This window comes from Anabaenopsis tanganyikae CS-531, from assembly GCF_029891675.1.
Lineage (GTDB): Bacteria > Cyanobacteriota > Cyanobacteriia > Cyanobacteriales > Nostocaceae > Anabaenopsis > Anabaenopsis arnoldii.
In genome coordinates, this window is the sequence record NZ_JANQDF010000083.1 from 1 (window position 1) to 54,500 (window position 54,500).

Sequence of the window (54,500 nt, forward strand, 5' to 3'; positions counted from 1 at the left end):
GTACTGTAGAAGGAATTAATAATAAACTCAAGTTAATTAAAAGACTTGGATATGGCTTCCGTAATTTCAGTAATTTTAGATTACGCAGTTTATTAAACTGGCATTTTACTATTGATTATCCATAAAAGTAACAGAAGAACCGTTTTTTCTTGATAGCGATCGCATAATTCTCTGAGCAACAAATCATTTTTCTCCTCCACCAAAGATTGAATGATCCTCAATTGCTCGTTTTGAATTGTTGGTTGTTGGTATCCTCCACGTGGTTTCGCCTCAATTTTTCCATTTTGACGACAATGACGCAACAGATTTCGCACAAAAGACAAGCTGACCTTAAATCTTTCAGCCAACTGACGTTGAGAGCCTTCCTTTGCTTCCCAAGCTATAATCACACGACGACGGAAATCACCTGAGTACGATAACTGGCATCGAATCTAATAATCACTTCTTTCACACCTTACCGCATTTTGTGGTTCAATTACCTGGAAATTGCTGTAATTCTGGAGAAAGTTCCCCTGCTAAGATTTCTTCTCTGGGAATGCAAGTTTTGAATACTGAGGGCAGCATAGGACTAAGAAGATAGTTTATACTTAATGGTTGATACTTAACTATTCTGCAATCTCAACCAGTGACTAGACAAATTTATCATTTTCCTTTCAAATAACCTATCAAAACATAGAGGGTTAGGGTGGGGTCAAACAATAGTTAATACACTAATCATGACTTGACAAACATTCTCTTAGCTTCCGACCCATCAACCGTCAACAGTCAACAGTCAACAGTCAACCGTCAACCGTCAACCACCAACAAGGTTAAAATCGTGAATTTTACCATTCAGAATGTTTTAATTGCTACTGACAATGCTTATCTCACCCTAGATGTACAAGTAATAGATGGTAAGATAGCCGCCATAGCACCGGATTTAGATGTGGTTGGTAATACCATTGATGGTAGTAATAAGCTTTTACTCCCTGGTTTCTTTAACGCCCATACCCACTCATCGGAAATGTGGCAACGGGGTATTATGTCCATGTTGCCTTTAGAATTATGGTTAGGGGAATTATATGACTTTGCGCCTCTGGATTTAGAAAAAGTTTATCTGAGTGCTTTGGGAACCGCTGTGGAAACTTTACTTTCCGGTGGTACTAGTGTGGTAGACCATTTGGTGTTAACTCCTGGACAGGAGTTAGAAACTATCGCTGCTGCGGTTCGTGCTTATGAAGAAGTGGGAATACGTGCTTTTATCGCACCCCTGATTCAAGATCAGTCCCTCACTGCGGGTATACCGGGGGGAGAGTCAAATCAAAACCATGCACCGTATTTTCGCTCAACTGCGGCTACCTTGGAAATTATAGAGGAAGCAGTCAGACAATTTCACCGTCCTGAAGCAGGTATAAGTATTGTGGTGGCACCAACGGGGATACAATTGTGCAGCGATAGTTTATTTATAGGATGTATTGAGTTAAGCGATCGCCATCATCTTTGTCGTCACTCTCATTTACTAGAAACTAAAGCACAGGAAAAACTCGCCCAGGAAAAATACGGTTGTACCGCAGTCCAGCATCTACAACGCATCGGATATTTAAGCGATCGCACATCCTTGGCTCATTGTGTTTGGTTAAACAATAACGATATCACCATCCTCGCCCAAACTCAATGTACAGTTGTGCATAACCCCTTGAGTAACCTCCGTTTAGGCAGTGGTATCGCCCCTATTTTAAAATATCTCCAAGCCGGGGTAAATGTTTCCTTTGGTTGTGATGGTGCTTCCAGTAATGATTCCCAAGACTTACTAGAAGCCATCAAAATCGGTTCCATCTTACACAACACTACAGACCCAGACTATCACAACTGGATCACACCCAGAAAATCTGTAGAAATGGCCTCCCTAGGAGGCGCAAAAGGGCTGAATGTAGCTGACAAACTTGGTTCCCTCACCCTAGGGAAACAAGCCGATTTAGTCATGTATGATCTCACCAGTCTATCATTACTACCCCGAACAGATCCCATTGGCTTATTAGTATTAGGTCGTCCTATCAATGTTGTCCATAGTGCTTGGGTAAATGGAAAGCAAATTGTTAGCAATGGTCAAGTTAACACCATTAAAGTAGATGATTTACAGCAAGAATTATTTAAAGTTAGTCAGTGGGAAACAAAGCGCAAATCTCCAACCGTAGCAGAAATACAAACCCATTATCGCCAAGTCATGGACATATAGCCTCTGCTGACCTTTACGCCTCTTTACTTTGAAAATAACCCAAACTCCAATTTTTCGGTTCCCTTAACTGACTGAACTTACCTTGAAGAATAAATTGTACTGCAATTCGAGTGTTTAAAAATCCCCTCACCCGATTGTAATCATTAGTGTCATCAACTCCAGATACAACCTTGCCAATCTTCTGAGAACGTCCACAGTGAGTAGAAGAACCAGGTATTGTTAAGGTGAACAATCCATCATGTTCGTATCCTGCGGGAACTAAAAATATAGCATAGACATGATGTCGTCCACGCCAGGGTTGAACCACTAATGTATCAGGATGTGCGTAGTATTTATGATCTCCTTCCTCCTGAAATACCCATTGCTGACACCTAACTATAGGCTTTTGTTCAGAGAGATAATTACAGATATAAGCAAATGCTATAACGCTCAATAAACCAAGTAAAAATAACGTGTAAACTATAGGTTTTCGCACTTTTTCAATGGTAGGCTAATTGTTTAAATTCATATCTAAGCTAGTGAATTCAGAATCCCGCGTTCATCATACTTTTATCCTCAAAAATACACAGAAGTCACTTAAATTATTAAAATTTATACACTATCACAGTGGCTATGGGTCTGCTGTTGTTAAATTAACAAATAGTGTAAGAATGAAGCCAAGTTAGTTAATATCGGTCATGATATCTAATTCTACTCGTTTCCCGGATGTTCAAAATCATTGGGCCGGCTTATTCATCCAAGAATTAGCGGTGCGTCGAATTTTAAATGGCTATCCTGATGGCAGTTTCCGACCAGATAGCCCAGTGACTCGTGCGGAGTTTGCTGCTATAATTGCCGCAGTATTTACAGTATCAGCAAAGCGTCGTTATGTCCCCTTTGCTGATGTCCCGGCTAATCATTGGGCTGTGAGTGGTATTAAAAAAGCTTACGAAAGCGGATTTATTATTGGTTATCCCGACGGGAATTTCCGCCCCAATGACAGAATTATCCGCGGCGATGCTTTAGTTGCTTTAGTCAATGGTTTGGCAATAGCTATTGATGCTCCACCAGACTTGCTGAGTAAATTACCAGAAATATATCAAGATGCGGAAAAAATCCCTGGTTATGCTAGAAATCAAGTGGCGATCGCTACTCAAACAGAATTAGTAGCTAGTTACCCCAACACGAAGTTACTCAACCCTACTTTACCAGCCACCCGTGCAGAAGTGGCAGTAATTGTATATCAAGCTTTGGTTTACTTAGGTAGAGCCGATAAAATATTATCTAATTATATCATAGTTACCCCAAAACTTGTCAATACTCCTAAAACTGTCAAGGTAAATCATCAGCGAGAGTTTCGGGGGGCGTGGGTGACAACAGTATGGAATAGTGACTGGCCCTCTAAAGCCGGACTCTCAACAGCACAACAGCAAGCTGAATTGATTGCAATTCTCGACCGATTACAAGCACTCAACTTCAACGCCCTGATTTTGCAGGTGCGACCAGAAGGTGATGCTTTATATGCTTCCCAACTAGAACCCTGGAGCGCTTGGTTGACGGGAACTCAAGGGAAACCACCAGAACCATTTTATGACCCTTTGGAATTTGCGATCGCTCAATGTCACCAACGTAATATTGAACTTCATGCTTGGTTCAACCCCTACCGGGCCAAAACTAGCATCACAGCTAGACCCAACGCCAGAAACCATATAGCTTTGACAAATCCCGAAGTAGTTTACAAATGGGGTAATCAACTATGGATGGACCCAGGAATCAAAATCGTCCAGGATAGGGCGTACAACGTGATGATGGATGTTGTGCGTCGCTATGATATAGATGCCATTCACTTGGATGATTATTTTTATCCCTATCCCATCGAGGGTCAAACCTTCCCCGATAGTAAAACCTATGCAGCTTATAGATCAACTGGTGGTCAACTCAGCTTAAGTGACTGGCGACGGGAAAACGTGAATCAAATGGTATTACGGCTATTTCAAGGAATCAAAGCCATAAAGCCCCACGTCAAATTCGGTATTAGTCCCTTTGGTATTTACCGACCTGGACAACCACCAGGAATAAATGGCCTAGATGCTTATAGTGTACTGTATGCTGATGCTAAAAAATGGTTAGAACAAGGTTGGGTGGATTATATCGCCCCTCAACTTTATTGGCGCATTGACCAGACCGCACAAAGTTATCCCACACTACTAAAATGGTGGACAGAAATTAATCCTCAGCAGCGACATATATATGTAGGCAACAATATTAGTCAACTTGATGGCAAAGCTTGGAAGAGTGGAGAGATTAGCAAACAAGTTACCATCACTCGCAACCTAGCTGCTAACTTGTCACTGGGTAATATCTTTTTTAGCATGAGTCACATTAATCAAAACCGTCAGGGAATTGCTGACAGTTTCCGCAATTCCCTTTATCCCACCCCCGCCATAGTACCTACTATGTCATGGCAGAATACAGACCCACCACCACCACCCCGAGAACTACAAGTTAATAATCGTCGCCTAAGTTGGGAACCCGGCGATGAGCAACCCGTGCGTTCTTGGACACTTTATCGACAGACTGGTGAAAATTGGGTACTTCAGCGGGTCTTATCTGCTGGAACTTATGGCTACGCCACGCCAGCTACCGCCACGGTGCAACAAGCTGGAACCTATGCAGTGTGTGCTGTTGATAGGTTGGCGAATGAGAGTCTGGGAGCGGTAATTACAGTGAGTTAAAATTTCAGTCCCTCACCTGAACATTCAAATAAATGTAACCCTAATCGCTGGGAAAGTTCCTCACACACTTTCACTCCCCGGACACTATTACCACGGACATCTAACAATGGCGAAAATACCCCAATGCCCATTTTATGGGGTACAACCGCCATAATTCCACCACAAACCCCACTTTTAGCCGGAATACCAACTTTGTAAGCCCATTCCCCAGCAAAGTTATACATACCGCAGGTGTACATGACGCTGAGAATATCTTTAATGTAACGACTATCTATTGCTTGTTCTCCTGTAATCGGGTTCATACCTCTGTTAGCAAGGGTGGCCGCCATCACCGCTAAATCCTGGCAATTTACCATCACAGCACACTGCTGAAAGTAAAGATCCAAAACTTCTTCAATGTTTTGGTCAATCATGCCAAAATTGAGCATTAAATGTGCTATGGCGCGGTTGCGATGTCCCGTACTACGTTCAGAGGTAAACACTGAGATATCAACCAGTGCATTCTGTCCGGTGTATTTCTGAAACATATCCAGAACCCGGTTTAAGCGTTCCGTCGCACCAGACCCTTTAATTAAACTGGTAGTGGCGATCGCACCTGCATTTACCATGGGGTTATAAGGTCGCTTCGATTGTTCATCGAGAATAATGGCGTTGAATGCGTCTCCTGTTGGTTCAACCCCCACTTTAGTTAAGACATAATCCCGTCCATGATCTTCTAAAGCCAGTCCATAAGCAAACACTTTGGAAATGGACTGGATAGTAAATTGGTGTTGATTATCCCCGACTTCGTACCTTTGACCATCTACTGTGACAATGCAAATGCTGAATAATTCTGGATTTACCTTTGCCAGTTCTGGAATATAGTTTGCTAGTGTACCCTCCTTGAGTAACTTGTATTGGGAATATAAGTCGTTGAGAACAGCTAAAAATGGCGCTGAACCGATTTCTACATTTTCTGGATTTGCTTTGTTTGCCATGAGCCTAATATTTTTCTCTCGGAAATCATATTTAAGTTAATCTAGCAACCGAAAATATATGTAATTTTCGCTACTTTATTTTTTGTTAGCTCAAGCCAGTGAAGCTTTTTTAATTTTCTCATCATTGATTTTAATTTGTAAAAAAATACTTTTTAGTTACCAAATGATGGGGGTTTTTCAGTAATTAAATGGCATATATACATAAAATATAATACTTAAATATATACTTGTGTAAATGTATTTACTGAGAAAAGGTCTCATCAGATGACTAACCACTAGAACATGACTGCTAGCCTATTTAAAATTAAAAATATTTGTATGTAGACTTACAGATGATTTTGAGTGGGCTGCCCAAAAATTCCTCAAGGAAATATACTCAAGTATTTTGAGGGAGTTTTGACAAAAATATATTTAATAAATTTATATGTTTCTTAAAATACATTTTTCTCTTAGGAGTGTTATTACTAATCAAAAACCGCCGAAATATTAGATTTTCATATGAAAGCTTGAGTCAGTTACAAAAAACGTTACATCCTCAAAATCCTGATTTGAAAACGGTTTCGCCGCGGAAATTAGAATTGAAATCGAATAAAGTGATTTAGATCTACGGTAAAACCCTGATCCCCAACCTTCAAAGTTCGTGATAGTGTGTTGCAGTTATAAATCAAAAAAGTGAAACCCAGAACCCAGGAAACTTCATGGGAGATGTCACTGAAACTGGCAAAAAATCCCAGGAACTAAAAAACTGCTGTTCTACACTCGCTTTAAAAATCGGACGCATGAATCAACGATATTTGTGGACTATTGTCGCCCTGTTTCTGACTGTTGTGGGTACGCCCTTAGTCGGACGCACTCAAACTACTACTACAAAGCAAACTAATCGAGTTTCTCCAGAAACATCAGTTAAAAATGTAGTTAAAGTAGGAGAGTTTCAAACCTCATCTGGGAAACTGACTTCCGATGCTGTGATAACAAACATTCATTCTCACTACATTGGAGGTCGTAAAGCGGCAACCCTGTTTATCAAAAATATTCCAGTTATTACCTTTTTGAGTTCTCAGCCACAGCCGCAAAGTTTGACGGTGAGTGGAATTGGAACTACTGCGGGACAACAGTCCTCTGGTCGCACGGGGACGAGTGTAGGGAACTTGAGGAATGCGACAAAGGAAAAGAAATCCCTTAATGATGACCCGGTTTATAGAGCTGGACTCATAGCAGCCAGTATTAACCAGCTAGTGCGTAATGGTGAGGATGCTCAACAGATTACCGTTAGTTGGAGGGGTCAGGGCGAATCTACAGATGGCAACAAAAGTGCCTCTGTCACACAACACACCGGCGAGAGCTATACGATTAAAATTAAAGATCGGGAATTGGTGGAAATCAATGCAAAAACCATCCTAGCAGGAACCACCGAAAATCTCGCAGAAGATGCATTGCAAGTAACTAATCGCTTGCGGAGACTCATTGGTAATGCATCTCCCATCACAGAAATTGCTAATCTCCCTGAACCAGTAAAAGTTGGTTCGCAGCAGCCCGCACAGCAGCTTGCGAGCAACAAACGACTCACTTTCCGTGGTATAGCTTCCTTTTACGGTCGCGGTTTTGCTGGTAGACCTACCGCCACCGGTGAAAGATTTAATCCCGAAGGTATGACTGCAGCCCATCGTAGCTTACCTTTCGGCACGCGAGTTCGTGTGACTAACACCCGTAATGGTCGTTCGGTTGTGGTGCGAATTAATGACCGAGGCCCATTCATTCGCGGTAGAGTCATCGATGTATCCACTGGTGCTGCTCGTAGCTTAGGAATGATTAACAACGGTTTAGCACCTGTGAAGATTGAAGTTATGGGGCGATAATTCCTGAGAATTTCAGTGGATAATGTCCCCAGTCCCTAATACCCCTAGTTCCATACCCCAGCCCCCTATTTCAGATATAAACTAACGGGGGAGAGGCTTAAAAAGAACTAGGGGTATTTTGTGCGTCTGCTGACAACAGTTGCAGCTTTACGCTGCTATTTAACTCAACTTTGTTCACAACATCAGTTCAGGGTTCCCGAAGATTTGGGACTAGATGCGATGTCTAGCTGGTACCAGACGGCTGTCGGTTTGGTGCCAACTATGGGAGGATTACATCAAGGTCATTTGAGCTTGATGGCAAGGGCAAGGCAAGAAAATTCTACGGTGATTGTCAGTATTTTTGTCAATCCCCTGCAATTTGGCCCCCATGAAGATTATCAACGTTATCCCCGCACTTTAGAGCTAGACCAACAAATGTGTAGAAAAGCGGGGGTAGATGCGATTTTTGCCCCCACACCAGAGGAAATGGGTGTTTCTCAGAACAGTCTAGAAGCATCTCAACTGACACAAGTAATGCCTCCATGTGCTATGATGTCCAGTTTGTGTGGTCGTTCTCGCATTGGTCACTTTCAGGGTGTCGCGACGATTGTCACCAAGCTTTTTAACTTGGTACAACCCGACCGCGCCTACTTTGGACAAAAAGATGGTCAACAACTAGCTATTATTAGACGGTTGGTGAGTGATTTAAATTTGCCAGTAGAGATTATTGCTTGTCCAACCCTGCGGGAAGAGTCGGGTCTGGCTTTAAGTTCTCGTAACCAATATTTGACTGCACAAGAAAAAGCCCAAGCAGTAATTTTATATCAAGCTTTACGGGCTAGTGCTGCTGGGTTTGGTAAGGGTGTTCGTGATCGCAGTACCCTCATAGGATTGGTACAGCAAGAACTGGCAAAGGTTCCTAATCTCATGGTGGAATATATTGAATTAGTTAATCCGAGTACGTTAATGTCTTTAGAAACAGTTGAGGAGGAGGGAATGCTGGCGATCGCAGGTCGTCTTGGTTCCACACGTTTGATTGATAATACCATCCTGCGCGATCGTCAGCCCATCATCGCTATCGATGGACCAGCCGGTGCTGGTAAATCTACAGTGGCTCGTCAAGTGGCCACTCACCTGGGTTTAGTGTATCTCGATACAGGAGCTATGTATCGGGCTGTGACTTGGCTGGTGCTGCAAAAGGGTATTGCTCTTGATGATGAATGCGCCATTGCTGAGTTAGTTAATCGGTGCAATATTGAACTTACCCCCACTGAGGATCTGCAATCTCCCGTCAGGGTTTGGATTAATGGTACTGATGTAACTCAAGCAATTCGCACAATTGAAGTGACATCTCAAGTATCGGCGATCGCAGCACAAAGCGCCGTGCGTCAAGCACTCGTTAAACAACAGCAAAGCTGGGGTAAAAAAGGTGGTTTAGTCGCCGAAGGTCGAGACATTGGGACTCATGTCTTCCCCGATGCCGAAGTTAAGGTATTCTTAACCGCATCTGTTGATGAACGAGCACATCGCCGTCAGCAAGACTTGAAAAAACAGGGACAACCCGAAGTGAATCTAGAGCGTCTCAAAGGCGACATTGCCGAACGAGACCGAAAAGATAGCACTCGGAAAATTTCCCCTTTACAAAAAGCAGCGGATGCAGTAGAAATACAGTCTGATGGTCTTAACGTGTCTGAAGTTACAGCACAAATTGTTAACTACTATCAAAAACGCTTATCTTAGTTGTCGAGCATCTCTGATATTTCTACCTTTATGCAATTTGGCTCAAATCAAACAGTATTTTGCCCGAATCCTCCCTTTGGTAGTAGAATGACAATGTTAAGTTTTATATCCTATAGCGTTGGGATAGAAAACGCATACAGATAACACCTGTCGTTTCCTAAGTTTCGCTCAACAGTTTTAAACCGGAAAACAGTCAAGAGAGGATTTCACAAAATGGCATTTACACAACCCCCCTTACCTTACGACTTTAACGCTCTCGAGCCCTATGGCATGAAGGGAGAAACATTTGAGTATCACTATGGCAAACATCATGCAGCCTATGTGACTAACTTAAATAAGCTGACTGACGGTACAGAACTGGCTGACAAATCTTTGGAAGAGGTCATCCAAATTGCCTTTAAAGACTCCTCTAAGGTGGGAATCTTCAACAATGCTGCTCAAGTTTGGAATCACACCTTTTTCTGGAATTGCTTAAAGCCCGCAGGTGGGGGCGCACCCACTGGCGACCTTGCAGCCAAAATTAATCAGGATTTTGGTAGCTTTGACAAATTTAAAGAAGAATTTTCTAACGCTGCAGCAACTCAATTCGGTAGCGGTTGGGCTTGGTTAGTTGATGACGGTGGTACTCTCAAGATCATGAAAACACCAAATGCAGAGAACCCCTTAGCCCATGGCAAAAAAGCCCTCCTAACTTTAGATGTTTGGGAACACGCCTACTACATTGACTATAAAAATGCGCGTCCTGCTTTCATCAAGAATTTCTTAGACCAATTAGTCAATTGGGACTTTGCTGCCGCAAATTACGCTCAAGCCTGATAATTTCTCAGTCTTACTCTGAGTTTAACCCTAGTTAATTCTAGAAAGTAAAAATCAGTTAATTCAAAGTACTCAGTCACGATTAGTATCGTGGCTGTTTTTACTCAGGACAGTAAGCTCTGTACTTGCTACAGGTGCTTGGTAAATACAAACACAATTGATTTGAGAATTGCGGTGGCGACTAAAATCGCCAACGGCTAACCGCCATATCTAGAGCTTGGACTTGCTCACAGTTGAATTATTCCTCAACTGCAATTCTCGGCGATCGCCCGGGGTGAGTTCCATCACCTGGGTAGACAAATTATATTGCTGCAGTAGGCAATTAAATTCTGCCACACTTCCTTGAGCTTTCAAGAATTTCGTCAGCACACCTTCAAAAACCACATCTCCACCCGCGGCCGTGGGAAGCATAATTTGAGGTTGTAACCATTGTGCAACTTCCAATGCACTCTTCCTACCTTTAATAACTGGCAAGCCTAAAGGCAATGTTATATCTACTATCGGCGTAATCACCACGTCAACCGGGGCAAATTGTTTAATTTCCGGCGAATGAGACCCATGAGGCTCATAATAAATTGTTAACCCACTGGTTAATTCTTTAATCAGATAACCATTTTCTACCAGATTATAACCTACCACAGAGCCGGGAACAGCTGTGATTTCCACTTGTTGATTCAAGTTGAAACTTTCCCCGTGCTTCAGGGATGTTACGTAATTGTAGCCCAACTCACGTGATAATTTTGCCGCATTGGCAGAACCCACAACCTTAATTTCATGATCTAGTTGTTTAAGAGTCGGTGGATGAGCGTGGTCTTCTAAACCTTGAGACAGCAAAATCAAATCAATATTTTGTGGTATGGGGCGTTCTTGTATCCGAGAACCTTTGAAAAACCAATCTAAATTGCCAAAAGTTAAAGAACCAACCAGCCAAGGATCCAGTAATATGCGTTGGTTACCCATTTCCAGTAACCAACTATTGCTGTCTAACCAAGTTAAGTACATAATCAAATTAAAAATAATACTTACCCTATTATGGATGAGTTCACCGCAATTGTGCTACCATCTCTTGGGGATTCCAGTAAGCGCGAGTTGTTTGAATCTTACCAGCTGAGTTGATTTCAAAAATCGTAATTCCTGCAAAGATAACTGGCTTACCTGTCTTACTCACCCACCCTTCTGGATTCATTGCGGCAATATTGGCAAAGTAGGCAGATACAATCTTTTCAATGGTTTGGGGTGACATGATGGGAGTTGATAACTGATAGATTAAAAATATCTTTTTATTTTACAGTAAATTCACGGAAAAATACTCAAAGGTGGATGGTTTACCTGAGAGTTGCAATACAATATGACAGGTAGTTTCCCATAAAAACGGTGAAAAAATCGGTTATTGCCAAAATACTCATTCCATCCTTAACTTGCTTAACTGTATTTGTCCCCAGTCCAGCACCTGCCCAATTGTTACCACAACCCTGGGTTTCTGTGGGTGAAAAGGATGGAGAAGTCACCTATGCTGCTGGTGTGAGAGTTTTAGATTTTGGTTTTGAGATCGGTAGAGGTCCCGAAGGTGCTACTGGAGGAGATGTTTTAAAATTCTTCAGTTTACCAGTGATTTCACCTTATGTCGGACTTGGCTGGTATTCAGAAGACCAAGGTGTTGCTGTTTCTGGCGGTGTCCAAATAGGTGCTACCGATAATATTTTTGTCGGTGCTGGTTACAATTCTGTGCGAGGATTTAATGGACAATTAGGCATTAGGTTTTAACTTATCCTCACATCCCAAAACTTAAATTTTTAAGTTTTGGGTTTAATCTTTCCGCTCTTGATAATCATCAGAAGACATCGGATCTAATTCCCAGCGAGAATGATCACGCCGCTCTAAAATATCCTCAGTATGGAGAAAATCACCGTCATTCATCGGTAATCCTACTGCCTTTCCTAAATCATCAGTTACACTTTGATCAGGAGTAGGGGCAGTACCACCTACAGCTTCATCTCCGACCGTATCTTCCTGTTGCCAATAAGCATCAACATCACCGCCAGTAATTTCCGGACTTGTGTGTGTATACTGACGTTTTCTTTGTCTGAGCGATCGCCCGCCAATATTATACCCCGGCAAATCCTTAACACCAGTACCGTAAGATTCGGTAATTTCTGCGGTTAAATCATCAGAATTGACTTCTTGATTCTGATTATTTTCTTCCATAAATAATATTAATTCTATTTACCGATTCATCATAACCTTACCAAAGGTAAAGACAGTATCACCAAGGGTATATTACTTTAGTGATAAAAAAATATATCCCCTGAGTACGAAGAAAAAATAGTAATTAGAAGATACTTTAATAAATAAGTCTCAATTGAAATTCCTCAACTGTGTAGGAGTGAAATCCATATATTAGCAATTAAATAGGAATTAAATCAATAGTCTACTCTTAATTACAAATTACAATAAAAAGAGGTATAGAATGGAATATAACGAGTTTATTACACACGTACAAAGCCTAGCTCAATCAAATTCTCGTGAAGAAGCCGAACGCGCCACCCGTGCTACCTTAGAAACCATCACAGAGCGTATCCCCGGCGATGAATTCAAAGAAGTAGCAGCAGAATTACCACAAGAATTAGCTCAATCTTTGCAAAGGCGAGAAGGAGAAACTAGTGAACCTTTCAACCTGCAAGAATTCATTACTCGTGTGAGTCAAAGAGAAAATATAGAACCGACAACCAGCGCCATTCATGTTCGGGCTGTATTTGCAGTCTTACAAAACGCCATTAAGCCTGACAAATTCAGCAAATTTCATAATTATTTTGATCATGACTATGAGGAACTATTCACCACATCACCAACTTAAATTCCTGCAGTCAAGCATCCTATTGAGTAAAATTATTAACCTAGGCAAAAATCATGACCAATCATAACAATCATTCTCGGAAGAAAAAAGTCGCCATCCTCATAGAACATGGATTTGAGGATATAGAATTTACTATCCCGTGTAATGGACTAAAGCAAGCTGGGATGGAGATAGTTGTCCTCGGTTCACGCATGAATGAAAAATATAAAGGTAAACGAGGTAAAGTTTCAGTTCAGCCCGACGCTACCACCACAGAAGCCATAGCAGCGGAATTTGACGCAGTAGTAATTCCCGGTGGTATGGCCCCGGATAAAATGCGGCGGAACCCGAACACAGTCAGCTTTGTGCAAAAAGCCATGGAACAAGGGAAATGGGTAGCAGCTGTATGTCACGGGCCGCAACTTTTAATTGAAGGTGATTTGCTCAAAGGTAGAAAAGCCACGGGCTTTACTGCTATCCGCAAAGATATGATTAATGCAGGTGTAAATTACCTAGATGAACCCTTAGTGGTAGATAGGAATTTAATTACCTCACGCGAACCAGGAGACTTAGGGATTTTCACCACAGCATTGCTCAGTCGTCTGGGGTACGGTGGTAAAGATGCTGCACTTCCAGAGGAAAAAGATACTAGCGCCCAGTGGTGGAAACTCGCTGATGCTTGGGGTGGTTCTACTAAAGGTGAAATTACCAGGGGGTTGAATATAGCACTGAGTGGGGAGCGTTATTCAATGGAAGCCTTAGAACAGTACACCCAAAAAGAATCAGATCACGAAGTGCGATCGCTGTTTCAAGAGATGATTAGTAATAGACAGCGCCACATTCAGAAATTGGAAACCTATCTCAACACACTCCATGAAAAACCTTCGATAGTGGCAAATATCGCCAATCAATACGCCAAAGTTAAAAGTACCTTTACTGGTAGCGATGACATCTATCAGTTACGTTGCGCCCTAGGAGATGTACAAACAGGTCTTGGCGATATTAGCAATTTGTCTGCAATGTATACTGACCCCGTAGCAACCGCGATATTTAAGGAAATTTACCAGGACTTACTTAAATACGAGCAGCGATTAGCACAACTATATCGCCGAGGCATAGGCACTGAAATTCAGCCTCCCAAGCCCACCACAGGCGTAGCTCTGTAGATATCTAGCAACTGCGACGAAATAGGGTTACCGCTGGGAGAATCAATTCAGAATCTTGATCCCTTAGCCAGTCCCCGCTACTCTAAGAGGATGTTTGTCAAGTTATGATTAGTGTATCAAATATTGTTTTACCCCACCCTAACCCTCCCCTTGTAAGGGGAGGAGACTGGATTTTATTGTTTTTTGTGCGGTCGGTGAGCGAAGTCGAACCGTGTTCCCCAATCCTTCGGTGTTCCCTGTTCCCTAAGATAAAAATTACCTGTTGAAAACTTATCAAACAACCTCTTACAATTTACCAGAAATGACTGGATGATACTGAGTATAAGAATCGGGTATTTGTAATCCTTGAATCTTCAGATTTTGTAATCTGTATAAAAATGCTGCTCCTATCATCATATGATGGGCAACATCAACTACCTTCCGATTATTTAAATCTGCCAAGTAAGAACCTTGTATCCAGTTATTGAAGCTTCCCATAGATGGACCGCACCAGATTTGATAATCAATTTCCCGACCTTTCTCACCAGAGTTAGACCAACGAGAAGACAATCCTAGATACCAGCGAAAAATTAGAGCCATTTTCAGCTTGGGATTGTTGGCGGCTTTGTGCAGTTTTTCGGGATTACGTTGAGATAAATAATTAACTGTTTCTTGCCAAATGCTATCTAGACTATTTCTGAAGATTTGCTTTTCTATCTTCTCTCTTTCGGTAACAGGTATATCTTCAATTGAATCATAGTTTTTGTATAAGTCAAACAGTTTTTGCGCCCGGAGAGGAAAGAGCGTTCCTCTTTTGAGAACTTGCAGTTTTACTCCCATCTCAAACATATCTGCTGCTGGAGCCATCATCACATCAGCCATATCCGCTTGGGCTAGCAATTGTTTAGTATATTCAGAAGTTCCAGCTTCAATACAGGATTGGTTAATGGAACCAGTAACGACATAAGCAGCACCCATCATAAAAGCAGCCAATACTGATTGGGGAGTCGCAATTCCTCCCGCTACTCCAATTCTGACCGGTCTTTCGTAACCATATTGGCCTTGAATTTGATCTCTTAATTCCAAAATCGATGGTAACAGACAAACTAAGGGACGATTATCTGTGTGACCACCGGAATCTGCTTCCACGGTAATATCGTCAGCCATGGGAACTTTTGCGGCTATACTTGCCTGTAATTCACTGATGAGACCTTGCTGTACTAATCTTTTAAGAATTTTCACAGGAGCAGGTTCTAAGAATTTTGTGGCCACTTCTCGGCGAGAAACTTTGGCAATGACTTTATTTTTAATTTGGATTTGATTAGCTGCATTCAAGCCTAGTCCCGCAACCCGGTAGTAGACAACGTTATCAGTTAAATCTAAAAATGCAGATGCTTCTATTGTTCTGACTTGATATTTCAAATACAAATCAATTGTACCACGTTCAAGAGTAGGTTCACTGGGACTATGAAGTAAGTTAAAAGCGTAAATTCCTTCGGGTAGGGCTTGCTGAATACGCTTGATGGCTGCTTCCACACGGTCAGGAGAGAGACCACCAGCACCAAATGAACTTAAAATTTTCTCCTTACCAAGAGCTATTACTAATTGTTCAGAAGCAATACCATGAGCCATGGAACCAGTAGCATAGGCATATTTAACATTATGGAAATCTATAAAGTTGGGATCTCCTAACTGTTGAATATGTATAGGTGGAACGGACATCAACATTTCTTGTCCAGTTTTACCATTAGGATAATGAATTAATTCTCCTTGATTAGTAACACCAATTTTATCTTCTACTCTGATAATGTAACAAGGTTTAGCTAAGTTAATTAGTTTAGCTCTTATGCCATTACCATCAAAAGATATTGTATTTATATCACCATGCCATGCTTGACGGTTACTCACAAAAAAATTAGATGTTTTTAACAGTGAATTTCCGCGTTTATGACTGAGTACATTTTTGTTAAACATGAGGTTTTTAGGGTGTTATTTGTTAGGCATTATGAGGAGCAATTGTCGGCATAATTTTTAATTGCTTAAGAAACAATGGGGTATGGCTTTGTTATCATCATGAAATACTTTCGTGAATTAATGACTTTATGCGTTAAATATTTTCTGGTATAGATTTAGTTGTTGCTGGATTATGACGCTGATTTGATGTAGTGATTGTTGTCGTATTTCTAATACATTGCTGTGGTTTTGTGCCATGTAAAAAGCATTATATATCAGCTTCTGATACTGAGGATTGCGTAAATTATCTAGCTGTTCTTTATCAACTGTATGATCATTTTTGCAGTCTCTTTCTTCCACAATAAAAATCTCATCTTCTTGAGGTGAAATAGTATGACCTACTCCGACATTGTGTGATAGCTTGGGTAGCGAAGCCTTAGGGTTAACTGACAAGTCAGGGCTTGGTCTATCCTTCAATAATACACTAGAAGCTTTATCATCCCCGGCGATTAAGTTGCTCATAAATCTCTTTTCCTCAGCTAATACTGAATTTTTATTCAGAGAATATGTGGGTCTGGCTTGACTAAATTCCAGTAATTCATACTGCTGACTGGGAGGACTAATTGATGGGTTATAAAATTTTTCTGGGAATATTTCCTGCTTATTCTTACCCAGAAATATGTCATCAGTTTTCTGGCTACCCAAGGTGATGTTTTGATCTAGTATTTGATTGTGATTCAAGCTACGGTCTGAGAGAGAATACAGTGGCGACAAATCCATGTCCACTCTATGACTCAATAGCTTTGCTAATACTCTGATAATAGAAATATGATCATTCATAAATACTTTGTTCAAAACTATCTAAACCCTGGCAGTTACCACCCAAATAGCAATCCATGCCCACAATCGCTATTTTTGGTATTTGATTCTGTGTTGGTTTTCCCATCACCCAAATACTAAAAATGTTATTTAATTTTTATTGATGGTGGGCGTTGCTATAGTCCTGATGTACTCGGCTATTTCGGCCAGAGTCCGTAGCTGTGCCAGTTCCTCTAGATTGGGCCTGGGTAAATCGGGGTATATTTCTAATAATGCTCCCAAAATCTCCACCCGTTTGATGGAATCAATCCCTAAATCTGCTTCAATGTCCATGGACATCTCTAACATTTCACTGGGGTAGCCTGTTTGATCACTGACAATGGTGAGCAGGGTGGGCTGCAGGGTAGCTGGATCAATATCTACGGGTGGTGTGGCTACTATGGTTGCAGTGGGATTCTGCCGGGTGGCAATTATATCTGTAACTGGTATGGTTTGATGATGTGCACCCTGACCATTACCGTTACCACTACCGTTAGTTGTCACCGTCTGTAATTCAGTCGCCACAGCCGATACGGCTGTTACTGGTATGGGCCGATCTTCTCCGTATACCGGAGTATTCAAACTGTGTTGAATCCTGTCATCACAGGTTGGTAGTTGATGTTGCTGGACTAACTGGAAAAAGTTATGAGTATATTCTTGCTGATACTTCAGATATTGCTCATGAATGCGGAGGCTGTCAGCTTGATGATCGTGAAACCGCATCATGCTACGTTCTAAACTGGAGATGGCTAGTTGCTGGGTTTCGGGTTGTTTCTCAATGAATTGACCATTTCCCCAGAGGATATGCTGTTGTTGCATCAGCCCGAAAAAGCTGTTCGTGTATTCTGTTTGATGCCGCAAAGATTGTTCATGAACCTGCAATATTTGACGTTGATGGCGATTTAGTTGGATGAGAGTATACTCTAAGTTGTCTATAGCCCTTTGGTAATTCACAAATGTTTCTAAATTGGTTGGTGTAGAGTTGCTATCCTGTTGGTCTGATTGGCTGTTGTTCATAGATTTGGCAATACCATTCACTGCTACCTTGTTTGTAGGTGTGGTTTTCTGACCCGAATCCTCAGAAGTAAAAAGGTTTGGTGTTTCTGAGTGATTTTTGTTAACTGGGGCTGAGTTACCATTGCTCATTTTTTCCTAAATGGGATACTGCATTCTACAACTGAGTGGTAATGCTAATTGTCTACCCAGGGCTGCACCTAACACTACACCGGTGCGATCGCGAAGTCTATCGTAGATATGACGATTTCCAGATTCACCATGGCCAGCATCTTCTATGACAGATTTGTCCACCAGCAACCCTAACAACTGGGAAATATCTGTGACTTCTAAGATGTTGGGTGGTAGCCCAAATTCCATGGGATTAAAGTCAACTTCTCGGAGAAATCCGCCCCGTTTACGGTAGGTTTTGTCACGTGTTCTGGGTTTAGGGTCATAATAATCATCTATGCTCCAACGCGAAGCTCGAACATCAGTAATACAATCTACTTTGTGAATAATGTTTTCCCAATATTCCTGTAAGTTTTTGGCTTGGGGGAATATAAAAGCCATGCTGATGATGGCAATTGGGGTCTGTTGCCGTTTTGTGTTAATTTCCCTAGGGTTTAACGATACATTTGTCACCATTATTTTCTTCCCCTGTATGATCTGAAGCAGAAAATTTTCACAATTGCTGATATCTTATTGCAACTGTTGTAATTGAGCTTCAATTGTAGAAGCAGTAATGAATTCACGGTCACTATTTTGCTTGTCAAATTTAGATAGGTTCAGAGTTTTACTGTGTCAATGAGAGAGTTGAGAATAATCTATGCTCCACAAGGTTATTCTGGAAACATCAACAGCAGATATATGGAAGTTTGCCATAGGTGGGTGGAATAGTTGAATCTCGAAACCTCAGCCTCATGCACATCGATTAATTTGCTAATTACAGTTATATTAGGATGTTTGATTCTTGATCGCAACTCCTATGCAACTCCATATGTCTAACATAGATGAAACACCCTGTTAAGCCGGATGATATCAGCCGAGCAATTTCTTGGTCACATGGTTGTGCTTAGACATGATTAACTTGATTAACTTGATCAATAATTGTTTTCTGAATCCCCATGATTATCTTCTTTTTTCTTCATTGCCTTTTTCTGATTAGCAGCTAATAGTTTCTGCTCTAGCTCACTAATACTAATACCAAGCTCAGAAGCCGTTTTATTTTTCCACTCTTCTAGTTCAAAATCATGGTGATTTAGCCATTCATGCACCGCTAGTCGTGCCATTTCAGCTTTGCGAAGAGTTTGGCGAGCGGCATGAAAAATTAGCCTCTGATTATCAAAACTTGGTAAGGAGAGCATGAATCTCTGTAATCTCATTTTGTCTATGCTCTTGGAAGGGCAGTAAGTATGAACTCAATAATTATTTAATGTCTGACTTACTAGTATGTCATACGGTAAGGTTTTATTGGTATCAATTGCATATAAATTGCATAGATGAGACTTTTCGTATTTGTTGCCAAGGGGTTTTGAAGTTTATTTTCTAATTGGACTGTTGTATCCTACTATAAATCTATGTGTCAAAAATATTAACTTTAGATACTTAATTTATCTAAGATTTTTTACATCTGCCTAAAGATTGATTAAAATTGAAATCATTATTTTCAATATATAGACTATTGTCACAAAGTTCACCAGTCTAATATAGACATTAGTACCTCATGAGTGAATGAGTACAAACCTGAGAAATAACTAGACTAAGATTGGGTAGAATCTCCCCTATACATCAATTTTAATTTATTTGCACTACATCTATCCTGGGGAACATCGCTATGCTTCTAAAGCTTGATTATATTTACTTTCTAATTGCCATAAATGTTGTATAGTTCATTTATTTATGCTGATTATTAATGTTATTTCTATTCCTAGGTAAATTTATTTACTAATCAATTATTTATATCTCATTAAGAATATAAATAATTGATTATGTAGCATTTTTATCTGATGAAATAAGATTTTAATACTTGCTTAATTTCCATAACGTATTTACATATTATCTCTGTGCCAAATTGCCATTTTTTCATTTTAAAATTTATTTTCAAATATGTTGCTTATGGGTTGCAATTGAGGATCAAGATGTTTATGGTAGGTGATATAAAGGCTAATCAAATGCTGTTGAATTGCCAATCTGAGAAATACAGAGACATACAATTACTTGATGGTCTCCTATCTCTCTTCAGGGAAATTCACGTGCTCACACAATGCACTTGCATATCATTAAACCGTGCTGCATTAAGTATTGTACATCATTAGACGGACACGAAACTATAAAGGATTGCTGGCATGAGACTATCTGAGTTAGATCCACTCATACCGCTAATTGAGTTAAGAGAAGAACTTCTAAAATTGCCCAAGGGCTACTCGTTTTATGAACAAGAAATAATAGATTTCCTATCTAGACGAAGATGGCCTGAAAGTAATCGTCGTATTGATCGAACAACTTTTTGGCGATGGAGGACTGATAATAAGATTCAGCATCAAAAACTATTCAGCCGATTGGATGTTTTGAAACTATGCAAAATTTGCGACCATTACCGGATAGATGGAACACGGAGTGAATACTTAGCAATTTTGAAAAACGAACAAGCCGCAGTGATTAACAAGTAAGAATGTCTGAAGCTTTATTAAAAGCGGATGCTGCTCATGTATTCCATAGTTTTACCGGGATTATCCACAAGCAGACCGGATATACGACGACTGTCGTATATCTTCACCAACAAAAGATATCAACAACTTCTAGATATCTCTAACTGAGAAAAAAAGTGATTATGGTACCCAAGCAAAAGCACTTATTTACAAAACCTGTAAGAGGATGTTTGATAAGTTTTCAACAGGTAACTTTTATCTTAGGGAACAGGGAACACACCGAACACGGTATGGCTAACGCCACGCTATCCCTATCGACTTCGCTCACCGACCACACATAAAATCCAGTAGTTATGGTAGGGAACTGCTGTTGCTGCTTTAGGACGTTTAGAGACTCAAGGTGAAGTAGTCCGTTTATCTGCTCCTAATTCTCAAACTGGGGTGCGGATAGGAAAACTCTTGGTTAAGCAAGGGGGTTGAGTGTCTCAAGGACAGGTGGTGGTAATTCTTGACAATTATCACCCTCGACTTGCAGCTTTAGAAAAAGCGCAAAAACAAGTTGTAGTTGCTCAAGCTGTTGTCCATCAGGTAAAAGCGGGAGCAAAAGCCGGAGACATCTCTGCAAGACAAGCTACAATTGCTCGTCTAGAAGCACAGTTGCGTAATGCACAGATCCATGGTGTGAAATTGGGATATCGAGTCAATTACTATCCATCCAATCTTTCAGGAGGACAAAAGCAACGGGTAGCGATCGCCCGGGCTTGTGGTGTGTAATCCGACTTATGAATAGGTGTCAAATATAAGTCGCCCACAGTCATATTTTTCCCTAGGGAGTAAATACAGGTATTCTCTTCTCAAAATTATTGGGAACAATTTAATCATCAACATAATTAACAAAAATTGATAAAAATATTTATCAATTCGTTAAGAGTTATTTAATTCAACAATAGGAATACCAGTAAAAACAGAGGCTAGATGCCAATCACTAAGAGGGTTTGAGCTATTAACGACCTGCCCAAGCAGCCAAAATTACTATTTCTCACTAACTCCAAAGTTTTGAGACAATCAGAAGCGATTTAATCATCATGCACTCATAATTATTTGAGTAGAAAAGGGAGAACACAGTCATGAAATTGGCTTACTGGATGTATGCAGGACCTGCCCACATTGGCACTCTGCGGGTCGCTAGTTCATTTAAAAACGTTCATGCGATTATGCACGCCCCATTAGGCGATGATTACTTTAACGTCATGCGATCCATGTTATCGCGGGAGAAAAACTTCACCCCGGTGACCACCAGTGTAGTTGACCGCAACGTTTTAGCAAGGGGTTCTCAAGAAAAGGTAGTAGATAACATCACCCGCAAAGATGCCGAAGAACACCCAGATTTAATTGTGTTAACTCCCACCTGCACCTCTAGCATCCTACAAGAAGACCTGCACAATTTTGTCGAGCGGGCGCAGCTGGAGGCTAAAGGAGACGTGATGCTAGCGGATGTCAACCACTACCGTTTCAACGAACTACAAGCCGCCGATCGCACCCTGCACCAAATCGTGCAATACTACATTGAAAAAGCCAGGAAGCGGGGCGAATTACCCCAAGGGAAAACCACAAAACCATCTGTTAACATCATTGGTAATTCTACTCTTGGTTTCCATAATAACCACGACTGTACGGAACTGAAGCGGTTAATGGCGGATTTGGGAATCGAAGTCAATACGATCATTCCCGAAGGTGCTGCGGTTCATGACTTGAAAAAACTGCCCCAAGCCTGGTTTAACCTGGTTCCTTATCGGGAATTGGGTTTAGCCACTGCTACTTACCTAGAACAAGAATTTGGAACGCCTTATGTAGACATCACCCCTATGGGGGTAGTAGAAACTGCTCGGTGTATTCGCAAGATTCAGCAGGTGATTAACGCCCAGGGTGCGGAGGTAGACTACGAAGACTTTATCAATGAACAAACTCTCCATGTGTCTCAGGCGGCTTGGTTCTCCCGTTCTATTGACTGTCAAAATTTGACTGGTAAAAAAGCTGTGGTATTTGGTGATAATACCCACGCCGCGGGAATCACGAAGATTTTAGCGCGGGAAATGGGGATTCACGTTGTCTGGGCGGGAACCTACTGTAAATATGATGCTGAGTGGTTCCGGGAACAGGTGAGTGAATATTGTGATCAAGTGTTGATTAGCGACGACCATGGGGAAATTGGTGATGCGATCGCCCGTGTCGAACCCGCAGCGATTTTTGGGACACAAATGGAACGCCACGTTGGTAAACGCTTAGATATTCCTTGTGGTGTAATTGCGTCACCCATACACGTGCAGAACTTCCCCATCGGTTACAAACCATTTTTAGGTTACGAAGGTACAAATCAAATTACAGATTTAATTTACAACTCCTTCACCTTGGGAATGGAAGACCACCTGTTAGAAATATTTGGGGGACACGATACCAAAGAAGTAATCACCAAAGGAATTTCAGCCGCATCTGACCTCAACTGGACCAAGGACGGTCAAGCAGAACTAAACAAAATTCCCGGATTTGTCCGTGGTAAAGTCAAGCGCAACACGGAGAAATTTGCCCGTGATCGCGGCTTAAAAGAGATAAACGCCGAAGTCCTTTACGCAGCTAAAGAAGCTGTAGGCGCTTAGTCAAAATCCTGTTAAACACAACATCTTCATTGTCCCTTTCCGGTGGGGAGAGGGACTCCATGAAATCGCCAATACCCGACCCCCACATCTGACGCAATAAACCTCTGCGTCCCTTTGCGTTAAAAATCATCTTCCGGCGATATACTTAAATTCAGCAATACAGAATGTTCTATAGCTTACAAACCACGAATTAAACGTTTCAAGGCGCGTCCAGTAACCTCACTGTAGTGTACTTCACCACAGAAAAGCTGACCCATAATTTTCGCACTAGATGGGTGCTTAACTCCCACTTTGTAAGCGATACCAGGAAAACGATAGAATGCACCTCCTAGTTTTTGCGCCCAAGCCATCTCACTACCCCATTGTTCGTTCATGGCGGCGCTGTATTGCTCTAAAGCGTTAATGTCACCAGAAAGTGCTTGATCAATTGACACCGCAGCGAGTAAACCGCTAAAAATAGAGGGGCGAATACCTTCTGCTGTCATGGGGTCAACGACACAAGCCGCTTCCCCAGCTAAAATTGCGTTTTGGGTATGTAGCTTTTGATGACCATTCCACGAACAAATGGGATGACCATATTGCTGACTAGTCTTAATATCTAGATCAAAGGATTGGGCGTATTCGTCCAAAATTTTCTTAAAGTTTTGTCTTTGACCGCCCATAAATGTCCCTACGCCAATTGAATAACCATCAGCTTTGGGGAAATTCCAGATATAACCGTTTTTAACCAAACCAAACTCAAGGTGAGCAGTGGATTGATTGACCACATTAGCAGGAACTTCTGCTTCTAAAGCTGCTGCTAAAACACGTTTCCTGTCTTTGAAGCCTAACCATTTAGCCATGGTTCCCTTTGCACCATCAGCCGCAATTAAGTAACGACCTGTAACCGGCCCATTATTCGTGTTAACTTGCCAATAGTCATTTTTAAATTCAAGTCCTGTAGCCCCATTATGATCACTTAGTCTAGCCCCTTGTTTCTGTGCTTGCTGCACTAAGAAATAATCAAAAATCTCACGTCTTACCATCCAGATTGGTTCTTTGGTGACGATTTTTGCTTCTACAGGGTCGCCCATTTTCCAAGTGAAGCGCAGAGAGTCTACTTTTACCGAAATTGCTGGGCTAAAGTCAAAGTCAAACCATTGCGCAATGGCTGGTGAGACACCACCACCACAGGGCTTATACCTAGGTAGCGATTCCTTTTCCAAAAGTAACACTGAGTGTCCTTTCTTGGCTAAATGATATGCTGCCGTGGCACCAGCTGGTCCAGCACCCACGATGATAGTGTCGTACATAATAGCTGAATTTTTACCCTCGAATTAGTAAATTGTGGATTTTATCTCTATTTATCTGTGTCAAGTGATATTTTCCCCATAGCTAGAGAAAACGCTATTAACATCCTTATTGGGCATACATAAAGGCTGAAGAATGTTTCTTCAGCCTTTAAATTTGATAATACTCTAGTCTAGGAGCAATTGCTTAACAGCCATAGCTTCCTAGAGAGTTGTAATGTCTTTTTCTTTTTCTACCAGCAACTCATCTATTTTGGCAGTGTATTTATTTGTGAGCTTTTGCAGTTTATCTTGTTGGTCTTTTGATTCATCTTCAGAGATTTCTGCAGCTTTTTCCTGCTTGCGAATAGAGTCTTGGACATCACGACGGATATTGCGGATGGCTACGCGACCATCTTCAGCATACTTAGCAGCCATTTTGACTAATTCTTTCCGGCGATCGCTTGTTAAAGGTGGAATGTTGAGCCTAATTACAGAACCGTCATTACTGGGTGTTAAACCGACATCAGAGAGAGCAATTGCTTTCTCAACTAGGTTTAAGCTGCTTTTATCATAAGGCTGAATTAAGATAGTTGTGGCATCGGGAGTGCTAATATTTGCCAGTGATTTCAAGGGTGTAGGTGAACCATAGTAGTCCACCAAGACCTTATCTAGTAAACTCGCATTGGCGCGGCCAGTGCGAATAGTGTTAAAAGCTCGTTGAGTCGCCTCAACGGTTTTTTGCATCGTACTCTCAGCTTCAGATAATTTCACAAGAACCTCCCACAAGGGTACCGATAGATTCTCCCAAAACGGCTCGGTGGATGTTACCTCGCACCGTTAAATCAAAAACCAGAATTGGGATATTGTTTTCTTTACACAAGGCGATCGCAGTACTATCCATTACGCGCAAATCTTTAGCTAAGACGTGGGCGTAAGTAAGACTGGTGTAACGCTTGGCGTTAGAATATAGATTTGGGTCAGCATCGTAAATTCCGTCTACCTTAGTGGCCTTAAAAATCACCTCGGCATCAATTTCTGCGGCTCTTAAAGCTGCAGTGGTGTCAGTGGTAAAGAAAGGATTTCCTGAACCAGCACCAAAAATTACCACCCGCCCTTTTTCTAGATGGCGGATAGCGCGACGACGGATATACGGTTCCGCTAATTCTTGCATAGCGATCGCGGTTTGTACCCGCGTCTGTACCCCCATACGTTCTAACGAATCTTGTAGCGTCATGGCATTCATTACCGTGGCAATCATTCCTATGTAGTCAGCGGTGGCCCTGTCCATTCCTGCCGACGCAGCTTTAACACCACGAAAAATATTACCACCGCCTACGACGATGGCGATTTGAACCCCAGTGGCTACTACCTCTGCTACTTCCTCGGCTATTTCTTTGACCACTTCAGGGTCAATACCATAGCCCATATTGCCCATTAAGGCTTCACCGCTTAGTTTAAGTAAAACCCGTCGGTAATTTGTTCCCATGAAGTTACGCTTATCAAAAAAAGTTGCAATTGCCTCCAATTTAAGATAGCAGTAGAGTGACTATATATGTCTAGTTAGGCCAAATCAGTACCTCGGATGGTTTTTTCTCCACAGGCGGAAATTCTCCACTTACATAGCTGCTGTTAACTAACCTGCTGCGAGCTATGCAGGACAGAAAACGGCAAGATTAGGAAATGTGAAGTATTATAACAATAATATCGAAATTCGCAAAAAACATCACCAGGTAATCCGTAGGAATCCCCTGGCTTTAGACATGGGGCTAAGTTGCGGGGAAATTTATCAAGCCTCCGGCACGCTTCAGGTGAGCGATACGCCGTCCCCCTTATATCTTTCTTTAATATTTACAAATTCCTGATGACAACTTCCACAACCACATTTACCTCAAGTAAAACTTGGACTTGGCAGGGTTTCCCCATCTGCTATCAAACTCTAGGAACTCATGGCCCCGCAGTTGTTCTCGTCCATGGCTTTGGAGCTTCATGGTGGCACTGGCGGAAAAATATCCCTGTGCTAGCAGAAAATTGTCGTGTTTATGCCATTGATTTGATTGGCTTTGGTGGTTCGGCTAAACCTGAACCAGGGGGAGAAATCACCTACACCCTCGAAACGTGGGGACAGCAATTAGCCGACTTTTGCCGCCAAGTTGTGGGTGAACCTGCCTTTTTAGTCGGAAATTCCATTGGCTGTATTGTGGTATTACAAGCAGCAGTTAGTAACCCAGATATAGCTTTAGGAGTATCCCTAATCAATTGTTCTTTAAGATTGTTACACGAGCGCAAGCGGGCAACACTACCCTGGTCACGTCGCTTCGGCGCACCAATTCTCCAAAAAATATTATCTATCAAACCAGTTGGTAAGTTTTTTTTCAATCAAGTTGCTAAACCGAAAACAGTACGCAAGATTTTGCTCCAAGCCTATGCTAATGCAGAGATAGTTACAGATGAGTTGGTGGATATTCTCACGGCACCAGCAAAAGACCCAGGCGCTGTAGCGGTGTTTCTCGCCTTTACTGCTTATTCTACAGGACCTTTACCAGAAGACCTTTTGCCCCTGCTCCCTTGTCCTGCTATTATCTTGTGGGGGACGGCAGACCCCTGGGAACCAGTAGATTTAGGTAGGGAATTAGCTAACTATCCACAAGTGCTTAAGTTTATCGCCCTGGAAGGGGTGGGACATTGCCCCCAAGATGAAGCACCTGAGTTAGTCAATCCGATTTTACTCCATTGGATGGGCGAGCGATCGCCCGTATAAAAAACGAAGACCGCGCGGTCTTCGTTTCCTCAAACTTGTGGAGGTAGCCTTTTCACATAAGTGGTATGAGTCTTTGCTTACCTCCTCATGCACAGTTGAAACTAGCAAATGACCCAGTTGGTGGACTTTGCCAACTTAGAAAAAGCCACGGCCAAGACCGAAGCCCCAGCCTCTGTAGCCTCGGAAGCCAGGGACTCCGAAGCCTCCGAAGCCACGGCCAGCACCGAAGCCAGGGACTCCGAAGCCTCCGAAGCCACGGCCAGCACCGTAACCCCAGCCTCTGTAGCCTAATCCTCCGACGAAACCGAAACCGCCAGAAACATCCTGTTGTTCTTCTGCGGATAAATCCATCAACAAATTAGATGGGAGGTCTTTAACTGACATAATTTTCCCTCAAATTCGTTTGTATGTGGTACACACTTCCGTAACAAGAAATATGAGAGTGTAGTACCTTGTTTTTCATTTTTAAACCAATTTTATAGTCATTAAATTATCCCCAAGTTATAAAAAATAATCTCAAATAATATATCTATTGGTTAATCTATAAGCACTTAATTTTAGTCTATTATCTGCGCAAAAATATGAATTAAAAATAACGGCTATAACGAAAAATTACCATTAATTTGATATTAGAATAAGACAGAATTATCAACCTTTTTTTCATGGAAAAAAGGTTGTGAATATTCCTCTTCTGTTTTAGAGAAGAGGAAACTTATAACAACTTTAAAGGTAATAGTGACAGATAGACTTACGCCCCCAGGTATATCAAGGGATTACTCATCCATAGTTGAAAATCCCAAATCCCAAATGGTATTATTCCAGGTGATTTAATGTTTCGCAAACATCCTCTTTTGAGTCTTACTGGAAGAACCCGTCAAAAGAACCACCACCACCACCACCAGTAGGTGGTCCAGCAACAAAGCCAAAAATGCGAACGGGGATACGTTGACCACGAGAATCAATAAGAGTACCAACGACGGTAATATCAGGTCTAGTCGGTCCACCCAATTGTAGTTGTTGACCCGCAGATATAAGTTCTTGTGAATCTGGGGATAAATCCACCAATAAATCAGGTTGAGTTATTTTTTCTGACATAATTTATTCCCTCAATCTCGCAGATATACCAGATATATTTTAGGTAGGTAGCACCTATCATGGGTGCTACCAAATTACAGATCAGGTTTGGTGTTGTACCTCCAAATATCTGTAATACAAGACTATTTTCCAAGTAGAAATCATGGTAATACTTTAGTCTTTATTTAACGACTTCAAGAATACCAGTTAAGCGGATGGGAATACGGCGAACACGTTTCCTGGGTCGTTCATCAAAGCTATCTTCTTCGGGAAATTGAGTGTCAAATTGGTTCATTTGGTCTTCAGATTGTCCACCAGCTAAAAGCTCTTGTTGCTCTACAGATAAATCTTCAAACAGGTTTGATAGGGTAATTTTGTTTGACATAATTTTGTACCTCAATTAATGGCTTTAGGTGTGTAATTACCTATGTTTTTATTATTGGGCATAATCGATTTATTTAAATGTCCCTTAAGTTATAAAAATCTCATTAATTTTTATCTCTATAGACTCATGTAAATTGTCTTAATTTATCTTTATTTATGATGCTATAATTTGTTTATTACTATATTTATATATACAAAAAACTCCCAGATAAAAAACATCTGAGGATGTATTCAATATATAATTAAAAAAGGTTGGCAGCTAAATTTAACTATTTACAAAAATAGCCAAACCAGACCAACACGTATATATTAACAGTTTATGGTTTAAGTAATTGTTTAAGAGATAAATCCTCTAATAATTTGAGCGATGAGATTGTTTAAGCTATTCCCAGGAGAAGGAAAATTTTGTAATGTAAAGGTTATAGATGATGCCATAGTAATCTGTGATAAATTGTACTTTGTAGTTTGGGTTCCAGATTCATCTTCTCCCAAATTTAAGTTATTATCTGCCTGACTTTGAATATCAGTTTTTTGAAAGAAAAAATTACTAGTTGCTAGTATGTTTTCTCCTTGACCACCTACTAGGCTTTCTTGCTGTTCTTCACAGAGGTGCTGCCAAAAATATATATGATTTTCAGACATGATTATAGTTGCTCATACTAGGGTTAATTTTCATCACAATAAAAACTTTTGATGCTCTCCTTTGTGTGAAAGAAAAGTTTCTAGATCACCTTGTAACTGCACTTCACCTTTTTCTAACATCACAATCCAATCGGCTCGCTTGATCACACTGGGGCGATGGGTAATTAAAATTGTAGTTTTGCCTTGGCGGTGTGCTAAGATGGCATCTAAAACGCTAGCTTCACTTACTGGGTCTAGTCCGGCGGTGGCTTCATCTAAAATGAGGACTGGTGGATTAGTGAGAATTCCCCGAGCGATCGCTAATCTTTGTCTTTGTCCACCAGAGAGATTAGCGCCAAATTCACCTAACACAGTTTGATACTTATTGGGAAGTTGACTGATAAAGCTATCAGCATCCGCAATTTCGCAAGCTTTGACAATTTCCTCAAAGGAAATGTAGGGCGTTCCTAAACGGAAATTCTCTAAAATCGAGCGACTCCAGAAATGAGGTTCTTGGGGTACATAAACTATTTGTTGTCGTAGACAATCAAGAGCGAGGTCATCGAGGTTAAAAGAGCCAATGCGGATATTACCGGAATTTGGCTGATATAAACCTGCTAACAGTTTTGCCAAGGTACTTTTACCACAACCAGATTTACCAATTAAAGCGATCGCTTGTCCACCGGGTAGCTTGAGAGAGAAATCTTCTAATAAGTCCACTCTACCGGGGTGGTGAAATGTCACATGAGAACAATGAATATCTGCACCGCCAGAAATTTGGGACACAGGCTTTTGACTGCTTCCCGCATCCTCCGGTGTAGCATCAATCACTTCTAAAAGCCGAGAAACTGCTGTTTGAGAGCGAAAATATTCATCCACTAAGCCCACTAAAGAATTAATTAAACCCAGAACATTCACCTGTAGCGCATTAAAGGCGAGCATTTGCCCAATACTTAATTGGCCCTGAATCACTAAAAGACTTCCCAACCCCAGTAAAGCCACACCACCAATACTAGAAAAGAGTCTAGAAATAGTAGTATTGATAATTCCCAATTGCACAGTACTAAAAGTCAGATTAGCCAGACGACCAAAACGACTTTGAAATTCTTCCCAAAATTGGGGAGCAGCATTTGTAGTTTTAACTACCTGTGCGCCCTTAAATGTTTCTACTAAAACCCCTTGATTTTCCGCCCCCAAGACTAAAAGACTGCGAGTCTTTTGTTGGAGGATAGGTAAAAAAGGCAAAGTAGATAAAGTCATTAAACCACTGATGAGGATAACTGCTAGTGTGAGCCGCCAACTATAAAACAGCATTAAGCAGAAAGAAATCACTGCAATGAAAAATTTACTAGGTAAAAGAACCACTATCTGTGATACTAACTGGTTAATGTCATTAATATCTCTTAATCGGCTGGTGATTTCACCACTACGGCGGGCTTCGTAGTAATTCAAAGGTAACTGGAGTATTTTGCGCCCAAACTCTAAAACTAGCCCCAATTGTAGCCTTTGACCAAAGTGAGCAATCATTGTCGATTGTAATAATTGTAAGGTACTACTGAATAAGGTCATAACTACAACTGCAGCCACAACAACAGTGAGTAGCTGGACATCTCCGCGCACTAAAACATCATCTGTCAGGATTTGGATGAGTACCGGAGAACCCAAAGCGAGTACACCCAGGACAATATTGAGCATTAAAACCTGAGTGAGCAAACCACGATAAGGCAATATCCGCTTAATAAAGCGTCCTAAGCCGCCTATTGGTTGCTCTTGGGGCTGCTCAAAAAAGCGGTCTGGATCTGGTTCTAGTAAGAGCATCACCCCATTCCAAGCGGCTGTTAACTCGTCTCGGGTAACATAACGAATCCCTACAGATGGATCAGCAATCACATACTTTTTGCCCTCTTGCTTATATAACACTACCCAGTGATAACCATGCCAATGGATAATCGCTGGTAACTGCACTTCTTTGATTCTGTCCAGAATTTCTGGGGAGGCTTTAACTGCTCTAGCATTAAAACCCAAATTCTCAGATCCGCGTTTGAGACCTAACAAAGTAGTGCCTAGTTGTCCAGTTCCTACTGATTCTCGACTGCGATTAATACTCAAAAACCGTCCATAATGTTTGCAAATAGAAGCCAGACAGGCTGCTCCACAGTCTTCTTCGCTCAACTGTGAAACGCACTGATAGTTTTGTTGCAGTTTGATTAAACCAAACATAATTAAGTTTTGTTTGTTGAACTTTTATCCTTAATCTCAAACTTGCTAGCACTGGAAATGTAACTCAAGATTTATTTATCGGCGGTTAACTGTTTGTAATTACGTCAGAGAATTTCAGACCCCCAAACTTTCCTAAAAATCAGTGATTAATCTGGCTTTGCGGAGAATGAAATTAAGGACTGTTTCCTGACGGGAAATAATATCAGCCCTACCTTCCATACCGGGTTTGAGATGACACTGACGATCGCCTCTACCCACAGATGTAGTTTGGGCTTCTATAGTGGCTTGATAAGCAACCATCTGGGTAGGATTTTGAACAGTGGGCTGGGGGCTGTGATTTCCCACTGGTAGGGCATCTGGTGCGACGGTTCTCACCGTTCCGTGAAGAGTACCATAATCTGGATAGGGGCAAGCGGAAACCTGCATCTGCACTTTTTGCCCGGGTTGTACTTTGTCGATATCTTGAGGCTGAATAAAAGCTTTAATCATCATCGGACCATTGGGGGGAGCAATTTGAGCAATAACTTGGCCCGGTTGTACTACCTGCCCAGGATTACGCAGATTTAACTGTAGCAATGTCCCTGTAATTGGCGCTCGAATTACAGTTTGATTCAGGTCAGTTTGTAGTTGTTGTAGTTCTTTGCGCGTCCGAATCATTTGTTTTTGTAGTTCTAGACGCTGTTGCATGAGGGTTTCTCGCTCTCTGTTCAAAGCGGCTAAGGTCGCTTTTCCACTGGCTTTTTCTTGTTGAATCCGTTCATAGGCGACGGTGAGTGCGGCATTACTGGGATTGAGATTAGTTTGAGCTTTTTTGAGTTTGATTTCAGCAATTTTTAAGGCTTGTTCTTTTTCTTCTATTAGGTCTTTGGCGCTAGCTTTTGCTTGTTCTAACTTAGCCTGGGCTGACTTGACAGCCTGTTCTTTCTCTTCATATAAACTGCGAGTAACGGCTCCAGATTCTACTATTGATTGTAAGCGATCGCGTTGCAATTTGGCTAAATTTAAAGCTATTTCGGCCTCTTGTACAGTTGCTGTTAATAGGTTATTCTGTTGTAGGCGATCGCGTTGTATTTTCGCTAAATTCCAGGTAGCTTCGGCCTCTGTCAGCTCGGCTATAGTTCTAATTTGTTGATCTTCATAGTTGCGTTGAGTCGCACTGAGTTCGGCTTGTGCGGCGATGATAGCCCGGTTAACTAAGGTTGTTTGGGCTGTGATCTGAGTAGTAATTTCACGGATTTGAGCATCGATTTGGCGCAGTTGTAATTGACTCTGCTCAATGCTGTTTTCTAGTTGGCTTTTTTGATTTTGCAGGCGGGAATCATCAATGTAAGCTATGGCTTCTCCTTGATTGACTATTTGATTTTCTTGCACATCTATTTTTTGCACTGTTCCGATGACGGCGGATTCCACAATTCCTAGTTTTCCTTCTGGTCGAATAGTGGCTGGAACTTTGACTGTGACATTGTAATTAAAAATAGATGTGAGACCAGTGGCCGCCAGAAATATACTTAGTAAAACTCCAGCACCGATATTTGTCCATTTACTGATGCGGGGAAGAAACTCGTCAGGTTGCACTAAACTGAGTTCTTCTGGAGTCGGTTCATTAAACCTATTCCACTGGTTTTCTGGTTGGGGAAAGGAATTCACTATACTGTACCTTGGCTGGGATTCTCATGTATAAAAAAATTGTGCAAACATTCATAAACACAGTTACCTGTGCAGTCATCAATTACAGGACTTACGCACCTAACATCATAGCCTGGCTACAGAGGACTTTAGTCCTCTGTGATCAGGAATAGCAATGACCACAAACAGAAAATTTTCTTTGATAGTCTTTGATAGTTGCGTAAGTCCTAAATCATTCAAGATGGTAATTGCAAATATCTCTAGTACTGGTCAAATGATCACTGATGAATTTCAACTTGACAGACCAGAGCCGATGGGATGTTATTCGTTATTGGAGTTATTCCCTGCGCCGTTGAGAATTGGTGCAGCACCCAAAGCATCAACGTCAGGAACTTGTGCGGCACCCAATCCCAATAAATCTTGTGCTGCGGTGTTAGTAGCTGTCAACTCACCTGTGGAGTTTGCACTGCTACCATCCGGACCAGATCTGACTGATCCTTGTAAATTTGCCAGTCTGTTAGCGAAATTGCTCCCAGCTAGGTCAAAGTCAACACCGCCAGCTATAAGTTCTTGCTGCTCATGGGATAAAGCAACACACAACTCTGATAAAATATGCTCTGTCATGATTGTTAGCCTCGGTTACATATTTTTGATTTTTGCCAAAAATTCTAGATTTTAACTAGAAAATTCTGGAATAATAGCCTACTTTCCACCCCTGCTCACAAGAAACCCCGGTGTTTCGTTGATTCATCGCTACCATATTTCCTGGGGAAATTCACCAGGGTGATCTCTGTAATATTTCAGTTATTAGAGACTGTTTGTTAAACCCCACACATGATTTCCGACTGAGGTGGGTGCAACGCTCTCACAAATCGGATTTATGGGTTACTTATTAAGCGTTGTTATCATTTACACCATTTAGCACTGGTGCAGAACCCAAAGCGTCAACTGAAGGTACTTCTTGGGCGCCCAATCCCAACAAGTCTTGAGCCGCAGTATTAATAGCCGTAACATCACCTGTAGAGTTGGCATTACTACCATCTGGACCGGCCTTACTTGTTCCTTGTAAGTTGGCACGTCTTCGTGAAAAGTTGCTCCCGGCTAGTTCAAAGTCCGCACCGCCAGTTAAAAGCTGCTGTTGCTCATCAGATAAAGTAACAAATAATTCTGATGTGAATATTCCATGTGACATGATTGTTAGCCTCAGTTATCTACATAGGTGTGTGAGCACCTAAGAACTCAACTATAAGCACTGTTTGTCATGAATTCATAAATCTGGAGATAGAAATCAATGTTATCTATTTACTCCTTAAAGTAGATATAATGTCCGATTTTTTCAAGTTAAAGTCACACCTCTAGGACATAAATGGTTAATATTCTCGGTTTTTGCGGCTATTTATCAAATCATCGAGTTTTTAATTATCTGTTGATTATGGGGAATGGTGTAACAGAGTGTTAGTTAATATAAGTGCTAGGGTGGCACTTCCTAAAGGAACTGTTAAATTATCAATGCCCAAAAATGAAATTGCTTCTAAGCTAGTAGCAACTAGAGCGATCGCCAGGGATATTACCCAAGTTTGCCAAAAGTTACCTTCAACACTCAATAAAATTAAACTACTGATGAAAAAACTCACTGTAGCCATGGTCAAGGAGCCTTCCCAACTTTTTTGCGCTCCCAAAAGTTTATACTTATGTTGACCAAAGCGTTGCCCAATCAATGCTGCTAACCCATCACCCCAGGCCATGACCATGATCCCGATGGCGGCGTATTGGGGCTGTTGTATATGCCAGAACCAGGCGACTAAAATGCCCATACTGACAGCATAAAAGAAGGTTCCCAAACTTTGCCGACCGACGCTATTAATACCAGGCAGAATGGGATATCTGTATGATAATAAGGTGATGGTGCTGGCGACAATGGAAGCTGTAATACCTAAACTGGCGGGAACATTTAGCCACCAGGCTAGTAAAATTACATTACCTGTGCCAATGTGAACTATTTTCCTAACTATTTCTGGTTCACCCTTACCAAAGCGATGCACCACCCATGAAATCAGGAGGATCAGTGACACCCAAACTGTAACTACGGTAATTTGCAGCCACAAAGGTGGAACAGAGGTTAAATTTATAACAGAAGATAACAAAGAAACTACAAGATATAAGTTTTCAGATTTATTATTAATTTATCGGATCTAGGGGATGGTGATGAAATTATTATTCATTTGGTTAATTAAAGGTTACAGAATGTTTATTTCGCCATTATTTCCCCCTACTTGTCGCTTTCAACCAACTTGTTCAATGTATGCTATTGAAGCTATTGAGCGATTTGGGGTATGGCGCGGTGGGTGGATGGCTACGCGGCGGATTTTACGTTGTCATCCGTTTCATCCGGGTGGTTATGATCCAGTCCCGGAGGCTAAGACCCATTGCTGTGATTCTACTCTACCTGATTGCGAGAAATAACCCCCGGGATTCTAACACAGCCGTCACTTGTAAAATGAAGGCTTGGTTATAGGGTGCAGGGATTAATTGTACACCCAAAGGTAAAGCCTGATGCTGCAAAATTGGCACTGACTGCTTGATATTAACGCCGCCAAGGTGTAAATTAAATTCTCATCAAAGCCCCAGGACCCAGGGGTAAAGCCAAAACAAACCAGATGATTAATAGAATAGACCAACCCAACAAAAAGGCGATCGCATAAGGTAACATCATAGCTATGAGCGTCCCCATACCTAGGTTTTGATCGTATTTCTGGCCAAAAGCCACCACCAAAGGAAAATAAGGCATCAAAGGGGTGACAATATTAGTAGTAGAATCACCAATACGGTATGCAGCTTGGGTTAACTCTGGGGAGTAACCCATTAACATAAACATGGGTACAAATACAGGAGCCATAATTGCCCACTTGGCGGAGGCTGAACCCACAAATAAATTCAGCAGCATACTGACTATGATAAATAATATCAGTAATGGTGCCCCTGTAATCCCTGTAGACTTGAGAAATTCTGCCCCATTGATCGACATAATCACCCCTAAATTACTCCAACTAAAATAGGCAATAAATTGGGCGGCGATAAATGCTAAAACGATATAATATCCCATGGCACTCATGGAATTACTCAAGGCTTTAGCAATATCTTTGTCATTTTCAATAGTTCCGGCAATCCTACCATAAACAATCCCAGGAATGAGAAAAGCCAAGGCAATAATAAACACGATGCTATCTAGAAAAGGTGAAGGAATAATTGTCAAGGTTTCTGGATGTCGTAAAATTCCTTGTGGTGGTAGCACCATAACCAAAACGAAGGCGATAAATCCTAGTAAAGCATAAGTAGCCCAGCGTAATCCTTTATTTTCCCCTAGGCTGAGTTGTTCCATTTGGTAATGTGCTTCCCCTGTGTAATTACCCAATCTGGGCTCTACAATTTTTTCGGTAACAAACCAGCCAATTAGAGTTATTAACAAAGTGGAAACTGCCATAAAATAATAATTGGCAGTAGCATTAACTTGATAATTAGGGTTAATTAATTCTACGGCACTTTGGGTTAATCCAGCCAGTAACGGGTCTAGGGAACTAATGAGTAAATTGGCACTAAACCCACCAGCTACACCCGCAAAAGCCGCTGCTAAACCAGCTAAAGGATGCCGGCGAAATGCTAAAAATACAATGGCTCCCAGGGGTATAAGTACTACATAACCAGCATCAGCAGCAATGTTGCCCATAATACCAGTAAATACTACCGCAGGGCAGATAAATTTACTAGGGGCAATTAATACTATTTTGCGTATTACTGCTGAGAGAAACCCAGTATACTCAGCCACTCCCACCCCCAACATAGCCACCAGGACAGTACCCAGGGGAGGAAACTCCCTGAAGTTGTTCACGGCGGAGGTAAAAATGTGGCGGATACCCTCCGGGGTAAGTAAGGAAACTGCGACGATGGTGTCACCGTTTCCAGGGTGGACAACAGAAAGGTTAAAAGCAGCGGCGATGGTACTGGCGAGAATTACCATTAAGGATAATAGGAAAAATATCGTCAGTGGGTCGGGGAGTTTATTTCCTACAGCTTCGATGAAGGCTAAAGCTGCACCTAAACCGGTAGCTTTTTGACTTTTTGGAGGATTCATAGTTTGTGTGCTTGGCGAGCGCGTACTCGTTCAGGACTACCGGTAGGAATGGAAGCAATTAATTTTTGTGTATATTCTTCCTGGGGGTTCATGTAAATACTTTCGGCTGTTCCCTGTTCTACAATTTGACCACAATTCATGACTAAAATGCGATCGCTCATAAATTTGACGACACTTAAATCATGAGAAATGAAAATATAGGTAAGTTGAAATTCATCCTGCAATTCTTTGAGTAAATTCAACACTTGGGCTTGTACAGAAACATCCAAGGAAGAAACCGACTCATCACAGATAATAAACTTAGGATTTAAAGCCAAAGAACGCGCAATACAAACCCGTTGGCGTTGACCACCAGAAAACTGATGAGGATAGCGGTGTATTGCATCTGCACTTAAACCTACCCGTTCTAAAAGTTCAGCTACACGTTCTCGGCGCTGTCCCTTGGTCTTCCCCACAGAGTGAATTAACAACGGTTCCATCACCGCATCCCCAACTTTCATCCGGGGGTCTAGGGAGCTAAAGGGATTTTGGAAGACAATTTGCATTTCTCGGCGCAGTTTCTGCAATGCTTCACCCTTGAGGTGAGTAATATCTTGACCCTCAAAGATAATTTCACCACTCATTGGCTGAATTAATCGCAGCAAACTTCTACCCAGGGTAGTTTTACCACAACCAGATTCTCCCACCAATCCCAGTGTTTCCCCAGGCTTAACATCAAAAGAAACATTGTTAACTGCCATATGGTAGCGTTTTGTACCACCAAATACTCCCCGCACGGGGAAACCTACCTGGAGGTTGCGGACTTGCAATAAAGGTGACTTATGATTAAAGTTGTTCCACCTTTGAGACATTTCCTCAAGGGTGAACTCTGGGGGATGCAGGGGTTCTTTGGGGTGAATTACTGCTTTTCCGGTGGGAGTTTCTTCCACGCTCATATAGTCGGAAACAGTAAGTAGTTTGTGAGGACGGTGGTTAAGTTTAGGGCGACAAGCCACCAGACCTTTAGTATATGGATGTTGGGGGCGGCTAAAAATTTCTGCTGCAGCACCATATTCGACAATTTGGCCTTTGTACATTACCGCTACTTTGTCAGCAATTTCCGAAATCAGTCCCAAATCGTGGGTAATGAAAATGATGGACATATCACGGGTTTGCTGCAATTCTCCCAACAACTCGATAATAGTAGCTTGCACCGTCACATCTAAAGCTGTAGTGGGTTCATCAGCAATTAATACCACGGGATTGCAAGAAATAGCCATGGCAATCATTACCCGTTGTAGCTGACCTCCAGAAAGTTCGTGGGGGTAACGCTCTAGGATAGCTTCTTTGTGCTGCTTGACTAACCTAGCCAAGGTTAGCCCGTCTGGTTGACCTGTGCTTTGCAGGCACTGCTGTTGTATAATCTCATCATGAGGCAGAAGTTTGACTTCTTGCAAAAGAGCGATCGCAATTCTTTTGGCTTCAACTAGAGAAACATTCTCATGTTGCATAATTGCTTCTGCCATCTGAAACCCAATATTATAAACCGGATTGAGGGAACTCATGGGTTCTTGAAAAATCATGGCGATATCGCCACCCCGGTGTAGCTGCATTTCTTCAGGAGGTAATTCTACTAAATTAATCGGGTTACTACCGGACTGGGGACGAAACCAAACTTCACCACCGCTAATTTTACCGGGAGTGGGTAATAAACCCATGACAGCCAATGATGTTACCGATTTACCACTACCCGATTCACCGACTATACCTAGAGTCTCGCCGCGATTAATTTCAAAGGATATATTATCTACTGCTTTGACACTGCTACCATCACTGGAAAATTCCACTTTTAGATTGCGAACCTCTAGGACAGTTTGTTTCATAGGAATCAGGTGATAAATATTGACGGTAATTTATTTGGATTTTAGCAATACTTCCTGCTCTATAACCCCAAACTAAGAATTTCTCAGAAATCTGATTATCTTTGAGCCATCTTCGGGTTTGGTGTTGTGTTTATGGGAAAGTCAGTAATTTTCACCAGATTGCTGACATCGCGTTATCCTAAAATTGAACTTTCGCCGAGTGCATCGAAAATTCATGAAAGGTAAGCAAGTTTTACTCACCGGTGGTACTGGTGGACTAGGTTTAGGAGTCACCCCTGCTGTTGTGTCCCGGGGTGCAAATGTAACTATTCCTTATCGTCTCCCCAAAGAAGTTGAACGTCTCAAAGGAATCCTTTCACCTGCTGATTTCGCCAGAGTTCACTTTATCCCTGCTAATCTGGAGGAAGAAGCCTCAGTGGATCATCTGATCAATCGTATGGGACGGGTGGATGTATTAATTCATCTGGTGGGGGGGTTTTCTATGGGGAAAACTCATGAATACAGTTTTTACAGTTGGAAGCGGGAATTTGATTTAAATCTGAATACAACTTTCTTGACTTGCAAGTATAGCCTAAAAAGTATGTGGGAACATGGCTATGGTAGAATTGTCACGGTGGCTTCTAGGGCTGCTGTAGAACCTGCGGCGCAATTAGCGGCGTATTCTGCGGCTAAAGCCGGTGTGGTAGCCTTAACAAAGGCGATCGCAGATGAAACTAAGGGTACAAATATTACTGCTAATGTGATTCTTCCCAGTGTAATTGACACACCTAAAAATCGCGAATCTATGGGACCAGAAAATGCTCACAAGTGGGTAAAACCCGAATCTCTAGCTCAATTAATCTGCTTTCTGGCTTCAGAAGCTGCTCAGGATATCCGTGGTGCTGCAATTCCCATATACGGTGATATTTAGTCCCAACAGGTGAGTCAGCCAGGTAATTGATATCAAAGTGTAGCATTGATCAACAGGTGAAAGGTTTTATTGAGTTGTCAATCTTTGATTCTGACTAGGTAGGGAAAGAAAATCATGCACGTGGAATTTTTTCACAGGATACCAGTCATACCCCTGATATTACTCTGGTTAGCTTATGCCCTTTTAGGGTGGTATCTTGCTGCTCATCACATTATTTGGTTGACGGGGGCTTTTGTTGTCGCCGTCACCTTAGCCATTGTCAGAAAAACTATTGTTTGGTTGGATCACTTAGTGGCTCTTGGCTCTAGAATCTTGGTTGTGGTTTTATTTTTAAGTCTATCAGTTGCTTTGGTAGAAACTTGGTCGCTATTCTTCAGTCTGTTTCTCATACCCATAGCAACTACGTTTTTAGCTGATTTAGAAATGCGTTGGAAAGGCTTTAACAAAACCGACTCATTTTGGATTTTAACCCTCTTAGCTTTGTGCGGTTTGGTAGTCGGTGAAATGATCGATATTTTACTTTTGCCCAGTAGCGGATTTTAGATGTTATGCCACTGACTGAACTAATAAACTATGATAGTTCTTCCTTATCGATTATATGATAACAAATCTGGGAGTAATTGTCAACCTCCACATCTTCATTATTTGCGGCCTAGAAACTGCCTATGCAGTCAGACTGCAAGCAACTAAAATATAAACTTGCTCTGGATAAGTGAAGAAAAACTCGTAACATAAGTAACTCGCAAAACCTTATTGTAAAGTAGGGAAAAAGTCTAATGTCACAGTTGGTCACAGTAAAAGTAAATGAGCTTGAGAAAACACAGCCTTTATTATTAGTTCACAAATGCAAAGCAGATCCAGACAAGATTTACAAGACCTAGTGCGCGAGCAGCTGCAAATCCTACTTGAACAGAAAAATTTTCAGGGTGCTAAAGCTTTGTTGGTTCCCGTTCAGGTAGCAGATATTGCCGCATCCATTGAAGGTTTACCAGAGGCTACCCAGGCGATCGCCTTTCGGTTACTTTCTAAGGAAGAGTCCATAGAGGTGTTTGAATACCTCGATCCTACCGTACAACAAACACTACTAGAAGACTTTAAGCGTCACGATGTCCAGGAAATCGTCGGTAATATGTCCCCTGATGACCGGGCTCGTTTGTTTGACGAACTCCCGGCTAAAGTTGTCCGACGGCTCTTACAGCAACTCAGCCCAGATGAACGGGATGCAACTGCTTTGCTTTTAGGTTATGCGCCTAATACTGCTGGGCGCATTATGACTCCTGAGTATGTCTCACTCAAGGAAAATATCACCATTACTCAGGCGTTAGCACAGATTCGTTCTCAGGCTGATGTCAGGGAAACTATTTACTATATTTATGTCACTGATGATGCTCGTCGGTTGACGGGGATTCTCTCCCTGCGGGATCTGATTTTGGCTCAACCAGAGGAAACTATTGGCAGCATGATGACCCGTGATGTGGTATTTGTCAATACAAATACTGACCAGGAAGAGGTGGCGCGGACAATTCAGCACTATGATTTTGTGGCCATTCCTGTGGTAGATGCTGAACAGCGCCTCGTTGGTATTGTCACGGTGGATGATGTCCTGGATATTTTAGAACAAGAAACTACAGAAGATATCTATAAGTTGGGTGGTCTACAAGCTGGTGGTGATAATTATTTTCAAACTAACTTATTTACTGTTGCCCGTAAGCGGGTAGTATGGTTATTTATTCTGTTGATTACTAATAGTGCAACGGCGGCGGTAATTAGAGACCAAGAGGATGTTTTACAAAAAGTAGTAGCTTTAACTGCATTTATCCCCTTATTAATTGATACGGGGGGGAACGTAGGCGCTCAGTCTTCGACTGTGGTGATTAGGGGGTTGAATACAGAGGATGTCCGCTCTCACGAAGCTTTAAATATAATTAGACGGGAGGCGATCGCCGGCATACTCCTGGGAGGTATGTTAGGTACTGTAGTCATAGTCTGGGCATACTTATTACAAGCTAATATCTCAGTAGCCCTGGCGGTGGGTATTAGTCTATTTTCCATCTGCGTTTTAGCGTCGGTTTCTGGTTCCGCATTGCCATTTTTATTCCGGGGGATGGGACTAGATCCGGCTTTGATGTCAGCACCTTTTATTACTACAGCTGTGGATGTATTGGGGGTTTTAATTTACCTAAATGTAGCTCGCATGATTTTAGGGTTATGAGGAGAACGGCCAAAGCAGCTGACTGTTTCGGGAAAAAATAGCTATTGACTAACCTCTGATTGAGTCGTTGAATCATCCTTTCCAGTTAGGTGTTCAAAGTTGATGATGTGGCCTTGAGCTAAAATTTACCGCACCTGTGCCTGAATAAATAAGAGAGGTACATAATTATACCTCTCTTTAAGGGAAAAAATTAATTCAACTTCTCAGATTTTAGTATCTGCTGGGCTTGTGAACAATAAAGCTGAGAACTTGACACTGCTTGATGTTGTCAAAACCTACAACACGAATATAGCAGTTACCATACTGAGAACGGCAAGATTGAACTTCGCTGAGTACATCGTGAGTAGATGTGGCGTTGAATAAAGGTAACTTCCACATTGTCCAGTACAATTCTGTGGGTTCAGAAGTTTCGTTGAACTCAACAGCAGGAATGTAACCTTGACTCAAAATGTACTGAACTTGCTTGGCAATTTGAGCATCAGTAAGAGCTGGTAAGTAGGAAAGGGTTTCGTAACGACGCTCTTTTGGTAAAGTTTGCATAGCTTTTGATAATGGTTTGGGATTGATAGTAGTTTTTCAGTTATTAGTGAACCACTGTTCACTCTTCACTGTGGGGATCTGAACTTGTCTGCTGTTCCGGGTGCGGACTGGGGTTAGATGTATCTAGTTGTGTTATGCGTTCTAGATGCTGGCGACGTTGCTCCATATTGGCTTGTTGAATGCCAGTACAAACCATTTCTGGCAAAAATTCGGCTATTTCTGCGGCTATGTGTTCTCTGACTGTCATGAGCCGCAGTGCCAAATCTGGCTTTTCTTGGAGCAGTTGCTCAAGATATGCTTCTCCGTCTTGGATTTTCCCCGCAGAAAAGTTTTGCAACCAATACGCTAAGGGAGGATTCGTTTCGCCTAGCTGTGCCAATACAGTCCGCAGCGCCTGATAAGTCAGGTAACTTTGGAGAGTTTTGGCTGTGTCTTTCGCAATTTGCTTTAGATTCATGCTTGACCCCAGCCCATAAAAAGTAAAAAGTCAAAAGTCAAAGGTTAAAAGAAAGAATGATTATTTTCTTGTACTCTTTAACTTTTTACCGGTTACTTGAGGATCAGACAGTATCCATGGCCTCGAACTCGAACTTGATTTCTTTCCACAGTTCGCAAGCAACAGCCAACTCAGGGCTCCACTTAGCAGCTTCGCGGATGATATCGTTACCTTCACGAGCGAGGTTGCGGCCTTCGTTACGAGCTTGGATACAAGCTTCTAGAGCTACGCGGTTAGCGGTTGCACCAGGTGCGTTACCCCAGGGGTGACCCAGTGTACCACCACCAAACTGGAGTACGGAGTCATCGCCGAAGATTTCTACCAGTGCGGGCATGTGCCATACGTGGATACCACCAGAAGCAACTGCCATTACACCAGGCATAGAAGCCCAGTCTTGGGTGAAGTAGATACCGCGAGACTTGTCTTGCTCAACGTAGTTTTCACGTAACAGGTCCACGAAGCCCATGGTAATACCACGTTCGCCTTCCAACTTACCAACTACTGTACCGGTGTGGATGTGGTCACCACCAGACATCCGTAGGGTTTTAGCCAATACACGGAAGTGGATACCGTGGTTCTTTTGACGGTCGATAACGGCGTGCATAGCGCGGTGAATGTGCAGCAAAATGCCATTATCACGACACCAATGAGCCAAGGTTGTGTTGGCTGTGAAACCTGCGGTGAGGTAGTCGTGCATGATGATGGGCATCTTCAGTTCTTTAGCGAACTCAGCCCGTTGCAACATTTGTTCACAGGTGGGGGCGGTAACGTTCAGGTAGTGACCTTTGATTTCGCCGGTTTCTGCTTGTGCTTTGTGGATGGCTTCTGCTACAAACAAGAAGCGATCGCGCCATCTTTGGAATGGTGCAGAGTTGATGTTTTCATCGTCTTTGGTGAAGTCCAAACCACCGCGCAAGCACTCATATACAGCGCGTCCGTAGTTCTTAGCAGACAAACCTAATTTGGGCTTAATGGTACAACCCAACAAAGGACGACCATATTTGTTTAATTTGTCACGTTCTACTTGGATACCGTGAGGAGGTCCTTGGAAGGTTTTCAGGTAAGCAACGGGAATCCGTAAGTCTTCTAGACGTAGCGCCCGCAAAGCTTTAAAACCAAATACGTTACCTACAATAGAGGTCAACATATTGGTAACGGAACCTTCCTCGAATAGGTCTAGAGGATAAGCAACATAGGCGATGTACTGGTTATCTTCACCAGGAACGGCTTCGATGTCGTAGCAACGACCTTTGTAGCGATCTAGGTCTGTGAGCAAGTCTGTCCATACAGTTGTCCAAGTACCGGTGGAAGACTCAGCCGCCACAGCAGCACCCGCTTCTTCTGGGGGAACTCCAGGCTGGGGAGTCATCCGGAAGGCGGCTAGAAGGTCTGTATCTTTAGGTGTGTAATCTGGGGTGTAATAAGTTAGTCTGTAATCTTTAACCCCGGCTTGATATCCTGATTTGCTCTGGGTCTTCGTTTGAGCGTAAGACATAAATTCCCCTTCCAAGAAGTCACTCTATTAATTACTTAATCAAATCACGTTCTGTGCAACTTTTTCTCACTCCCGCTTTTTACCCTTATTGATTGGGCGAAAAATCAGGAAAAATTTTTTGTTAGAGGTTGGTTTTGGCGGGTAGATTTTCTGGCAACGAAACATTTATTTACAAATGTTCTCCCCAAGCTGGGGTGCATCAAGCCCGTCATGCTGTTTCCTCATCCCGTAAATAAAAATTCTCTTTTAACTCTTTCTCTTACCCCGCTAAATTTTTGTCTTTACACCGCTGTCTGAGGATGGTCACAGGACTATTACCCCACATAACGGCGTTTTTAGCTGACTGGGTTGATATCCCAAGGATAGACTCGGTGATCTATTCCCCTCATAATGGGGGAATAGATCACGGGAGAATTTGCTTGACATAAACTCGGCAGAGTGATAAGCGAAAGAAAAAGAAATTGCACACCACGTCATTTGTATGTTGTCTTACAATATATCAAGAATTTGATAAGTTATTCTTTCAAAGTTTTTAACTTATTTATTTAAATTTGTTATTACATAAAGTTTTAAACATTTTGTTAAGACTGATTTACAAAAGTCCAATTTAAATGTACCCAAGTGGGAGGAAATGGAGACGAGAGGAGGCATAACCCGAAAATGTACCGGAGAATAAACTAGACTATACTCAATGTCCACAGCTTCCCCACTCTCGCGTACAGAAGGCATAAGTCTCGCGTCTACCTAGTTCAACAATGGCAATTACTACTGGGCAATTAATTCAATGGAAACAACAGGGGCGGTCAATCGTCGCCTTGACTGCTTGGGATTATGCGATCGCCCAACTTCTAGATGCAGCAGGGGTAGACTTAATCTTAGTGGGGGACTCACTGGCGGTGATTTTAGGTTACGAAACAACACTACCAATTACCCTAGAGGAAATGCTGCACCATGCTAAAGCTGTGCGTCGTGGTGTCAAACAGGCTTTAGTGGTGGTTGATTTACCATTTTTAACTTACCAAGAAAGCATCTCACAGGCGATGCACTCAGCTGGATTAATTTTGAAGGAAACAGGGGCCCAAGCAGTTAAGTTAGAAGGTGGTTATCCCGCCATGGTAGAAACTGTGGCTCGACTGGTACAAGCGGGGATCCCAGTCATGGGTCATGTCGGTTTGACACCCCAATCAGTACATCAACTGGGACTAAGACAACAGGGAAAAACTCAGGACGCTAGGGAGAGAATTTTCCACCAGGCCATGGCTCTAGAACAAGCCGGTGTATTTTCCATTGTTTTAGAGCATATACCCGCAGATTTAGCAAGCAAGATTACACAAAAATTAAATATTCCCACGATTGGCATCGGTGCGGGAGTTGATTGTGATGGACAGGTGTTAGTCACCTCCGATGTCCTAGGTTTGGGAGAAAAGCACCCACCCTTTGCAAAAGTTTACACAAATTTGCGAGAGACAATAACCAAAGCTGTGAAAGATTACGCATCAGAAGTGCGCGATCGCCAGTTTCCCTAACCCGATATACTGAAATATTAGGAGTAGTTAAATGTTGGTACAAATTCCCCCTACTCAAAAAACACAAAAAGAATTAAATATTACTTGGGAAGCTCTTCCCGCCGAATTCATTCTACCCGATGATCCAGTGGAAAATATTCAACAACCGGCGCTGGCTTCGGCACTGACCGATGCACTAGGAGCCACACAACGCATCCAACCCCAGATGTTAATTGCTTCTAACTTCGGTCTAGTAGCGACAGTCAACAAAAAAATAGTTGTCAAAGCGCCTGACTGGTTGTACGTTCCCCAAGTCCAACCCGTAGCCTCTGGGGTGATTCGTCGTAGTTATACCCCCTATTTAGAAGGTGCTCCTGTGGCTGTAGTCATGGAATTTTTATCAGACACAGAAAATGGAGAACTATCAATCCGTTCAACACCGCCCTACGGTAAACTATATTTTTACGAGCATATTCTTAAAGTTCCCACTTATATCACCTATGACCCCTACGAAGTGATTCTAGAAGTCAGGTGTTTAGAAAACGAAAAATATAGCTTAATGACGGCAGATGATAATGGTCGTTACTGGATTGAGCAGTTAGAATTATTCCTGGGAATTTGGCCAGGTGAGAGACTATGCCAAAATATGAATTGGTTGCGGTGGTGGGATAAAGAAGGTAATTTGTTGTTGTGGAGTAGTGAACAAGCGGAACAGGAACGCCAACGGGCTGAACAAGAACGCCAACGGGCGGAAATACTAGCAGCAAAGTTACGTGAGCTAGGTGTTGACCCTGATGGGATGGTATAGTATCATATACTTAGATATGATAACTGGAAAAGACGATCATCCAGCCTTATTAACAGCAGCCCAACTAACTTTGACATATGAGCAACTGAAGTCAAATGTATTCAGTCTAGTTGCACAATCGAGGGGCGGCCTACAGAAGTTGAGGGGATTCTGGGAGCGGTGATTGAACTGGAAAAACTCACCCATGCCCCTACAATATGGATAGAGTATACGCCAACGTCAAACTACTAGAAAAAACTTTACGCCATTATTTATAAAAATATTAGCTTTGTAGCTATGATCATGGTTTATATTACCGGAAGGGTGCCACAAATCACTAATAGTCTATGGCTGACGCCACGCTACGGAATCAGATCCGATAAACCAGTACCGGAATATCTGTGCAACTGATGCTTTCTTACTTGTACCATCACCAGGTAAGAAGTTGATATGAAAATGCTAAATTTTAAACTCCTGCTCAATTGCCACAGATAAAGACTAAACTAAAAAGTCTTGTGCTGCATAACCTGTAAATTGCCAAAAAATCAAGTAATCATGTCCAAGGTTCTCGTCTCCGATCCTATTGACCAAGCTGGAATTGACATTCTCACCCAAGTTGCTACGGTAGATGTCAAAACAGGTCTCAAACCAGCAGAACTGATCGAAATTATTGGTGAATATGATGCGCTGATGATCCGCTCTGGTACGCGGGTTACACAAGAAATTATTGAAGCTGGTACCCAGTTAAAAATCATCGGTCGTGCTGGTGTGGGGGTGGATAATGTCGATGTTCCCGCAGCGACCAGGCGCGGAATTGTCGTTGTCAATTCGCCAGAAGGTAACACCATCGCCGCAGCGGAACACGCCCTAGCGATGATGTTATCTTTATCTCGTCACATCCCCGATGCTAACGCTTCTGTGAAAAGCGGTGAGTGGGATCGTAAAACTTTCGTAGGGGCGGAAGTTTATAAAAAAACTCTCGGTGTTGTGGGTTTGGGTAAAATCGGTTCCCATGTTGCAGCAGTAGCTAAAGCTATGGGAATGAAACTCTTAGCTTACGATCCTTTTATCTCCAGAGAACGAGCCGAACAACTTGGCTGTCAGTTAGTGGATATGGATTTACTGATGCAACAAGCTGACTATATCACGCTACACATCCCCAAAACACCAGAAACCACCCACTTAATTAATGCTCAAAGTCTAGCAAAAATGAAACCCACAGCCAGAATAATTAATTGCGCTCGTGGTGGTATCATTGATGAAGCTGCTTTAGCAGCGGCAATTAAAGAAGGTCAAATTGCCGGTGCTGCGTTGGATGTGTTTGAGTCAGAACCACTGGGTGAGTCTGATTTGCGATCGCTCGGTAAAGAAGTCATCCTTACCCCCCATTTAGGAGCCTCCACAACGGAAGCACAAGTAAATGTAGCTATTGATGTGGCCGAACAAATTCGCGACGTTCTCTTAGGACTACCAGCGCGTTCAGCAGTGAATATACCCGGATTGGGTCCGGATGTCCTAGAAGAACTCAAGCCTTATATGCAGTTAGCAGAAACCCTGGGTAAACTGGTGGGACAGCTAGCTGGTGGAAGAGTGGAGTTACTCAATGTCCGACTACAAGGTGACCTCGCAACTAATAAGAGTCAGCCTTTAGTTGTCGCCTCCTTGAAAGGACTACTTTACCAAGCCTTGCGGGAACGGGTGAATTACGTCAACGCGAGTATAGAAGCCAAAGAGCGGGGAATTCGGGTGATTGAAACCCGGGACGCTTCAGCTCGTGACTACGCTGGATCTTTGCACCTGGAAGCTACAGGTACTTTGGGAACTCATTCGGTAACAGGCGCTTTATTAGGGGACAAAGAAATTCACTTAACTGACGTTGATGGTTTCCCCATTAATGTACCCCCCAGTAAATATATGCTGTTTACTTTACACCGTGATATGCCGGGAATTATTGGTAAACTTGGTTCGCTCCTGGGCAGTTTTAATGTCAATATTGCTAGTATGCAGGTAGGCCGTAAAATTGTCCGTGGTGATGCTGTCATGGCTCTGAGCATCGATGATCCATTGCCGGATGGCATTTTGGATGAAATTGTCAAAGTACCGGGAATTCGGGACGCATACACAGTAACTTTATAAACTTGAAGAAATGAGGCCTGCCTCATTTCTTGAAATCAGAAGTAAATATGACAAACAGTTGGTGGGAATTACAGATTTTATGTGATCCAGCCCTAGAAGATTCTATCTTTTGGCGACTGGAAGATTTTGGCAGCCGTGGTACAGCCAGCGAGGGTAAAGGTGATTTGTGTCTGGTGAAGGCTTACCTACCAAAATTGCCAGGAGCAACTCTAGATTTAGAGTTGCTCTCTAGCCAGTTGCATGAAGATGCTGTGTGTGTGGGCTCACCTATCCCTACTCTCAGTTGTGAGTTAATTAACGAGGAAGATTGGGCTACTAGTTGGAAACAATACTGGCAACCGGAAAAAATAGGCGATCGCTTTTTGATTAATCCCGCCTGGCTACCAATACCCGCCGCACCGGAACGCCTGGTAATTCTTCTAGATCCTGGCGTAGCATTTGGTACAGGAAATCATGCCACAACCCAATTATGCTTGGAATCCCTAGAAAAGGTGGATTTTCAGGGTAAAAGTGGTCAGTTAGTTGCTGATATCGGCTGTGGTTCTGGTATACTTTCCATAGGAGCATTACTACTGGGGGCAAAAAAAGTTTATGCAGTGGATACTGACCCCTTAGCGGTGCAATCAACTGTGAGTAATCGTGACATGAATCGGATTAGCCCAGTATCCTTAGTACCGGCGGAAGGTAGTGTAGATATGGTCATGGAAGGGTTACAAGAACCAGTAGATGGCATTGTTTGTAATATTTTGGCTGATGTGATTATTCAGTTGCTTCCACAAATGAGCAACATCACTAAACCCAGTAGTTGGGGAATTTTTAGCGGGATTTTAGTAGAACAATCTCAAACTGTGGCTGATGCCTTAGAAAAAAATGGTTGGATTGTTGATAACCTGTTAAAAAAGAAAGAATGGTGTTGCCTGAATGTGCGGCGTTCTCAGAGTTAGTGATGAATTCAATGGAGCAACAGATAAGACATAGTAATTTACCGGTAACTGCTACCACAGAAACACCAGATGTGAGTTTAGACTACTCATTGAGTGGGTATGATTATATATTACCAGAGGAACTAATTGCTCAAAATCCCGTATTTCCCAGGGATAGCTCCCGTTTATTAGTGGTAAATTCCTCTACCGAAACTGCACCTGTACATCATGTTTTTCGAGATTTACCAGATTTGTTACGCCCTGGTGATTTGCTGATTGTCAATGACACAAAAGTAATTCCAGCTAGGCTGTATGGCAGTAAATCTACTGGTGCTATGGTAGAGGTTTTGCTTTTGGAAGAACGAAAATATAACTGTTGGTTAGCTTTAGTTAAACCCGGGAAACGCTTCAAAATAGGATCTAGAATTTTTTTTACATCTAAAGATTCTCTACAAAATCCCAGTACCCTAACTGCTACTGTTTTAGCAACCGACCCAGCTACGGGAGGGCGTTTATTAGATTTTGATGTCCCCGATGGGAAACCTTTGATAGAGGTTTTAGAGCAATTCGGTGAAATACCTCTACCGCCATATATTACCTCATCCACTGCTGCTGATGAACAATATCAAACGGTTTACGCCCAGCAACCAGGAGCGATCGCCGCACCTACAGCAGGATTACATTTTACCCCAGAGTTACTAGATAAGTTACGCGATCGCGGCATTAATCAAGCTTTCATCACCTTACACGTGGGGGTAGGGACATTTCGCCCTGTGGAAATAGAAGACGTAACTAATCACCAGATGCATCAAGAATGGATTTCGGTTCCCCCCGCTACGGTAGAACAAATCCGCGCCACCAAAGCAGCGGGGGGTCGAATTATTGCAGTGGGGACTACAGTAGTCCGCGCCTTGGAAGGAGCAGCACAGTCTGGGGATTTACAATCATTCTGTGGTCAAACAGATTTATTTATCTATCCGGGTTACCAATGGCGGGTAGTAGATGGTTTAATTACCAATTTCCACTTACCGCGTTCTAGTTTGTTGATGCTGGTAAGTGCGTTGATTGGTAGGGAGCGTTTGTTAAATATATACCAACAAGCTATAGCTGGGAAATATCGCTTTTATTCCTTTGGGGATGCTATGTTAATTCTTCCGGGATTTTAATACTGGGGGAAGTTTGACTAAATGGTAAATCTTGATTGATGGCTTCTATCTCCTGCTGTTCTAGTTGATTTACTTCCCTAAGATAGGGATGGAGAATTTTTTCTAAGCGCCGATTGTAAAAGCGGTGCAAACTATAATTGGGTGTAGCTGGGAAACCACGGCGTTTTTTATGTCGTCCCCCAGCACCAGGATCGAAGCTTTGGATACCATGGGCGATCGCCCACTCAATTGGTGTATAGTAGCAAGCATCAAAATGTAAACAGTCTATTTCTTGAAAACTCCCCCAGTAGCGTCCATATAGGCGATCGCCTTTATACAAACAAAAAGACATACCTATAGGTTCCCCTTGCTCTTCCTGATGATAAGCTGGGAAAAACACCACTCGATGGCGATAGTTAGTGTGTAGCTGCTCAAAAAACTGCTTTGTCAGGTATTTACTACCCCACCAGCCAAACTTATCACAAGTATCACCATAGAACTGGTACATTAAAGGAAATAAAGAGTGAGGAATTGCATCACCAGTCACCGGTTGAAATTCTAAACCCACCTTTTCCACAGCTTTGCGCTCTCGCTTGATATTGCGGCGCTGATTAGCGTTGAATAATTTTAAGTAATCATCAAAAGTTTTAAAATCCAGGTTTTCCCAAATGTAGCTATGGTGTAACCAAGTGGTAAAACCTTGGCGTTCTAGGACAGTGCGCCATTGAGGATCAACATAGAGAAAATGACACCCAGAAATTCCATGCTTACTACACCAAGAATCTATCTCATGTACCATCATGGCTGTAATGTAGTCTTCATCTTCCCCCGGAGCAATTAAAAAACGATAGCCTTCAGCGGGGGTAAATGGTGTCATTCCCAGTAGTTTGGGATAATATTGTATTCCCAAGCGATGGGCTAATTCTGCCCACTGCTGGTCAAAGACAAATTCACCATAACTATGTCCTTTCAGGTACAGTGGCGCAGCTGCTATCAAAGTCCCCTCTCGCCAAAGTGTTAAGTGATTGGGTAACCATCCGGTTTTCGCCGTCGCGCTCTGGGATATTTCCAAATTATTCAGCCAATCCCATTCTAAAAACGGGGTTTTCAGGGGTATTGCTAAAGCATCCCAAGCATTTTGGGGTACTTGTGCAATGTGGTTAATCCAGAGACTAGAGTAATTAGGTTTGATTTGTTTGACCATTGTAAGGTTTTTCTGGGGAACCAACTTCCTGATGACTAATTACTATATATTTTAGTCGCTGGGTGTTGGCGTAGCCTACCCCAGCAACCCGGAGGTGAAAGCATTAATTTCGGCTCCTGTATTTCTCGGTCCTGTGAGTTCACTAGTAAACAGATTAAAGGTAGTTTCCAGAATCGCATTGACGTTAGGATTATTCTTGAGTAACAATCCTTGACGAATTAAGAAGATATCCCCCCCTGTCACTTGACCATTACCATCAACGTCAAAAGCTAAGTTGTTGACCCCATTGGCGATCGCACTCCTTAAAGCTGCACCTGTGGTGTTTGTGGCTCCCACGGTTTCAGTGCTAAAGAGATTAAAGGAGGTTTGGAGAATCGCATCGACGTTAGGATTATTCCGTAACAGCAGATATTGGTCAATGAACAATAAATCAGCACCGGTCACCCTACCGTTACCGTCAATATCGGCGGGATTGAGGAGGTCTACTACTGTCAAGGCGAAGGTATCACCCACACTTGTACCCGCTGTATCTGTAGCAGTGACGGTAATATCAAAAGTACCAACATCTTCATTACCCGGTGTACCGCTAAAGGTACGAGTAACGGGATTAAAGGTTAACCATGAAGGTAAGGGTGCACCATTTTCTAATCTGGCTGAATAGGTAATGAAATCTGGAATCACCTGCTGATTCAGCAGTTGATTTCTCAAGTTTTCCGCAATAAATTGATGAGCTTTAGTAGTAGGATGTCTGTCATCCCAAAAGAAATATTCATCGGCAGATAGAGTTTCGATGATATTACTCAGAGGAGTAGTATAATTAGTAAGACCGTACTCCTGGAGGACACTGTTATCTTCCTGCAGTAAAGCAAAGTTATCTATCAAAGATAAATTGACATTCAAACTGGGTGCTAAGTTGTTTAATGCTGCACTTAAAGCAGTATTAAAGCCCGTGGTAATAGCTGTAGCCACTGGAGCATTAGGAGTATTTCTCAAACCAGGAAGAAATCCCAAGTCTGGCAAATTAGCTACCAAAATCTCTTCAGCGCCTGACTGTGCTAACATACCGATGGCACTACTGATATTATTTACAGCATCAGTGATAGCTTGGTTGACATCTGCTGGAGTCGATAGAAAATCATTAGCACCAGCCCAAATTACATACAATCCATCTGCGCCAATAGGATTAGTAGCAGTTAAATCAATAAATTCCTCAACTTGGGTGAGTAATCCTGGTATAGGAATGGGTAATAGAGGATTACTGCTAAATTCACTGGTCGTAGCACCGCCAAAGGCAAAGTTTTTCACAGTTCCGGTGGTGAATTCTAACTCATCGGCGAAATAATCAACCCAAATTAAACCGTTAGAAAAACGCCCCTGGTAATTTGGCGATGGAGGAAACAGGTTACCTGTAGCAGTGTATAACTTACCAGTATCAGAGAGACTATCACCGAAGATTACTAAATTTTTAAAGGGGTTAATTACATCTATATCGTTGAAAGTGCTTTCTGGGAAGGTGAAGTTAAAGCTTTCATCTTCTAGGGTGGTGATGTCGTCAATGGGATTAACTAAGGTTGGGGTATCATTGGATGTTCCCCCAATGGTGATGTTGGCAGTAAAGGTATTATTAGTCTCATCTGTTTCATATTGTCGGTTGTAGTAGTAATTGTCAGGATTTGTCACTACTAACAGATGATAATTCCCCGCTGCTACATCATAAGGAATGAATATATTGCCTGTTAAGCTGTAACTTCCATCTATTGCCAAGGGGCTATTACCAGCCCAGAAATCGGACACATAGCGATCGCTATCATCCCATAT

General features: G+C 42.1%; 48 protein-coding genes and 3 pseudogenes. 22 read left to right on the forward strand and 29 right to left on the reverse strand.

Annotated features, from left to right (window positions below; all coding sequences use genetic code 11):
• On the forward strand, positions 1 to 125 hold a 125-nt coding region (locus tag NWP22_RS08205), incomplete at its 5' end, for a transposase (RefSeq protein ID WP_280801731.1).
• Here NWP22_RS08205 and NWP22_RS08210 read toward each other — a convergent pair.
• On the reverse strand, positions 93 to 389 hold the full coding sequence (locus tag NWP22_RS08210) for a COG3415 family protein (RefSeq protein WP_280801724.1): 297 nt from the start codon (positions 387 to 389) through the stop codon (positions 93 to 95). The two genes, NWP22_RS08205 and NWP22_RS08210, sit on opposite strands and share 33 nt — an antisense overlap.
• 428 nt (positions 390 to 817) lie before the next feature.
• On the opposite strand from NWP22_RS08210, the gene NWP22_RS08215 reads away from it, so the two are divergent.
• Positions 818 to 2,215: an amidohydrolase gene (locus NWP22_RS08215; protein ID WP_280801732.1), complete on the forward strand. Its 1,398-nt coding sequence runs from the start codon at positions 818 to 820 to the stop codon at positions 2,213 to 2,215.
• 13 nt (positions 2,216 to 2,228) lie between these two features.
• Here the strand turns inward: NWP22_RS08215 and NWP22_RS08220 are convergent, their stop codons facing one another.
• Complete coding sequence (locus NWP22_RS08220; RefSeq protein WP_271734554.1) at positions 2,229 to 2,690, reverse strand: hypothetical protein; 462 nt, start codon at positions 2,688 to 2,690, stop codon at positions 2,229 to 2,231.
• 202 nt (positions 2,691 to 2,892) lie between these two features.
• Between NWP22_RS08220 and NWP22_RS08225 the strand changes: the two genes are divergently transcribed.
• Positions 2,893 to 4,929, forward strand: a complete 2,037-nt coding sequence (locus tag NWP22_RS08225) for a glycoside hydrolase family 10-like protein (RefSeq protein WP_271734552.1) — start codon at positions 2,893 to 2,895, stop codon at positions 4,927 to 4,929.
• Here the strand turns inward: NWP22_RS08225 and glsA are convergent.
• Positions 4,926 to 5,906 (reverse strand): glutaminase A, encoded by a 981-nt coding sequence (glsA, locus tag NWP22_RS08230; protein WP_271734551.1) that lies wholly within the window; start codon positions 5,904 to 5,906, stop codon positions 4,926 to 4,928. The two genes, NWP22_RS08225 and glsA, sit on opposite strands and share 4 nt — an antisense overlap.
• A gap of 779 nt (positions 5,907 to 6,685) precedes the next feature.
• Between glsA and NWP22_RS08235 the strand changes: the two genes are divergently transcribed.
• The 3 genes from NWP22_RS08235 to sodB all read left to right on the forward strand — a co-directional run bounded on the left by NWP22_RS08235 (position 6,686) and on the right by sodB (position 10,297).
• Positions 6,686 to 7,762, forward strand: coding sequence for a septal ring lytic transglycosylase RlpA family protein (locus NWP22_RS08235; RefSeq protein ID WP_271734609.1), 1,077 nt, complete (start codon positions 6,686 to 6,688; stop codon positions 7,760 to 7,762).
• Positions 7,763 to 7,882: 120 nt separating this feature from the next.
• A complete protein-coding gene (locus NWP22_RS08240) occupies positions 7,883 to 9,481 on the forward strand; it encodes a bifunctional pantoate--beta-alanine ligase/(d)CMP kinase (RefSeq protein WP_280801725.1) in 1,599 nt (532 codons plus the stop codon).
• A gap of 213 nt (positions 9,482 to 9,694) precedes the next feature.
• Positions 9,695 to 10,297 (forward strand): superoxide dismutase [Fe], encoded by a 603-nt coding sequence (gene sodB / locus NWP22_RS08245; RefSeq protein ID WP_271734549.1) that lies wholly within the window; start codon positions 9,695 to 9,697, stop codon positions 10,295 to 10,297.
• Between the two features lie 210 nt (positions 10,298 to 10,507).
• Here sodB and NWP22_RS08250 read toward each other — a convergent pair whose 3' ends face one another.
• Both NWP22_RS08250 and NWP22_RS08255 read right to left on the reverse strand, forming a co-directional pair.
• Positions 10,508 to 11,299, reverse strand: a complete 792-nt coding sequence (locus NWP22_RS08250) for an MBL fold metallo-hydrolase (protein ID WP_271734548.1) — start codon at positions 11,297 to 11,299, stop codon at positions 10,508 to 10,510.
• Between the two features lie 40 nt (positions 11,300 to 11,339).
• Positions 11,340 to 11,540, reverse strand: a complete 201-nt coding sequence (locus NWP22_RS08255; protein ID WP_280791980.1) for a nuclear transport factor 2-like protein — start codon at positions 11,538 to 11,540, stop codon at positions 11,340 to 11,342.
• A 131-nt stretch (positions 11,541 to 11,671) separates the two neighbouring features.
• Between NWP22_RS08255 and NWP22_RS08260 the strand changes: the two genes are divergently transcribed.
• On the forward strand, positions 11,672 to 12,061 hold the full coding sequence (locus NWP22_RS08260) for a hypothetical protein (RefSeq protein ID WP_280791979.1): 390 nt from the start codon (positions 11,672 to 11,674) through the stop codon (positions 12,059 to 12,061).
• A gap of 42 nt (positions 12,062 to 12,103) precedes the next feature.
• Here NWP22_RS08260 and NWP22_RS08265 read toward each other — a convergent pair whose 3' ends face one another.
• A complete protein-coding gene (locus NWP22_RS08265; RefSeq protein ID WP_271734543.1) occupies positions 12,104 to 12,502 on the reverse strand; it encodes a DUF6335 family protein in 399 nt (132 codons plus the stop codon).
• A 262-nt stretch (positions 12,503 to 12,764) separates the two neighbouring features.
• On the opposite strand from NWP22_RS08265, the gene NWP22_RS08270 reads away from it, so the two are divergent.
• Complete coding sequence (locus NWP22_RS08270; RefSeq protein WP_271734541.1) at positions 12,765 to 13,151, forward strand: DUF2267 domain-containing protein; 387 nt, start codon at positions 12,765 to 12,767, stop codon at positions 13,149 to 13,151.
• Positions 13,152 to 13,204: 53 nt separating this feature from the next.
• Positions 13,205 to 14,296: a DJ-1/PfpI/YhbO family deglycase/protease gene (locus NWP22_RS08275; protein ID WP_271734540.1), complete on the forward strand. Its 1,092-nt coding sequence runs from the start codon at positions 13,205 to 13,207 to the stop codon at positions 14,294 to 14,296.
• A 285-nt stretch (positions 14,297 to 14,581) separates the two neighbouring features.
• On the opposite strand, the gene NWP22_RS08280 is transcribed toward NWP22_RS08275, so the two are convergent.
• The 5 genes and pseudogenes from NWP22_RS08280 to NWP22_RS08300 all read right to left on the reverse strand — a co-directional run bounded on the left by NWP22_RS08280 (position 14,582) and on the right by NWP22_RS08300 (position 19,446).
• Positions 14,582 to 16,249 (reverse strand): PfaD family polyunsaturated fatty acid/polyketide biosynthesis protein, encoded by a 1,668-nt coding sequence (locus tag NWP22_RS08280; RefSeq protein ID WP_271734539.1) that lies wholly within the window; start codon positions 16,247 to 16,249, stop codon positions 14,582 to 14,584.
• A gap of 126 nt (positions 16,250 to 16,375) precedes the next feature.
• Positions 16,376 to 17,068: a hypothetical protein gene (locus NWP22_RS08285; RefSeq protein WP_271734537.1), complete on the reverse strand. Its 693-nt coding sequence runs from the start codon at positions 17,066 to 17,068 to the stop codon at positions 16,376 to 16,378.
• A 153-nt stretch (positions 17,069 to 17,221) separates the two neighbouring features.
• Positions 17,222 to 18,037: pseudogene (locus tag NWP22_RS08290) on the reverse strand (phosphopantetheine-binding protein); the annotation flags it as partial.
• Positions 18,038 to 18,241: 204 nt separating this feature from the next.
• A pseudogene (locus NWP22_RS08295) lies at positions 18,242 to 18,778 on the reverse strand (beta-ketoacyl synthase N-terminal-like domain-containing protein); the annotation flags it as partial.
• 404 nt (positions 18,779 to 19,182) lie between these two features.
• On the reverse strand, positions 19,183 to 19,446 hold the full coding sequence (locus NWP22_RS08300) for a hypothetical protein (RefSeq protein WP_271734530.1): 264 nt from the start codon (positions 19,444 to 19,446) through the stop codon (positions 19,183 to 19,185).
• Between the two features lie 981 nt (positions 19,447 to 20,427).
• On the opposite strand from NWP22_RS08300, the gene NWP22_RS08305 reads away from it, so the two are divergent.
• The 3 genes and pseudogenes from NWP22_RS08305 to bchB all read left to right on the forward strand — a co-directional run bounded on the left by NWP22_RS08305 (position 20,428) and on the right by bchB (position 23,384).
• On the forward strand, positions 20,428 to 20,751 hold the full coding sequence (locus NWP22_RS08305; RefSeq protein ID WP_271734528.1) for a hypothetical protein: 324 nt from the start codon (positions 20,428 to 20,430) through the stop codon (positions 20,749 to 20,751).
• A 342-nt stretch (positions 20,752 to 21,093) separates the two neighbouring features.
• Positions 21,094 to 21,504: pseudogene (locus NWP22_RS08310) on the forward strand (ATP-binding cassette domain-containing protein); the annotation flags it as partial.
• A gap of 353 nt (positions 21,505 to 21,857) precedes the next feature.
• Positions 21,858 to 23,384: a ferredoxin:protochlorophyllide reductase (ATP-dependent) subunit B gene (bchB, locus tag NWP22_RS08315; RefSeq protein ID WP_271734526.1), complete on the forward strand. Its 1,527-nt coding sequence runs from the start codon at positions 21,858 to 21,860 to the stop codon at positions 23,382 to 23,384.
• 176 nt (positions 23,385 to 23,560) lie between these two features.
• On the opposite strand, the gene NWP22_RS08320 is transcribed toward bchB, so the two are convergent.
• The 3 genes from NWP22_RS08320 to pyrH form a co-directional block, all read right to left on the reverse strand.
• Positions 23,561 to 24,676, reverse strand: a complete 1,116-nt coding sequence (locus NWP22_RS08320) for a geranylgeranyl reductase family protein (protein WP_271734524.1) — start codon at positions 24,674 to 24,676, stop codon at positions 23,561 to 23,563.
• Between the two features lie 201 nt (positions 24,677 to 24,877).
• Positions 24,878 to 25,426, reverse strand: coding sequence for a ribosome recycling factor (gene frr / locus NWP22_RS08325; protein ID WP_271734522.1), 549 nt, complete (start codon positions 25,424 to 25,426; stop codon positions 24,878 to 24,880).
• Positions 25,413 to 26,141, reverse strand: coding sequence for a UMP kinase (gene pyrH, locus NWP22_RS08330; protein WP_271734496.1), 729 nt, complete (start codon positions 26,139 to 26,141; stop codon positions 25,413 to 25,415). Before pyrH ends, frr begins: the two co-directional genes overlap by 14 nt.
• Positions 26,142 to 26,516: 375 nt before the next feature.
• Between pyrH and NWP22_RS08335 the strand changes: the two genes are divergently transcribed.
• Positions 26,517 to 27,413 (forward strand): alpha/beta fold hydrolase, encoded by an 897-nt coding sequence (locus tag NWP22_RS08335; RefSeq protein ID WP_271734494.1) that lies wholly within the window; start codon positions 26,517 to 26,519, stop codon positions 27,411 to 27,413.
• Between the two features lie 858 nt (positions 27,414 to 28,271).
• On the opposite strand, the gene NWP22_RS08340 is transcribed toward NWP22_RS08335, so the two are convergent.
• The 8 genes from NWP22_RS08340 to NWP22_RS08375 form a co-directional block, all read right to left on the reverse strand.
• A complete protein-coding gene (locus NWP22_RS08340; protein WP_271734492.1) occupies positions 28,272 to 28,508 on the reverse strand; it encodes a hypothetical protein in 237 nt (78 codons plus the stop codon).
• A gap of 160 nt (positions 28,509 to 28,668) precedes the next feature.
• Positions 28,669 to 28,872, reverse strand: a complete 204-nt coding sequence (locus NWP22_RS08345) for a hypothetical protein (RefSeq protein WP_271734489.1) — start codon at positions 28,870 to 28,872, stop codon at positions 28,669 to 28,671.
• A 335-nt stretch (positions 28,873 to 29,207) separates the two neighbouring features.
• On the reverse strand, positions 29,208 to 29,513 hold the full coding sequence (locus tag NWP22_RS08350; RefSeq protein WP_271734487.1) for a hypothetical protein: 306 nt from the start codon (positions 29,511 to 29,513) through the stop codon (positions 29,208 to 29,210).
• A gap of 33 nt (positions 29,514 to 29,546) precedes the next feature.
• Complete coding sequence (locus NWP22_RS08355) at positions 29,547 to 31,712, reverse strand: peptidase domain-containing ABC transporter (RefSeq protein WP_280801726.1); 2,166 nt, start codon at positions 31,710 to 31,712, stop codon at positions 29,547 to 29,549.
• 132 nt (positions 31,713 to 31,844) lie between these two features.
• Positions 31,845 to 33,359 (reverse strand): HlyD family secretion protein, encoded by a 1,515-nt coding sequence (locus NWP22_RS08360; RefSeq protein ID WP_280791967.1) that lies wholly within the window; start codon positions 33,357 to 33,359, stop codon positions 31,845 to 31,847.
• A 300-nt stretch (positions 33,360 to 33,659) separates the two neighbouring features.
• Positions 33,660 to 33,962, reverse strand: a complete 303-nt coding sequence (locus tag NWP22_RS08365; RefSeq protein WP_271734481.1) for a CTB family bacteriocin — start codon at positions 33,960 to 33,962, stop codon at positions 33,660 to 33,662.
• Positions 33,963 to 34,230: 268 nt separating this feature from the next.
• Positions 34,231 to 34,530: a CTB family bacteriocin gene (locus NWP22_RS08370; protein ID WP_271734479.1), complete on the reverse strand. Its 300-nt coding sequence runs from the start codon at positions 34,528 to 34,530 to the stop codon at positions 34,231 to 34,233.
• A 238-nt stretch (positions 34,531 to 34,768) separates the two neighbouring features.
• Positions 34,769 to 35,482, reverse strand: a complete 714-nt coding sequence (locus NWP22_RS08375; RefSeq protein ID WP_271734477.1) for a diacylglycerol/polyprenol kinase family protein — start codon at positions 35,480 to 35,482, stop codon at positions 34,769 to 34,771.
• 61 nt (positions 35,483 to 35,543) lie between these two features.
• Here NWP22_RS08375 and yidD point away from each other — a divergent pair, with 61 nt between their 5' ends.
• Positions 35,544 to 35,801 carry a membrane protein insertion efficiency factor YidD gene (gene yidD, locus NWP22_RS08380; protein ID WP_271734474.1) on the forward strand — a complete coding sequence of 86 codons (258 nt, stop codon included), beginning with the start codon at positions 35,544 to 35,546 and terminating at the stop codon, positions 35,799 to 35,801.
• Positions 35,802 to 35,943: 142 nt separating this feature from the next.
• Here the strand turns inward: yidD and NWP22_RS08385 are convergent, their stop codons facing one another.
• Both NWP22_RS08385 and NWP22_RS08390 read right to left on the reverse strand, forming a co-directional pair.
• Entirely contained in the window at positions 35,944 to 37,467 is a 1,524-nt protein-coding gene (locus NWP22_RS08385) for an AbgT family transporter (RefSeq protein ID WP_271734472.1), read from the reverse strand.
• Entirely contained in the window at positions 37,464 to 39,329 is a 1,866-nt protein-coding gene (locus NWP22_RS08390) for an ABC transporter ATP-binding protein (RefSeq protein ID WP_280801727.1), read from the reverse strand. The genes NWP22_RS08385 and NWP22_RS08390 overlap by 4 nt, the downstream gene beginning before the upstream one ends.
• A gap of 214 nt (positions 39,330 to 39,543) precedes the next feature.
• Between NWP22_RS08390 and fabG the strand changes: the two genes are divergently transcribed.
• The 3 genes from fabG to mgtE all read left to right on the forward strand — a co-directional run bounded on the left by fabG (position 39,544) and on the right by mgtE (position 42,451).
• Positions 39,544 to 40,239 carry a 3-oxoacyl-ACP reductase FabG gene (fabG, locus tag NWP22_RS08395; protein ID WP_271734469.1) on the forward strand — a complete coding sequence of 232 codons (696 nt, stop codon included), beginning with the start codon at positions 39,544 to 39,546 and terminating at the stop codon, positions 40,237 to 40,239.
• Between the two features lie 114 nt (positions 40,240 to 40,353).
• Complete coding sequence (locus tag NWP22_RS08400) at positions 40,354 to 40,782, forward strand: hypothetical protein (RefSeq protein ID WP_271734468.1); 429 nt, start codon at positions 40,354 to 40,356, stop codon at positions 40,780 to 40,782.
• Positions 40,783 to 41,083: 301 nt separating this feature from the next.
• Positions 41,084 to 42,451, forward strand: a complete 1,368-nt coding sequence (gene mgtE / locus NWP22_RS08405) for a magnesium transporter (protein ID WP_280801728.1) — start codon at positions 41,084 to 41,086, stop codon at positions 42,449 to 42,451.
• Positions 42,452 to 42,661: 210 nt separating this feature from the next.
• On the opposite strand, the gene NWP22_RS08410 is transcribed toward mgtE, so the two are convergent.
• The 3 genes from NWP22_RS08410 to NWP22_RS08420 form a co-directional block, all read right to left on the reverse strand.
• Positions 42,662 to 42,991 (reverse strand): ribulose bisphosphate carboxylase small subunit, encoded by a 330-nt coding sequence (locus NWP22_RS08410; RefSeq protein WP_271734466.1) that lies wholly within the window; start codon positions 42,989 to 42,991, stop codon positions 42,662 to 42,664.
• A gap of 58 nt (positions 42,992 to 43,049) precedes the next feature.
• Positions 43,050 to 43,448: a RuBisCO chaperone RbcX gene (gene rcbX, locus NWP22_RS08415; RefSeq protein WP_271734464.1), complete on the reverse strand. Its 399-nt coding sequence runs from the start codon at positions 43,446 to 43,448 to the stop codon at positions 43,050 to 43,052.
• Positions 43,449 to 43,551: 103 nt separating this feature from the next.
• Entirely contained in the window at positions 43,552 to 44,982 is a 1,431-nt protein-coding gene (locus tag NWP22_RS08420) for a form I ribulose bisphosphate carboxylase large subunit (RefSeq protein ID WP_271734461.1), read from the reverse strand.
• A 755-nt stretch (positions 44,983 to 45,737) separates the two neighbouring features.
• On the opposite strand from NWP22_RS08420, the gene panB reads away from it, so the two are divergent.
• The 5 genes from panB (at position 45,738) to queA (ending at position 51,499) form a co-directional block, all read left to right on the forward strand.
• On the forward strand, positions 45,738 to 46,508 hold the full coding sequence (gene panB / locus NWP22_RS08425; RefSeq protein ID WP_271734460.1) for a 3-methyl-2-oxobutanoate hydroxymethyltransferase: 771 nt from the start codon (positions 45,738 to 45,740) through the stop codon (positions 46,506 to 46,508).
• Between the two features lie 31 nt (positions 46,509 to 46,539).
• A complete protein-coding gene (locus NWP22_RS08430; RefSeq protein WP_280801729.1) occupies positions 46,540 to 47,295 on the forward strand; it encodes a Uma2 family endonuclease in 756 nt (251 codons plus the stop codon).
• A gap of 534 nt (positions 47,296 to 47,829) precedes the next feature.
• Positions 47,830 to 49,410, forward strand: a complete 1,581-nt coding sequence (gene serA, locus NWP22_RS08435) for a phosphoglycerate dehydrogenase (RefSeq protein ID WP_271734456.1) — start codon at positions 47,830 to 47,832, stop codon at positions 49,408 to 49,410.
• Positions 49,411 to 49,457: 47 nt separating this feature from the next.
• Positions 49,458 to 50,354, forward strand: coding sequence for a 50S ribosomal protein L11 methyltransferase (gene prmA / locus NWP22_RS08440; RefSeq protein ID WP_271734454.1), 897 nt, complete (start codon positions 49,458 to 49,460; stop codon positions 50,352 to 50,354).
• 11 nt (positions 50,355 to 50,365) lie between these two features.
• Positions 50,366 to 51,499: a tRNA preQ1(34) S-adenosylmethionine ribosyltransferase-isomerase QueA gene (gene queA, locus NWP22_RS08445; protein ID WP_271734453.1), complete on the forward strand. Its 1,134-nt coding sequence runs from the start codon at positions 50,366 to 50,368 to the stop codon at positions 51,497 to 51,499.
• Here the strand turns inward: queA and NWP22_RS08450 are convergent.
• Together NWP22_RS08450 and NWP22_RS08455 are read right to left on the reverse strand one after the other, a co-directional pair.
• Positions 51,474 to 52,682 carry a GNAT family N-acetyltransferase gene (locus NWP22_RS08450; protein WP_271734452.1) on the reverse strand — a complete coding sequence of 403 codons (1,209 nt, stop codon included), beginning with the start codon at positions 52,680 to 52,682 and terminating at the stop codon, positions 51,474 to 51,476. The genes queA and NWP22_RS08450 overlap by 26 nt on opposite strands.
• 75 nt (positions 52,683 to 52,757) lie before the next feature.
• Positions 52,758 to 54,500 (reverse strand): SGNH/GDSL hydrolase family protein (locus NWP22_RS08455; protein WP_280801730.1); only part of this gene is annotated, 1,743 nt, incomplete at its 5' end.

Coding starts and splice junctions, on each gene's coding strand:
- NWP22_RS08225 (WP_271734552.1), top strand. CDS start 2,893: ATGATATCTAATTCTACTCGTTTCCCGGATGTTCAAAATCATTGGGCC.
- glsA (WP_271734551.1), bottom strand. CDS start 5,906: ATGGCAAACAAAGCAAATCCAGAAAATGTAGAAATCGGTTCAGCGCCA.
- NWP22_RS08235 (WP_271734609.1), top strand. CDS start 6,686: ATGAATCAACGATATTTGTGGACTATTGTCGCCCTGTTTCTGACTGTT.
- sodB (WP_271734549.1), top strand. CDS start 9,695: ATGGCATTTACACAACCCCCCTTACCTTACGACTTTAACGCTCTCGAG.
- NWP22_RS08250 (WP_271734548.1), bottom strand. CDS start 11,299: ATGTACTTAACTTGGTTAGACAGCAATAGTTGGTTACTGGAAATGGGT.
- NWP22_RS08255 (WP_280791980.1), bottom strand. CDS start 11,540: ATGTCACCCCAAACCATTGAAAAGATTGTATCTGCCTACTTTGCCAAT.
- NWP22_RS08265 (WP_271734543.1), bottom strand. CDS start 12,502: ATGGAAGAAAATAATCAGAATCAAGAAGTCAATTCTGATGATTTAACC.
- NWP22_RS08270 (WP_271734541.1), top strand. CDS start 12,765: ATGGAATATAACGAGTTTATTACACACGTACAAAGCCTAGCTCAATCA.
- NWP22_RS08275 (WP_271734540.1), top strand. CDS start 13,205: ATGACCAATCATAACAATCATTCTCGGAAGAAAAAAGTCGCCATCCTC.
- NWP22_RS08280 (WP_271734539.1), bottom strand. CDS start 16,249: ATGTTTAACAAAAATGTACTCAGTCATAAACGCGGAAATTCACTGTTA.
- NWP22_RS08285 (WP_271734537.1), bottom strand. CDS start 17,068: ATGAATGATCATATTTCTATTATCAGAGTATTAGCAAAGCTATTGAGT.
- NWP22_RS08300 (WP_271734530.1), bottom strand. CDS start 19,446: ATGCTCTCCTTACCAAGTTTTGATAATCAGAGGCTAATTTTTCATGCC.
- NWP22_RS08305 (WP_271734528.1), top strand. CDS start 20,428: ATGAGACTATCTGAGTTAGATCCACTCATACCGCTAATTGAGTTAAGA.
- bchB (WP_271734526.1), top strand. CDS start 21,858: ATGAAATTGGCTTACTGGATGTATGCAGGACCTGCCCACATTGGCACT.
- NWP22_RS08320 (WP_271734524.1), bottom strand. CDS start 24,676: ATGTACGACACTATCATCGTGGGTGCTGGACCAGCTGGTGCCACGGCA.
- pyrH (WP_271734496.1), bottom strand. CDS start 26,141: ATGGGAACAAATTACCGACGGGTTTTACTTAAACTAAGCGGTGAAGCC.
- NWP22_RS08335 (WP_271734494.1), top strand. CDS start 26,517: ATGACAACTTCCACAACCACATTTACCTCAAGTAAAACTTGGACTTGG.
- NWP22_RS08340 (WP_271734492.1), bottom strand. CDS start 28,508: ATGTCAGAAAAAATAACTCAACCTGATTTATTGGTGGATTTATCCCCA.
- NWP22_RS08345 (WP_271734489.1), bottom strand. CDS start 28,872: ATGTCAAACAAAATTACCCTATCAAACCTGTTTGAAGATTTATCTGTA.
- NWP22_RS08350 (WP_271734487.1), bottom strand. CDS start 29,513: ATGTCTGAAAATCATATATATTTTTGGCAGCACCTCTGTGAAGAACAG.
- NWP22_RS08355 (WP_280801726.1), bottom strand. CDS start 31,712: ATGTTTGGTTTAATCAAACTGCAACAAAACTATCAGTGCGTTTCACAG.
- NWP22_RS08365 (WP_271734481.1), bottom strand. CDS start 33,962: ATGACAGAGCATATTTTATCAGAGTTGTGTGTTGCTTTATCCCATGAG.
- NWP22_RS08370 (WP_271734479.1), bottom strand. CDS start 34,530: ATGTCACATGGAATATTCACATCAGAATTATTTGTTACTTTATCTGAT.
- yidD (WP_271734474.1), top strand. CDS start 35,544: ATGAAATTATTATTCATTTGGTTAATTAAAGGTTACAGAATGTTTATT.
- NWP22_RS08385 (WP_271734472.1), bottom strand. CDS start 37,467: ATGAATCCTCCAAAAAGTCAAAAAGCTACCGGTTTAGGTGCAGCTTTA.
- NWP22_RS08390 (WP_280801727.1), bottom strand. CDS start 39,329: ATGAAACAAACTGTCCTAGAGGTTCGCAATCTAAAAGTGGAATTTTCC.
- fabG (WP_271734469.1), top strand. CDS start 39,544: ATGAAAGGTAAGCAAGTTTTACTCACCGGTGGTACTGGTGGACTAGGT.
- NWP22_RS08400 (WP_271734468.1), top strand. CDS start 40,354: ATGCACGTGGAATTTTTTCACAGGATACCAGTCATACCCCTGATATTA.
- mgtE (WP_280801728.1), top strand. CDS start 41,084: ATGCAAAGCAGATCCAGACAAGATTTACAAGACCTAGTGCGCGAGCAG.
- NWP22_RS08410 (WP_271734466.1), bottom strand. CDS start 42,991: ATGCAAACTTTACCAAAAGAGCGTCGTTACGAAACCCTTTCCTACTTA.
- rcbX (WP_271734464.1), bottom strand. CDS start 43,448: ATGAATCTAAAGCAAATTGCGAAAGACACAGCCAAAACTCTCCAAAGT.
- NWP22_RS08420 (WP_271734461.1), bottom strand. CDS start 44,982: ATGTCTTACGCTCAAACGAAGACCCAGAGCAAATCAGGATATCAAGCC.
- panB (WP_271734460.1), top strand. CDS start 45,738: ATGGCAATTACTACTGGGCAATTAATTCAATGGAAACAACAGGGGCGG.
- NWP22_RS08430 (WP_280801729.1), top strand. CDS start 46,540: ATGTTGGTACAAATTCCCCCTACTCAAAAAACACAAAAAGAATTAAAT.
- serA (WP_271734456.1), top strand. CDS start 47,830: ATGTCCAAGGTTCTCGTCTCCGATCCTATTGACCAAGCTGGAATTGAC.
- prmA (WP_271734454.1), top strand. CDS start 49,458: ATGACAAACAGTTGGTGGGAATTACAGATTTTATGTGATCCAGCCCTA.
- queA (WP_271734453.1), top strand. CDS start 50,366: ATGGAGCAACAGATAAGACATAGTAATTTACCGGTAACTGCTACCACA.
- NWP22_RS08450 (WP_271734452.1), bottom strand. CDS start 52,682: ATGGTCAAACAAATCAAACCTAATTACTCTAGTCTCTGGATTAACCAC.